Origin of the sequence: Pseudactinotalea suaedae (assembly GCF_009733815.1) — a bacterium.
In the GTDB taxonomy this organism is placed as follows: Bacteria; Actinomycetota; Actinomycetes; order Actinomycetales; family Beutenbergiaceae; genus Pseudactinotalea; species Pseudactinotalea suaedae.
The window spans coordinates 686,984-730,622 of record NZ_WNXY01000001.1; the positions used below are offsets into that span (position 1 = coordinate 686,984).

The 43,639-nt window shown below is 70.8% G+C and carries 47 protein-coding genes; 25 read left to right on the plus strand and 22 right to left on the minus strand.

Annotated features, from left to right (window positions below):
- Positions 1-94: 94 nt before the first annotated feature.
- The 10 genes from GPA04_RS03195 (at position 95) to GPA04_RS03240 (ending at position 10,561) form a co-directional block, all read left to right on the plus strand.
- Entirely contained in the window at positions 95-1,264 is a 1,170-nt protein-coding gene (locus tag GPA04_RS03195) for a PIG-L deacetylase family protein (RefSeq protein ID WP_162458502.1), read from the plus strand.
- Complete coding sequence (locus tag GPA04_RS03200; RefSeq protein ID WP_156222229.1) at positions 1,261-2,277, plus strand: ATP-grasp domain-containing protein; 1,017 nt, start codon at positions 1,261-1,263, stop codon at positions 2,275-2,277. The genes GPA04_RS03195 and GPA04_RS03200 overlap by 4 nt, the downstream gene beginning before the upstream one ends.
- Positions 2,274-2,984 (plus strand): PHP domain-containing protein, encoded by a 711-nt coding sequence (locus tag GPA04_RS03205; protein WP_156222231.1) that lies wholly within the window; start codon positions 2,274-2,276, stop codon positions 2,982-2,984. Before GPA04_RS03200 ends, GPA04_RS03205 begins: the two co-directional genes overlap by 4 nt.
- Positions 2,981-4,483: a glycosyltransferase family 2 protein gene (locus GPA04_RS03210; RefSeq protein WP_241680554.1), complete on the plus strand. Its 1,503-nt coding sequence runs from the start codon at positions 2,981-2,983 to the stop codon at positions 4,481-4,483. Before GPA04_RS03205 ends, GPA04_RS03210 begins: the two co-directional genes overlap by 4 nt.
- A complete protein-coding gene (locus GPA04_RS03215; RefSeq protein WP_156222233.1) occupies positions 4,480-4,629 on the plus strand; it encodes a hypothetical protein in 150 nt (49 codons plus the stop codon). Before GPA04_RS03210 ends, GPA04_RS03215 begins: the two co-directional genes overlap by 4 nt.
- Positions 4,630-4,646: 17 nt before the next feature.
- Positions 4,647-6,116 carry a hypothetical protein gene (locus GPA04_RS03220; protein WP_156222235.1) on the plus strand — a complete coding sequence of 490 codons (1,470 nt, stop codon included), beginning with the start codon at positions 4,647-4,649 and terminating at the stop codon, positions 6,114-6,116.
- 53 nt (positions 6,117-6,169) lie between these two features.
- Entirely contained in the window at positions 6,170-6,865 is a 696-nt protein-coding gene (locus tag GPA04_RS03225) for a hypothetical protein (protein WP_156222237.1), read from the plus strand.
- A 59-nt stretch (positions 6,866-6,924) separates the two neighbouring features.
- Positions 6,925-7,908, plus strand: coding sequence for an aldo/keto reductase (locus GPA04_RS03230; RefSeq protein ID WP_206674089.1), 984 nt, complete (start codon positions 6,925-6,927; stop codon positions 7,906-7,908).
- Between the two features lie 124 nt (positions 7,909-8,032).
- On the plus strand, positions 8,033-9,295 hold the full coding sequence (locus tag GPA04_RS03235; protein WP_156222242.1) for an FAD-dependent oxidoreductase: 1,263 nt from the start codon (positions 8,033-8,035) through the stop codon (positions 9,293-9,295).
- A gap of 45 nt (positions 9,296-9,340) precedes the next feature.
- Positions 9,341-10,561, plus strand: a complete 1,221-nt coding sequence (locus GPA04_RS03240; protein WP_156222244.1) for an AI-2E family transporter — start codon at positions 9,341-9,343, stop codon at positions 10,559-10,561.
- A 6-nt stretch (positions 10,562-10,567) separates the two neighbouring features.
- On the opposite strand, the gene GPA04_RS03245 is transcribed toward GPA04_RS03240, so the two are convergent.
- Positions 10,568-11,743: a benzoate/H(+) symporter BenE family transporter gene (locus GPA04_RS03245; protein WP_156222245.1), complete on the minus strand. Its 1,176-nt coding sequence runs from the start codon at positions 11,741-11,743 to the stop codon at positions 10,568-10,570.
- Between the two features lie 146 nt (positions 11,744-11,889).
- On the opposite strand from GPA04_RS03245, the gene aztD reads away from it, so the two are divergent.
- Complete coding sequence (gene aztD / locus GPA04_RS03250) at positions 11,890-13,209, plus strand: zinc metallochaperone AztD (RefSeq protein ID WP_194238923.1); 1,320 nt, start codon at positions 11,890-11,892, stop codon at positions 13,207-13,209.
- The gene (locus GPA04_RS03255) at positions 13,199-14,089 is read left to right on the plus strand and encodes a metal ABC transporter substrate-binding protein (RefSeq protein ID WP_206674090.1); all 891 of its coding nucleotides are present in this window, start codon (positions 13,199-13,201) and stop codon (positions 14,087-14,089) included. The genes aztD and GPA04_RS03255 overlap by 11 nt, the downstream gene beginning before the upstream one ends.
- A 1-nt stretch (position 14,090) precedes the next feature.
- Here the strand turns inward: GPA04_RS03255 and GPA04_RS21135 are convergent, their stop codons facing one another.
- Entirely contained in the window at positions 14,091-14,609 is a 519-nt protein-coding gene (locus tag GPA04_RS21135) for a DUF1905 domain-containing protein (protein WP_156222249.1), read from the minus strand.
- Positions 14,610-14,704: 95 nt separating this feature from the next.
- Between GPA04_RS21135 and GPA04_RS03265 the strand changes: the two genes are divergently transcribed.
- A complete protein-coding gene (locus GPA04_RS03265) occupies positions 14,705-15,298 on the plus strand; it encodes an NAD(P)-dependent oxidoreductase (protein WP_156222251.1) in 594 nt (197 codons plus the stop codon).
- Between the two features lie 76 nt (positions 15,299-15,374).
- The gene (locus GPA04_RS03270) at positions 15,375-16,196 is read left to right on the plus strand and encodes an alpha/beta fold hydrolase (RefSeq protein WP_156222253.1); all 822 of its coding nucleotides are present in this window, start codon (positions 15,375-15,377) and stop codon (positions 16,194-16,196) included.
- An 18-nt stretch (positions 16,197-16,214) separates the two neighbouring features.
- Here GPA04_RS03270 and GPA04_RS03275 read toward each other — a convergent pair whose 3' ends face one another.
- The 9 genes from GPA04_RS03275 to GPA04_RS03315 form a co-directional block, all read right to left on the minus strand.
- A complete protein-coding gene (locus GPA04_RS03275) occupies positions 16,215-16,835 on the minus strand; it encodes an L-threonylcarbamoyladenylate synthase (RefSeq protein WP_156222256.1) in 621 nt (206 codons plus the stop codon).
- A gap of 12 nt (positions 16,836-16,847) precedes the next feature.
- Positions 16,848-17,441: a MerR family transcriptional regulator gene (locus GPA04_RS03280; protein WP_156222258.1), complete on the minus strand. Its 594-nt coding sequence runs from the start codon at positions 17,439-17,441 to the stop codon at positions 16,848-16,850.
- A gap of 222 nt (positions 17,442-17,663) precedes the next feature.
- A complete protein-coding gene (locus GPA04_RS03285) occupies positions 17,664-18,203 on the minus strand; it encodes a bifunctional nuclease family protein (protein ID WP_156222436.1) in 540 nt (179 codons plus the stop codon).
- A gap of 107 nt (positions 18,204-18,310) precedes the next feature.
- Entirely contained in the window at positions 18,311-19,060 is a 750-nt protein-coding gene (gene ftsR, locus GPA04_RS03290) for a transcriptional regulator FtsR (RefSeq protein ID WP_156222260.1), read from the minus strand.
- Positions 19,057-19,527 (minus strand): FHA domain-containing protein, encoded by a 471-nt coding sequence (locus GPA04_RS03295; RefSeq protein ID WP_156222262.1) that lies wholly within the window; start codon positions 19,525-19,527, stop codon positions 19,057-19,059. Before GPA04_RS03295 ends, ftsR begins: the two co-directional genes overlap by 4 nt.
- 76 nt (positions 19,528-19,603) lie before the next feature.
- On the minus strand, positions 19,604-20,311 hold the full coding sequence (locus GPA04_RS03300) for a DUF881 domain-containing protein (RefSeq protein WP_156222263.1): 708 nt from the start codon (positions 20,309-20,311) through the stop codon (positions 19,604-19,606).
- Entirely contained in the window at positions 20,308-20,640 is a 333-nt protein-coding gene (locus tag GPA04_RS03305; RefSeq protein ID WP_156222266.1) for a small basic family protein, read from the minus strand. Before GPA04_RS03305 ends, GPA04_RS03300 begins: the two co-directional genes overlap by 4 nt.
- Positions 20,641-20,689: 49 nt before the next feature.
- Positions 20,690-21,559: a DUF881 domain-containing protein gene (locus GPA04_RS03310; protein WP_156222267.1), complete on the minus strand. Its 870-nt coding sequence runs from the start codon at positions 21,557-21,559 to the stop codon at positions 20,690-20,692.
- Positions 21,556-22,185 carry a CDP-alcohol phosphatidyltransferase family protein gene (locus GPA04_RS03315; protein ID WP_241680555.1) on the minus strand — a complete coding sequence of 210 codons (630 nt, stop codon included), beginning with the start codon at positions 22,183-22,185 and terminating at the stop codon, positions 21,556-21,558. Before GPA04_RS03315 ends, GPA04_RS03310 begins: the two co-directional genes overlap by 4 nt.
- A 104-nt stretch (positions 22,186-22,289) precedes the next feature.
- On the opposite strand from GPA04_RS03315, the gene GPA04_RS03320 reads away from it, so the two are divergent.
- Together GPA04_RS03320 and GPA04_RS03325 are read left to right on the plus strand one after the other, a co-directional pair.
- The gene (locus GPA04_RS03320) at positions 22,290-22,886 is read left to right on the plus strand and encodes a DUF4126 domain-containing protein (protein WP_156222269.1); all 597 of its coding nucleotides are present in this window, start codon (positions 22,290-22,292) and stop codon (positions 22,884-22,886) included.
- A gap of 90 nt (positions 22,887-22,976) precedes the next feature.
- Positions 22,977-23,963 (plus strand): LLM class F420-dependent oxidoreductase, encoded by a 987-nt coding sequence (locus GPA04_RS03325; protein WP_156222271.1) that lies wholly within the window; start codon positions 22,977-22,979, stop codon positions 23,961-23,963.
- 25 nt (positions 23,964-23,988) lie between these two features.
- On the opposite strand, the gene GPA04_RS03330 is transcribed toward GPA04_RS03325, so the two are convergent.
- Positions 23,989-24,447 carry a DUF4395 domain-containing protein gene (locus GPA04_RS03330; RefSeq protein WP_156222273.1) on the minus strand — a complete coding sequence of 153 codons (459 nt, stop codon included), beginning with the start codon at positions 24,445-24,447 and terminating at the stop codon, positions 23,989-23,991.
- Positions 24,444-24,881, minus strand: a complete 438-nt coding sequence (locus GPA04_RS03335; RefSeq protein WP_206674091.1) for a thioredoxin family protein — start codon at positions 24,879-24,881, stop codon at positions 24,444-24,446. The genes GPA04_RS03330 and GPA04_RS03335 overlap by 4 nt, the downstream gene beginning before the upstream one ends.
- A 97-nt stretch (positions 24,882-24,978) precedes the next feature.
- Here GPA04_RS03335 and GPA04_RS03340 point away from each other — a divergent pair, with 97 nt between their 5' ends.
- The gene (locus GPA04_RS03340) at positions 24,979-26,442 is read left to right on the plus strand and encodes an MDR family MFS transporter (protein ID WP_206674092.1); all 1,464 of its coding nucleotides are present in this window, start codon (positions 24,979-24,981) and stop codon (positions 26,440-26,442) included.
- A 3-nt stretch (positions 26,443-26,445) separates the two neighbouring features.
- On the opposite strand, the gene GPA04_RS03345 is transcribed toward GPA04_RS03340, so the two are convergent.
- Positions 26,446-27,636 carry a DUF2510 domain-containing protein gene (locus tag GPA04_RS03345; protein ID WP_156222278.1) on the minus strand — a complete coding sequence of 397 codons (1,191 nt, stop codon included), beginning with the start codon at positions 27,634-27,636 and terminating at the stop codon, positions 26,446-26,448.
- A 90-nt stretch (positions 27,637-27,726) separates the two neighbouring features.
- On the opposite strand from GPA04_RS03345, the gene GPA04_RS03350 reads away from it, so the two are divergent.
- On the plus strand, positions 27,727-29,274 hold the full coding sequence (locus GPA04_RS03350; protein ID WP_156222279.1) for a molybdopterin-dependent oxidoreductase: 1,548 nt from the start codon (positions 27,727-27,729) through the stop codon (positions 29,272-29,274).
- Here the strand turns inward: GPA04_RS03350 and GPA04_RS03355 are convergent.
- Positions 29,262-29,861 carry a LysE/ArgO family amino acid transporter gene (locus tag GPA04_RS03355; protein WP_156222442.1) on the minus strand — a complete coding sequence of 200 codons (600 nt, stop codon included), beginning with the start codon at positions 29,859-29,861 and terminating at the stop codon, positions 29,262-29,264. The two genes, GPA04_RS03350 and GPA04_RS03355, sit on opposite strands and share 13 nt — an antisense overlap.
- 79 nt (positions 29,862-29,940) lie before the next feature.
- On the opposite strand from GPA04_RS03355, the gene GPA04_RS03360 reads away from it, so the two are divergent.
- The gene (locus GPA04_RS03360; protein WP_156222281.1) at positions 29,941-30,822 is read left to right on the plus strand and encodes a LysR family transcriptional regulator ArgP; all 882 of its coding nucleotides are present in this window, start codon (positions 29,941-29,943) and stop codon (positions 30,820-30,822) included.
- A gap of 1 nt (position 30,823) precedes the next feature.
- On the opposite strand, the gene GPA04_RS03365 is transcribed toward GPA04_RS03360, so the two are convergent.
- Complete coding sequence (locus GPA04_RS03365) at positions 30,824-31,609, minus strand: nucleotidyltransferase domain-containing protein (RefSeq protein ID WP_162458503.1); 786 nt, start codon at positions 31,607-31,609, stop codon at positions 30,824-30,826.
- A 19-nt stretch (positions 31,610-31,628) separates the two neighbouring features.
- Between GPA04_RS03365 and GPA04_RS03370 the strand changes: the two genes are divergently transcribed.
- Both GPA04_RS03370 and GPA04_RS03375 read left to right on the plus strand, forming a co-directional pair.
- Complete coding sequence (locus tag GPA04_RS03370; protein ID WP_241680556.1) at positions 31,629-32,060, plus strand: fluoride efflux transporter FluC; 432 nt, start codon at positions 31,629-31,631, stop codon at positions 32,058-32,060.
- Positions 32,057-32,428, plus strand: a complete 372-nt coding sequence (locus GPA04_RS03375) for a fluoride efflux transporter FluC (protein WP_156222285.1) — start codon at positions 32,057-32,059, stop codon at positions 32,426-32,428. Before GPA04_RS03370 ends, GPA04_RS03375 begins: the two co-directional genes overlap by 4 nt.
- A 7-nt stretch (positions 32,429-32,435) precedes the next feature.
- On the opposite strand, the gene GPA04_RS03380 is transcribed toward GPA04_RS03375, so the two are convergent.
- The 5 genes from GPA04_RS03380 to GPA04_RS03400 all read right to left on the minus strand — a co-directional run bounded on the left by GPA04_RS03380 (position 32,436) and on the right by GPA04_RS03400 (position 36,856).
- On the minus strand, positions 32,436-33,185 hold the full coding sequence (locus tag GPA04_RS03380) for an anti-sigma factor (RefSeq protein ID WP_156222286.1): 750 nt from the start codon (positions 33,183-33,185) through the stop codon (positions 32,436-32,438).
- Complete coding sequence (locus GPA04_RS03385; RefSeq protein WP_241680557.1) at positions 33,172-33,714, minus strand: RNA polymerase sigma factor; 543 nt, start codon at positions 33,712-33,714, stop codon at positions 33,172-33,174. Before GPA04_RS03385 ends, GPA04_RS03380 begins: the two co-directional genes overlap by 14 nt.
- A gap of 46 nt (positions 33,715-33,760) precedes the next feature.
- Positions 33,761-34,492: a class F sortase gene (locus GPA04_RS03390; protein WP_156222290.1), complete on the minus strand. Its 732-nt coding sequence runs from the start codon at positions 34,490-34,492 to the stop codon at positions 33,761-33,763.
- On the minus strand, positions 34,489-35,319 hold the full coding sequence (locus GPA04_RS03395; protein WP_156222292.1) for a DUF4397 domain-containing protein: 831 nt from the start codon (positions 35,317-35,319) through the stop codon (positions 34,489-34,491). Before GPA04_RS03395 ends, GPA04_RS03390 begins: the two co-directional genes overlap by 4 nt.
- Positions 35,320-35,443: 124 nt before the next feature.
- Complete coding sequence (locus tag GPA04_RS03400; RefSeq protein WP_156222294.1) at positions 35,444-36,856, minus strand: sulfatase family protein; 1,413 nt, start codon at positions 36,854-36,856, stop codon at positions 35,444-35,446.
- 93 nt (positions 36,857-36,949) lie between these two features.
- On the opposite strand from GPA04_RS03400, the gene GPA04_RS03405 reads away from it, so the two are divergent.
- Positions 36,950-37,771 carry a helix-turn-helix domain-containing protein gene (locus tag GPA04_RS03405; protein WP_156222296.1) on the plus strand — a complete coding sequence of 274 codons (822 nt, stop codon included), beginning with the start codon at positions 36,950-36,952 and terminating at the stop codon, positions 37,769-37,771.
- Positions 37,772-37,786: 15 nt separating this feature from the next.
- Here the strand turns inward: GPA04_RS03405 and GPA04_RS03410 are convergent, their stop codons facing one another.
- Positions 37,787-38,335 (minus strand): DUF4287 domain-containing protein, encoded by a 549-nt coding sequence (locus tag GPA04_RS03410; protein WP_156222299.1) that lies wholly within the window; start codon positions 38,333-38,335, stop codon positions 37,787-37,789.
- Between the two features lie 253 nt (positions 38,336-38,588).
- On the opposite strand from GPA04_RS03410, the gene GPA04_RS21295 reads away from it, so the two are divergent.
- The 3 genes from GPA04_RS21295 to GPA04_RS03425 all read left to right on the plus strand — a co-directional run bounded on the left by GPA04_RS21295 (position 38,589) and on the right by GPA04_RS03425 (position 43,170).
- Entirely contained in the window at positions 38,589-39,206 is a 618-nt protein-coding gene (locus GPA04_RS21295) for a putative immunity protein (protein ID WP_366464208.1), read from the plus strand.
- Between the two features lie 350 nt (positions 39,207-39,556).
- Positions 39,557-42,619, plus strand: coding sequence for a hypothetical protein (locus GPA04_RS03420; RefSeq protein WP_156222300.1), 3,063 nt, complete (start codon positions 39,557-39,559; stop codon positions 42,617-42,619).
- Positions 42,620-42,693: 74 nt separating this feature from the next.
- Positions 42,694-43,170, plus strand: coding sequence for a hypothetical protein (locus GPA04_RS03425; protein ID WP_156222302.1), 477 nt, complete (start codon positions 42,694-42,696; stop codon positions 43,168-43,170).
- Positions 43,171-43,639: the final 469 nt, after the last annotated feature.

Consider the following 43,639-nt stretch of genomic DNA (forward strand, 5'->3'; position numbering starts at 1 on the left):
CGCCTCACTCGGCGTGCCGCCTCTCTACGGTGGCTTTGCGATGGCTATAGGGTCTCAAGAAGACAGTCTTTCCACCTGTCGTCGGGGGATCTACGTGAGCGGTGAGCAACAAGCGGTGTGGCTCGGTGACGAGCGCGACGTGCGGGTCGACGAATCCGTCGTGCAGCAGCTCCTCGACCCACCCCGACGCCGGGTGCTGCTGCTGGGCGACCTGACCTCCGACATCGCACCCGTCCTCGAGGACCTCGGCTGCGATCACGTGCAGACCGCACCGGAGACCGTGGTCGAGACCGCCCTCGCCATGGGCGCCATCAATGCCGCACTCGTCGACCCGGCGCTCCTGGCGACCGATCGCACCATGCACGCCGTCGCCGACCTTCGCGCCCTGTACCCGCAGATGCGCGTGCTCCTGGCCGGAGCCCCGCACGAGCTGCCCGCGGAGCTGCTCGTGCAAGCGATCCGCGGCGGCCTTCACGACATCATCGACCCCACCGACCGCGAAGGCCTGCGGGGTGCGCTCCAGACGTGCCTGCTGCGTTCCGAGCAGGAGGCGGAGCGGGTGCTGGCGATCGGAGCCCATCCGGACGACGTCGAGATCGGGTCCGCGGGAGCTCTCCTCGAGCACCGGCGCAGAGGCGACCACGTCGCGGTGCTCACCCTCAGCCGCGGTGACGTCGGGGGCGACCGGAACGCGCGCGTGGGCGAGTCGGTGACCGCGGCCACCCAGATCGGGGCGCGACTGCTGCTGGCCGATCTGCCCGACACCCAGATCGACCAGGGGATCGACACCATCCGCCTCATCGAAGCCGTGGTCGGCGCGCTGAAGCCGACCGTGGTCTACGTGCACTCACGGCACGACAACCATCAGGACCACCGAGCCGTCAACACCGCGACGATGAGCGCCACCCGATCGGTGGCGCAGGTCTTCGCCTATCAGTCGCCGTCGGCGACGAACGAGTTCTCCCCCACACGGTTCGTGCCCATCGATGCCGTGGTCACGCGCAAGGTCGACGTCCTGTCGAGCTTCGCCAGCCAGAGCGAGCGCACCTATCTCGAACCCGAGCTCATCGTGGCGGGTGCCCGCTACTGGGCGCGGCACCTGGCCCCGCTCGCGAGGTACGCGGAACCGTTCGAGGTGATCCGCAGCTTCATCCCCCGCCGTGCCGCCCTGAGTGCTCCCGCCCAGACCGTGCTGAGCTCGCCGGGGCCCGTGGCGCCCATGGCCCTGAGCGCCTCGCATGCGTTCGCGGGAGAGTCCGCATGAGCCACGCCTCGCAGCCCTGCGTGCTGATCACCGGTGCCGGCGGCGCGGCCGCTGTCACCCTGATCACCTCGCTGGCGCCCAGCTACCGGGTGATCGCCGGCGACATCGACCCGTTGGCGGCCGGTCTCTACCTCGTGCCGGCGGCGCAGCGCGTCCTGCTCCCCCTCGGCGACGACCCCGCGTTCGCCGATGTCCTGCTGGAGGTCGCACGTCGGTGCCACGCCGACCTGGTGATCCCCACCGTCGACGTCGAGCTGCCGGTGGTGGCCGCGAAGGTCGGCGACTTCGAGAGGGCCGGCGTCGCCGTCCTCGTCGAGTCCTCGCAGACGCTCGAACGCTGCCAGGACAAGCTGACCCTCGTCGGTCTCTGCCAGGGGTCGGTGCGCGTCCCCCGCACGGTCCTGCTGGAGCGGACGACCAGCGTCGACGAGCTCGAGCGCCTGGGTCTGCCCTTCATCGTCAAGCCGCGGCTCGGTGCCGGCGGGCGGGGCTTCGCCGTCATCTCCTCGAGCGAGGACCTGCACGGCGTCCCCAGGGACGGCACCATGCTCGCGCAGGAGCACCTTCCCGGGGAGGAGTTCTCGATCGACGTGCTCGCGCGGCCTGACGGGCACGTCGTCGCCGCGGTGCCCCGACGACGGGACAAGGTCGACTCCGGGATCGCCGTCGCCGGTCGCACGGTGCGCGACCCCGAGCTGGAGGACTTCGGACGCTCGGTCGCTCGTCTCATCGGTGCGACCGGCGTGGTCAACGTCCAGGCCCGGCGCGCCGTCGACGGCACACCGGCGCTGCTGGAGGTCAACGCCCGCTTCCCGGGCACGATGGCACTGACGCAGGCGGCTGGTGTGGACATGCCCGTCCTCGCCGCCCGCGCTGCGCTGGGGCACCCCCTCCCCGACCACCTCGACTTCGAGGAGGTGGCCGTCGTGCGGCACCTCGCCGACGTCACGGTTCCCCTCGCCGAGTACACGACGGTGCGTGACGGACGCACGCACCCCGGGCTCGACGCATGATCCTGGACCGGACCGCCGACTGGCACACCCACTCCAGCCTCACCGACGGCGCCGACACGTGGGAGGACATGGCGGCAGCGGCATCCATGGCCGGCCTGCACACCCTCGGAGCCTCCGATCACGTCCGGCGCGAGACCAGCTGGCTCCCCGAGTACGTCGCCCAGATCCGTGCCCTGGACCGACGCGTCGACCTGCGGGTGATGTGCGGCGTCGAGGCCAAGATCCTGGATTCCTCCGGCCGCCTCGACATCCCTGCGGCAGCTCCGCCCCTCGACTACGTGCTGGTGGCCGACCACCAGTTCCCGGCAGCCGACGGACCGCAGCACCCGAGCGCCGTGAGGGCGCGGATCGAGGCCGACCCGGCGACGGCGCGCGACGTCGTCGACACGTTGGTCACCGCCATCTGCAAGGCGGTCGCCCTCTCCCCGGCGCCCGCTGTCGTCGCCCACCTGTTCAGCATCGTGCCGAAGGTGGGCCTCGGTGAGGACGCCATCAGCGACGAGCACGTGCACGCGCTGGCGGCTGCCTGCGTGGCCGCCGGTGCGGCCGTCGAGATCAACGAGAAGTGGCGTTGCCCGGGTGCGGCCGTGGTGCAGGGCCTCGTCGATCGCGGTGTGCGCATCGTGGCAGGCAGCGACGCCCACCGAGCGGGCGACGTCGGTCGCTGGGTCTATCTCGACGAGCTGGAGTCGAGGATCCTGCCGTGAGTGCGACGCTGCCGACCGGACCGCTCGGCTGGGTCCTCAGCATCATCGTCCTGCTCGGCGCCGTCCCCATGCTGGTCTCCGCCAGCGGTCACGTCATGGCCGGTCTCCACCGTGTCCGGGACAACTACGGGCGCGCCGACAGCGCCTACCAGCCGCGGGTCGCCGTCATCATCCCCGCGTGGAACGAGGGCGCCGTCCTCGAGCACTCGATCGACCGGATGATGGCGCTGGACTATCCCAGCGAGCGGCTGCGCCTGGTCGTCGTCGACGACGCCAGCACCGACGACACCCCGCTGATCGCCCAGGAGGCTGCGCGGCGCTATCCCGGACGCGTGGTGCACCTGCGCCGTGAGCAGGGCGGGCAGGGGAAGGCACACACCCTCAACCACGGGCTGGCGCACGTGCTCGCCGACGACTGGGCCGAAGCCGTTCTCATCACCGACGCCGACGTGGTCTTCACGCCGACGGCGATCGGCCGCATGGGTCGCCACCTGGCGGACCCGGGCGTGGGAGCGGTGATGGGCTTCATCCGCGAGGCGAGCGAGCCCGCGCACTGGGTCGGTCGGTACATCGGCTTCGAGTACGCGACAGCCCAGCTCGCGATGCGACGGGCGCAGAACGTCGCCGGCGTGCAGGGCTGCCTCGCCGGGGGCGCCCAGATGCTGAGCCGCGCCAACCTCGAAGCGATCGGCGGCCGCATCGACACCACCACGCTCGCCGAGGACACGGTGACGACGATGCAGACCCAGCTGGGCGGGCGCCGGGTCGTGTTCGACCCCAACGCCGAGTGCTGGGCCGAGGAGCCCGCGAGCCTGGTGGCGCTGTGGAAGCAGCGGCTGCGGTGGGCACGCGGGAACCTTCAGGTGACCCGACGCTTCCGCTCGGTCTTCTTCCGCCCCTCGAGCGACCACCACCTGGGGAACTGGTGGTTCGGGACGATGTGGTTCAGCACGCTGTACCTGCCCGCCTTCATGATCCTGGCGTCGGTGGCGCTGGTGCTGCTCTGGTTCGTCGACCAGGGTCCGGCCCTCCTCGCGTTCGAGCTCTACTGGGGCCTGAGCGCGCTGCTGTTCATCTTCGGGAACACGTTCGTGCTGCTGCTCGACCGTCGGGTCGCCTACCAGAGCTGGCTGGCCGCGCTGACGTTCCCTGGCCTGGTGAACCTCCTCGTGCTCGCGGTCGTGCTCGCTCCTCGTCCCATGGACGCTCTCGCCGGCGAGGTGATGCCGGTGCTGGGGATCACGTGGGACGACCGTGCCCGCGCGGTCGCCGTGCTGCTGGCGTACGTGTGGACCGGCGCGGCGATGCTCGCCGGCTGGCTGGTGTACCGAGCCGATAGGATCTCGTGGCTGCGTCCGGTCGTACCCGCGCTGGTGCTGGTCGTCGGATTCGGACCCGTCCTGTGCGCTGTCAGCATCGCCGCCTACGTCGCCGAGGCGCGCGGCGCCGCCTCGACCTGGGACAAGACCGAGAAGACGGGAAAGGTGCGCACCTCATGAGCGGTACCCCTGCCCACCACGGGCGCCAGCACCTCGACCTCCTCACGCACGACCGGCGTCGGGAGCAGTCGGTGCTGTGGCGGCTCGTGCTGGCCGGCGTCGTGACCACCGCCGTCGCGGTCGCTCGAGCGTGGTGGTGGGTGTGATGGGCGGACGAGCCTCGATGATCGCGCTGACCGTGCTCATGGCCGGGACCATGGTCGCCATGGCCACCCGGCCGGCCGCGGCGGACCCGGGAGATGCGGCGTCGGGCGCGCCGGCGGTGTCCGAGACGTGGGACTGGGTGCTGGGCCAGCTCGCCACCGGCACCCCGGTGACCAGCACCTCGACGGTCGAGCCCGACCAGGCCTACCCTCCGGCGTGGACCGGACCCGTGAGCGGATCGGTCACGCTCTCCGGACTTCCCACCCCGCCCGCCCTTCAGGACCTCCAGATCGAGGCGTTGGTGGTCACCGACCGCGCCTACTCGATCGCGGTCGCACCCGTCGAGGCCGACGGCGCCTTCACCTTTCCCTGGAGCCACCCCGGTACCAAGGTCTTCCGTCTCGTCGACCAGGCCACCGGCGACGTGCTGGCCGAGCACGCCCCGAGCCACGGTCTGGTGCGCTCCTACGACGTGCCGGAGGGGCACCACCTGCACGGCCGCGCCTTCTCCTACGACCAGGCGCTCACCTTGGTGACGGCTCTCTCGCTCGGCGAGCTCGCGGTGGCCGACCGGCTCGCCGCGGGCCTGCTCAGCCTGCAGACCGACGGCGGTCCGCAGGACGGCGGGTTCGTCACCTCGGCAGCCGCGCTGTATCCCGAAGGTGCGGTGCCCGAGTACCGGACCGGCAACCATGCCCTCGCCACCTACGCCTTGCTGCGGTACCTGCGCGACGGGTCGCCCGATGCCGCAGCGCGGGCACAGGCGCTGGACGGGGCCGAGCGCGGCCTGGACTGGCTCCTCGCCCGGCAGGCCGTGGACGGTCCGCTCGCGGGGCTGGTCCGCGGCGGCTACGGCTGGTACGCCAACGGTGGTTTCGACCCCAGCTATCAGCTTCCGTGGGCCTCGACCGAGCACAACGTCGACGCGTGGCACACCTTGCGCCTTGCCGAGGAGGTGCTCGGGCACGCCGGCGCGGCCGGTGCCGTGCCGGTGCTGCACGACGCCATCCTCGAACGGCTGTGGAGCAGCGAGGAGGGCCGGTTCTGGCAGGGCCGCTCCCCCGACGGTCCCGACCCCGGCCACGCGCTGGACGTCAGCTCCTGGGGTGCGATCTTCCTGCAGGCCGCCGGGCACCAGGCGCAGGCGGCTCAGGCGATGGCGAACATCGGGTGGTACGCCTCCACCCACGCCGGGGCCAGCGGCTTCGCCCCGGTGCCGTTCCCGGCGGAGCCCATCGTCTGGGTCGAGGGCACCGCAGGTGTCGCGCTCGCCCAGCTGCGCCTGGGCCAGGACCCGGCACCGACGCTCGCCGCGCTCGCGCCTGCGGCGACCGACGGCGTCTACCCGGGCGCCACGCGCGACGACGAGTGGTTGTCGATGACGTCCGCGCCCGCCGTCGGCGGGGCGACCTGGGTGCTGCTGGTCCGGCAGGCCATCGCAGGACTGCCATCGATCTGGGATCTCAGCGACGACGAAGGAAGAGCATGACCTGGAGCCAACCGCGGGGTTACCGCCTGCCCGGGACGGTCAGCCTGCCCCTCATGAGCATGGCGCTCGAGCGCTACGCCTGGCCGACATGGCGAACCGAGGCGGTGCGGACGCTGGCGGCGGTCGCCGACACCCTCCTCCAGGGTCGCGACGACCAGGAGGCCGTGCTGCGGCGCCTCTCGCACGGGCAGCTCGGCCTCGAGGACCTCGTGGTGAGCCGCGCTCAGGGTGGCGGCATCCTGCTGCGCGCCGCGGAGTTCCTGGACGTCGCCCATGTCTTCATCCACCGTGCCTCGGCGGTGCCGCTGCCGAGCACGCTCGACCTGCGCTGCACCGCCCGCTTCATGGACGACCCCGGTGATCGGGACAGCCGCTGGATCTATGTGCTGCTCAGCACCGAGCGCTCCAGCATGGAGATCATGTTCGGGGGTCTGCGCGACGTGGAGAGCTATCCGGTGCCCGCGCCCGCCGACGTGACCGACGACCCGGAGGCGGCCGAGCGCGCGGAGATCTGGGCACGGGTGCTGCAGCGGTACAAGTCGTTCTCACCCCCGTCGATCCTCGCCCCCGACCTGCACCTGACGCTGGACCTGATCGAGGCCCTGGGCGCCGGAGACCGCGACGACGGGCTCAGCTCCTACAGCAGGGTCACGATCGCCGAGGTCGTCGCCGAGGTGGCGCTGCGGCAGGGTGACAAGGCGCCGGACGACCTGCGTGCGCAGCTCGTGGCGCCCCAGACCTCGGACTGACGCAGCTGGGGTTCTGCCCCGGCACCACCCGAGCCTTCGGCTGCACCAGAATGAGACCCATGGAACAGCGACCTCTCCCCCGCCTCGGCCGTCAGATCTCCGTCGTCGGCCTCGGTACCTGGCAGCTCGGCGCCGACTGGGGCGAGGTCTCGCAGAACGACGCGCACGCGGTGCTCGCCGCCGCGGTCCAGGCGGGCGTGACCTTCTTCGACACCGCCGACGTCTACGGCGACGGCCGCAGCGAGCAGATCATCGGGACCTTCCTGCGTGACCATCCCGGGCTCGAGGTGCTCGTCGCCACCAAGATGGGCCGGCGCGTGCCTCTCGACCCCCACCTCTACACGCTCGAGAACTTCCGCGCCTGGACCGACCGCTCCCGCACCAACCTCGGGGTCGACCGCCTCGACCTCGTCCAGCTGCACTGCCCGCCCCCGGCCGTCTACTCCTCCGACGCCGTCTACGACGCCCTCGACACCCTCGTCGACGAGCAGCGCGTCGCCGGCTACGGCGTCAGCGTCGAGACCTGTGAGGAGGCCCTGACGGCGATCTCGCGGCCTGGGACCGCGAGCGTCCAGATCATCCTCAACCCCTTCCGGCTGAAGCCGCTCGAGCAGGTGCTCCCCGCCGCGGCAGCAGCCGGCGTCGGCACCATCGCTCGCGTCCCCCTCGCCAGCGGGCTCCTCACGGGCCGCTACTCCGCCGAGACGAGATTCGCCGAGAACGACCACCGCACCTACAACCGCAACGGCGAGGCCTTCGACCAGGGTGAGACCTTCTCGGGCGTCGACTTCGCCACCGGCGTCGCCGCCGCCGCCGCGTTCGCCGAGCTCGCACCCGCCGGTGCGACACCCGCTCAGACCGCGTTGCGGTGGATCATCCAGCAGCCGGGTCTGACCTCCGTCATCCCCGGCGCCCGCAACCCGGAGCAGGCGCGAGCCAACGCTGCGGCCGCCGCACTCCCCCCGCTCACCGACGAGACGCTCGACGCCGTGCGCGACCTGTACGACAGCCGCATCCGAGCACAGGTCCACCACCGCTGGTAGCGGGTCCACGCCCGGGTCGCTCGGCCACGACAGCCGTCGTCCGAGCGGTATCGTTCTCCAGGGCTGTGGCTCGGGGGGTGCCCCGTCGTGCCGCCCTCGGACAAGGTCGGCGGAAGGGTGCGGGTTGCAGGTCGCGATCGTCGGTGCCGGGATCGGCGGGCTCGTCCTCGCTCATGGACTGCGCAGGCGAGGGATCGATGCGGTGGTCCTCGAGCGCGACACCGACCTGCGGCGCACGGTCGGTCACGGCATGCACCTCACGGATGCCGCGATGACGGCGCTCCAGGAGACGATGCCCGCCGACTGGATCCGCCGGCTCCATGCACTGGCGCAGGACTCCGGGCGCGGCGCGGGGTACGCCGTGCGGGACCACCGCGGCCGGTTGCTCGCCGAGGACCTGCCGCTCGACTCCCCCACCGGTGTGGCGACCGACCGCCTCACGCTGCGACTGCTGCTCACCGCCGGTCTGGGCGAGAGCCTGCGCCTCGGCGCGCAGGTCGTGGGGTACGAGCACCGCCCGGGCGGGCGCGTGGCGGCGCTGATGCACGACGGGAACGACAGGGAGGTTGACGTCCTCGTGGCAGCCGACGGCGTCGGCTCCTCCATCGCACGCGGCCTCGCCGCCCGTGCCACCTCGAGCCCGACGGCGCTGGTCGGCGTCGCGGGCCGCACGCAGATCCGCAACCTCGGCCCCGAGGCACGCGCCCGGTTCAGCACGGGCGCGACGATCGTGCTCGGTCCCGGTGGCTACGGTCTGCACGGCGGCCAGCACCGGCCGCTGGACCAGGACGTCGTCGCCACCTTCACCGATCGGCCGCTCCACGCCGAACCGATGTACGTGTGGGGCGCGGTGATGCTGGACTGGGTGCAGACCGCAGCGCTCGCCGACGCGAGCGGGAACGCGCTGCAGGAGGCGCTGGCTGCGCAGCTGCGCGACCGTGCATGGACTCCCGGGCTGGTGGCGATGGTCGAGGCCGCCGATGCCGACAGCCTCACCTCGTTCCGCTTCTACGCCGCACCGAGCTATGCCGCGGGGATCGCGCCGTGGGCACCCGGTGTGGTCACCGCCCTCGGCGACGCCGTGCACGCCATGCCGCCCACCGGCGGCCAAGGTGCGAGCACCGCCATCCGGGACGCCCACGTGCTCGTCGGCGAGCTCGCGGACGCCGCGGCGGGCCGCTCCAGCATCGTGGCGGCCGTGGACCGGTACGAGCAGCAGATGCGCGAGTACGCATCGCAGGTCGTCGCCACGTTCCGGCGGCCCTCGACCTGGACCGTGGCCGCACAGCGCGGCGGACGATGGCTGCCCTCGCCGCGTGAGACCAGCCTGGCGTCCGCTGCTGTCACCTGGGCGCAGCGGGCCAGGCCCGAACCCCTCTCGGTCTAGCGCGCCGCCACCGCCCACACGTTCTCCGCCTGGCAGGCTGTGCCCATGGCCCGAGCCCCACGTCAGAAGGCGACCCCCCGCGCGGGTCGCGTCGAACCTACCGAGACCGTCGCGCTCTCCCCGAGGTCGGTCTGGCGCGCAGGCTGGGTGGTCGTCGGCATCGTCGCGTGCGTGTTCGCCATCGTGTTCATGGTGGACCGCGGCGGCGGCACGATCTTCACCCTGATCATCTCGATGTTCCTCGCCGTCGCGATGGAGCCCGCCGTGCGGCTCCTGACCCGGTGGATGAAGCGCCCGCTCGCGACGGCGGTGGTGATGCTGGGCGTGCTGCTCGCCTTCGCCGGGTTCATCGCCGCCTTCGGCGGCTTGCTCGTCGGCGAGATCCAGAACCTCGTCCGGTCGGCCCCCGGTGCCATCGAGGCCGCCGTCGCCTGGGCGAACACCACCTTCGGCACCGACTACAGCACGACCAACCTCCTGGACCAGCTCGACCTCACCCCGGAGCGGATCGCCGGCTACGCCACCCAGTTCTCCGGTGGCGTCTTCGCCGTGATCGGCACCATCTTCGGGGGTGTCTTCAACGCGTTCGCGGTGCTGCTGTTCACCTCCTACATCTCCGGTGCCATGCCGGCGCTGCGCAACTGGGTGGCCGGGCTCTTCACGCCGGGTCGGCAGTCGGTGGTGCTCACGGTCTGGGAGGTCTTCGTGACCAAGGTCGGTGGCTACGTCACCGCGCGCATCATCCTCGCGGTGTGCTCGGCCACCGCGCACACGATCTTCATGGTGATCATCGACATGCCCTACTGGCTCGCGCTGGGCCTGTGGATCGGCGTGATCTCGCAGTTCGTCCCCACCATCGGTACCTACATCGCCGTGGTGCTGCCGGTCGCGGTGGGCCTGACCAGCGAGCAGCCGCTCGACGGCGTCCTCATCCTCGCGTTCGCGATCGGTTACCAGCAGGTGGAGAACCTGCTGCTCGATCCCCGCGTCAGCTCGCGGGCGGTCAACGTGCACCCCGGTGTCTCGTTCGCCTCGGTGCTGCTCGGTGCCCAGCTCTTCGGGGTGGCGGGTGGTCTTCTCGCGGTTCCCGTGGCAGCCACGCTCAGCACGGTCTTCGAGCTCTACAAGCGGCGGTACGAGATCTCCCCCGACGCCGAGGAGTCCGCTCGCGCGGCTACCGTCAAGAACGAGGACGACGACGAGGACGACGAGCACGAGCCGGACCCCGACCCCGAGGACGCCAGGACCGGCTCCGCAGCCGGCTGATCGGCCTCAGCCCCGGGCACGCCACCTGAACGCGACCGTGAGCAGGCAGCCGGCCACCAGGGCCCAGAACGCCGAACCGACCCCTGCCACCGTCAAGCCGGATGTCGCCACGACCAGCGTCACGACTGCCGGCACCCGCAGACCGGCGTCGGCCACGCTCTGCTGCAGCGCTCCGACCAGGCTGCTGAGCAGTCCGACCGCCGCGACCGCCCCGAACAGACCCACCGGTGCGGCGTCCGCGAGCACCACCACCACTCCCCCGGCCAGGCCGAGCACCAGGTACCCGATGCCGGTCGTCACGGCAGCGACCCAGCGGCGCGACGGGTCCGGCCCGGCCTCCGGTCCTGCTGCCAGGGCTGCGGAGATCGCCGCGAGATTGATGGCGTGGCCGCCGAACGGGGCCCCGACCACGGTCGCGACACCCGTGTAGCCCAGCGACGCACGCCACGGCACCTCGTAGCCGAGGCTCGCCATCACGGTCACGCCCGGGATGTTCTGGCTCGTCATCGTCACCAGGTACAGCGGGATCGAGATCGCGACGACGGACGCCCACGACAGCTGTGGCGTCACCCACTCCAGGCGCGGCACCGCAGAGACCCACGCCACGCCGTCGAGCGCCCCCGAGGCGGCCACGACCACCAGCGCCGCACCGAGCGCGCCGGGAACCGCCCAGCGCGGCGCCAGCCGCGCGAGCAGGGCCCAGGCCACGAGCACCACCCCGATCGCGACCGGGCTCGTCACGAGGTCACGGAACGGCGCCAGGCACAACGGGAGCAGCACTCCGGCGAGCATCGCGCTGGCGACCGGGGCCGGCACCAGCCGCACCAGTCGCGACAGCGCCGGCACCAGACCGGTCACGGCCAGCAGCAGACCGGTGACGAGAAATGCGCCGACCGCCTCCGCGAACCCGCCCTCCGGTGCGGCCGCCGTCGCCAGCAGCGCCGCACCGGGCGTGGACCACGCGATGGTGACCGGCAGTCGCGACCAGAGCGCGATCAGCACACAGCCCAGGCCCATCGTCACCGACAGCGCGAGCAGCCCGGACGCCGCCTGCCCCGGGCTCGCCCCGACCGCTCGGAGTCCAGCCAGCACCACCACGAACGAGGAGGTGAAACCCACGACGGCGGTGACCACCCCGGCGAGCACCGCCGCGGACCGCGGCTCGCGAGCTGGCGTGATCATCGACGTGACTCTAGGGCTCCTCGACGCCCCGGGCGACGCACCGCAACGGATCTGTTAGATGCGAATGGTTCTCATGTGCATTACGGTGTGGTCGTCCGACACCTTCAGGAAGGAGCAGGGCGGGCCACACGCCCGCCCACACCCGCATGACGAACCTCTCCCCCGCTCGCCTCCGGCCGAGCCACCTCCTCGCCGCCGTGGCCCTCGCCGCCGCGCTGCCGCTCGCCGCCTGCGCCGCGCCCGGCCAGCAGGACGACGAGACCGCCGCTCCCGAGCCCACCGACGCCGCCACCCACGAGCAGGCGGCCAGCACACCGCGCCTGGCGATCACCTACGACGGCGGCGTCCAGGTCCTCGATGCCACCACGCTGGAGCTGCTCGAGGACATCGAGCTCCCGGGTTTCAACCGAATCAACCCTGCCGGTGACGAGCGCCACCTGCTGGTCTCGACCGGGTCCGGGTTCCAGGTCCTCGACCTCGGCGCCTGGGGCGAGCCCCACGGTGACCACGCGCACTACTACTCGACCGACCCGGCGCTGCTCGACCTCACCTACACCGCCGAGATCCCCGGCCATGCCGTGGTCCATCACGGCCGCACCGCGCTCTTCGACGACGGGACCGGACAGGTCACGATCCTGGACTCGGCTGCCATCGCCGAAGCGGAGCCGGAGATCCGGGAGCACACCACGACTTCGGCGCACCACGGCGTCGCCGTGGAGCTCGGCGACGGCACCCTGCTGGTCACCGAGGGCACCGACGAGTCACGCTCGGGTGCGCTCGCGCTGGATGCCGAGGGCCAGAAGATCGCCAGCTCCGCCGAGTGCCCCGGTGTGCACGGCGAGACCGTGACCGACGACGAGAAGGTCGTCCTCGGCTGCGAGGACGGCGCGCTGATCTACCACGACGGTGCCTTCACCAAGGTGGCCAGCCCCGACGCGTTCGGCCGGATCGGCAACCTGCGCTCCGCACCGGGCTCGGACATCGTGCTGGGTGACTACAACGCTAACCCCGACGGCGGCCCGCTCACCCAGGTCGCGCTGATCGACACCACGAGCGGCGAGATCTCGCTGGTCGACCTGGGCGCCGAGTACACCTTCCGCTCGCTCGGCCGAGACGACGAGGGCCACGCCCTGGTGCTCACCACCGACGGCGACGTCCACGTCATCGACCCCGAGTCCGGTGCGGTCGAGACCTCGATCCCCGTGATCGAGGGCTGGGAGGTGCCGGAGGACTGGCAGCAGCCCCGCCCGACGCTGACCATGCTCGCCGGCTCGGCCTACGTGACCGATCCGGCCAACCAGCGACTGCTCGCGCTCGACGTCGCCACCGCCGAGGTGTGGCAGGAGACCGAGCTCGACGTCGTCCCGAACGAGATCGCCGGGGTCACCGGAGATGTCGCCGAGGGCGGGCACGAGCACGAGGGCGAGCACGAGGACGGCGACGACCACGAGGGTCATGATCACTGAGCCTCGACGGCGCATCGCAGCCGTGGCCGTGCTGGGGGCGCTCGCCCTCGGCACGGCCGCGTGCGGCGCCCCCGAGTCCGAGGAGCTGCAGGTGTGGGCATCCTTCGCACCGCTGGAGTACGTCGTCCGACGCGTCGCCGGGCCGGAGGCGGAGGTCGGCAACCTGACGCCGCCGGGGGCCGACCCGCACAGCCAGGAGCTCAGCCCGGCTCGGGTTGCCGATCTCGCCGCAGCGGACCTCGTGGTCTACGTCTCCGGGCTGCAACCCTCGACGGACGCGGCGATCGAGCAGGCCGCGCCGGCCGTGGTGGTCGACACCCTGGAGGCGGCCACCGCGGCGGTGCCAGGCGCTGCCGCCGGCCCCGACCCCGCCGGCGACCCGCACTTCTGGCTCGACCCGGTCCGCCTCGGGCTCGCCGCCCAGCAGGTCGCCGACGCGCTCGCCGAGCTCGACCCCGACCACGCCGCTGACTACGCGCAGCGAGCCGCGGCGCTCGTGTCCGATCTCGAGCAGCTGGACATCGACTACCAGGCAGCCCTGAGCAGCTGCGCGGGCGCGACGCTGGTGACCTCCCACGAGGCCTTCGGCTATCTCGCGGCGCGCTACCACCTGCGCCAGGAGGGCATCACGGGCATCGATCCCGAGGTCGAGCCCTCACCGGCTCGGCTTCGTGAGGTCGCCACGATCGTCGAGACGACCGGCGTGCGCACCATCTACTTGGAGACCGCGGCCGATCCCGCCGTCGTCGAGGTGCTTGCCGAGGATCTCGGGGTCGCCACCGACGTCCTCGACCCGATGGAGCGGCCCAGCGACCCCGACTACCTGACGGTGATGCGGACCAACCTCGACGCCCTGGAGCGCGGCCTCGTGTGCCGCTAGGTCACCGGTCCGGCGCACGGTACCGCAGCGCCGCGTCCACGATCTGCTCGGCCGTGGCGTGCTCGTCCACCTCCACCTCGGGGTACAGCACCAGGTCGACGGCGCGCGGGTGCGGCACGTGTGCGGCGAACTCGCGCAACCAGGCCTCCTCCTGCTCCTCGGTCTGGGCCTCCTGCGCCCTGAGCCTGGCGACCAGCGCGATCAGCATGTCGCGGTCGACGCCGGTGTCGTCACCCTCGGTGAGCAACGTCGCCGTCGCCACGTCGCCGAGCGCGAGCCCGGCGGCCTGGCGCGCCCTGACCTTGAGCGGCAGCACGTAGCCACCGTCCTTCGGCCACAGCGACGTGGTCCAGGAGTGCGTGCTGATGCGCGCCGTGACCGGGATCATGCCCCACCCGTAGGTCAGGGTCGGGGACATCGCACGCAGCCGCTCGCTCTCCCGCTCCGGCACCGCCATGAAGTAGAACGGCGCCGGCCCGCGCCACTCGAACACCTCTGCGGCGAACACGATCTCGGCCATCGCCTCAGCATGCACCTCCGACGGTTGTCACGGGAATGCCGACGGCGGAACCCGGGTTGATCGCCGTGTCACCCCTTGCTCGACGAAGGAGCACCATGAAGGTCCTTGTCCTCGGCGCCACCGGCATGGTCGGCTCCGCCATCGTCACCGAGGGGCGCCGGCGCGGCCAGACGGTCGTGACCTCCTCCACCCGGCCCGGTGCCGCCGACGTCGTCCTCGATCTCCTCGACACCGACGCCCTCGCCCAGCTCGCCGCCGGTTCCGACGCGGTCGTGATCTCGGTGCCACCGCCGCGCGACGGCAGCGACCACCAGCCGTGGATCGACGCCCACCGGCGGCTGGCCGAGCGTCCGTTCCCTGCGCGGCTGGCGATGGTCGGCGGCGCGGGCAGCAGCCTTGTCGACGGCATGCCGCTGCTCGACTCCCCCGACTTCCCGGCCATCTTCCGTGCCGAGGCGACCTCGGCCGCCACGGTGCTCGACCTCTTCCGCGCGGCCCCCGAGGGCGCCGACTGGGTGATCCTGTCGCCCCCGCCGCAGATCGGCCCGGGTGAGCGCACCGGCGGGTACCGGACCGGCGCCGACGACCTGGTCGGCCCGAGCATCTCGACCGAGGACTACGCCGTCGCGCTCTGGGACGAGCTCGAGGAGCCGCAGCACCGCCGCACCCGGTTCACCGTCGCTTCCTGACCGGTCCAGGCCTGGCGGACTCGCCCGAGCCCGGATAGCGTCGACGGGACCGACCTCCGGAGTGGAAAGGACCGTCATGCCCACCCTGCCTCGCGACGGCATCGAGATCTCCTACACCGATCACGGCGGTTCCGGACGCCCGGTCGTGCTGGTGCACGGCTGGCCGCTGTCCGGCGAGTCGTGGTCCGACACCGTCCCGGCTCTGCTCGACGCCGGATATCGCGTGATCACCTACGACCGGCGTGGCTTCGGTGCCTCGGGCAGCACCGGCGCGAACGGCTACGACTACGACCTGCTCACCGCCGACCTGGCTGCGCTCCTCGACGCGCTCGACCTGGACGACGTCACCCTCGTCGGGTTCTCCATGGGTGGCGGCGAGGTGGCTCGGTACGTGGGCAACCACGGCGAGAGCCGCCTGCACAGCGTCGCCTTCCTCAGCGCGGTCCCGCCGTGGCTGCTGCTCAGCGACGAGAACCCCGAGGGCGGTCTCGACATGGCGACCGCCCGCGGCATGCAGGAGGCCATGCGCTCCGATCGTGAGGGCTTTCTCGACGAGTTCCTCACCACCTTCTTCAGCGTCGACGGCGAGCTCGTGGTCTCCGAGGAGCGTCGTCAGCAGGCGCTGAGGCTGGCCGCCCAGGCCGACCTGGACGCCGCCGTCGCCTGCATCGTGCTGTGGACCAGCCGGTTCAGCGACGACGTCGCGCGCATCACCGTGCCCACACTCGTGATGCACGGCGACAGCGACGCGATCGTGCCGTTCGAGGTGTCGGGCAAGCGCGTCCACGATGTCGTCGCGGGAAGCGACCTCGTCCTGATAGAGGGCGCTCCGCACGGCATCACCGTGAGTCACGCCGAGATCGTCAACGCCGCCCTGCTCGAGTTCCTCGCCCGCTGACACGCGGGCGCCGGTCGGCTACTCGAACCGGCTGGGGTCCCCCGCGCCGACGCGCACCACCTCGGCCGCGCCGTTGGAGAAGTCGACCACGGTGGTCGGGACGTCGCCGCACTCGCCGGAGTCGATCACGCCGTCCACGAGATGGTCGAGCCGCTCCTTGATCTGCCAGCCGTCGGTCAGCGGTTCCTCCTCGCCCGGCAGCAGCAACGTGCTGGAGAGGATGGGCTCGCCCACCTGCGCGAGCAGCGCGTGGACCACCGGGTGGTCGGGTATCCGCACACCCACGGTCTTCTTCTTGGGGTGCAGCAGCCGCCGCGGCACCTCCTTGGTGGCCGGGAGGATGAAGGTGTAGCAGCCCGGTGTCGCCGCGCGGATGCTGCGGAACGTGGTGTTGTCGACGTGCACGAACTGCCCGAGCTGGGCGAAGTCGGCGCACACCAGCGTGAAGTGGTGCCGGTCGTCCAGGCCCCGCAGCGCAAGGATCCGGTCCCGGCCGTCACGGTTGTCGAGCGAGGACCCCAGCGCGTAGCAGGAGTCCGTCGGGTAGGCCAGCAGCCCGCCGCCGCGCAAGATGTCCACGGCCTGGCTGATCGCCCGCGGCTGCGGGTCGACCGGGTGGACGTCGAAGTACCGAGCCATCGGCTGAGGGCGTCAGCCGGTCTGCCGGGCGCGCCGACGACGCGCGAGCTCGTCCTCGGCCGGCGTGGTCGACTCGGTGTCGTCGTTCGCACGCTCGGTGGGGAACTCGGCCAGGCTGCCCTCGACCTCGCGCCAGACACGACCGACCGCGATACCGAACACGCCCTGGCCGCCCTGGACGAGATCGATGACCTCATCGGCGGAGGTGCACTCGTAGACCGAGGCGCCGTCGCTCATCAGCGTGATGTTCGCGAGATCGTCGACACCACGGTCGCGCAGGTGCTCGACAGCCGAACGGATCTGCTGGAGCGAGACTCCCGTGTCGAGGAGCCGCTTGACGACCTTGAGCACCAGGACGTCGCGGAAGCTGTACAGCCGCTGCGTGCCGGAGCCCGTCGCCGGTCGGATCGACGGCTCGACCAGCCCGGTGCGGGCCCAGTAGTCGAGCTGGCGGTAGGTGATGCCCGCCGCGCGGCACGCCGTGGGGCCGCGGTAGCCGGTCGCCTCGTCGAGGTCGGGGAGGGTGTCGCCGAACAGCAAACCCTGCGCACGCTGCGGGACGCCCGCTGCCACGCCGGCTGTGCCCGCGTTCTCAGTGCCGGTCACGCGTTCCTACTCTCTTCGGCAGACGAAACCCTGATAGCCACTGTACGCCTGCGCGCACGATCACTCCGTGGTGACCAGCCGGTGGATTCCGCCCGGCTGAGCCCCACGGTAGAGCCAGCGGGTGCCCGGGTCAACGACGCTGGCACCCACCGCGTTTCGGCGTGTCGCGAGGGTGTGTCTCAGTCTCGACCTCAGGTTGAGGGTTGGTGCGTGGATCGCCGCTCAGCGCGCGTCCGGGTCCTCGAAGTCGCTGGCGTCGATCTGGTCGAGAAACTCGCGGAACTCCGCCACGGCATCTTCCTCACGGCCGCTGCCGACGCCGGAGATCTCGATGTGCAGAGCCCCCTCGTCCTCGACGTCCTCGTCGTCGTCGTACGCGAGCACGATGGCTGCCTGGGCTAGCACCTCCTCCGAGCAGTACACGTCCACCCGGGCGCGCAGCGCCAGCGAGATCGCGTCGGAGGCCCGGGCATCGACGTGCTTGCCGTTCGAGAGCACCAGCTCGGCGATGAAGGTTCCTTCGCGCAGCTCGGTGATCCGGACCGACTCCAGCGCCACCCCGGCTGCGTGGAGCGCCGTCAGCAGCAGATCGTGCGGGCCCGGCCGCGGCGAGGTGACGCCCGCCTGGGCGGTCGCGATCGCGACCCCCTCGTGGGGGCCGATCACGATCGGCAGCGACAGCTCGCCGTCGGACTCCGACAGCACGACGAGCACGTCGTGCTCGGGGTCCGCCACCCGCACCCTGACTCCGAGGACGCCCATCTTGCGCACGCCCTAACGCTACGCCGCAGCCGCGGGAGTCATGTACCGAAACGTTCCACGATGTGCGGGCGTTGCGCGATCGTGACCAGCCCGTCGGGCGTACCGGTTCAGACGATGCGGTCGACGCCGGCGCGCAGCAGCGCCGAGTGCAACCGGGCGAAGGAGTCCGCCACGTCGGTCGCGAGCGTGTGCGCCTTGGCGCGCGAGCCGGCCGATCCGGGCCCGCTGCGGTGCGAGCGCACCGGCGCGACGATCGCCTCCAGCAGGTCGATCTGCCGGTCGGCAGCCGAGCGCAGCGCCCGCAGGTGCCGTGCCTGCACGCCGTGCTCCGCCAGCTCCACGACGGCGCGGACCACCTCGACCGATCCCGCCGGGTACTTGCCGCCGGCATCCGTGGTGATGAGGCCGACCTCGGTCAGCTCGGTGATCATCGCCTCGTCGGCGCCGGCGGCCTCAGCCAGCCGGGCGACCGTCAACCGGCTGCGGGTGACGGCGCTCGCGAGCTCGCCGTCCTCGGTGACCACCCGCGCACCGGGTGCGGGCACCCCCGCGGACCCGTTGTCGAGCTCGTCCAGCCGCTCGCGGATCTTGGCCCAGGGCAGATAGGAGTCACGCTGCGCAGCCAGGGCGAAGCGGAGCCGCTCGATGTCGGCCTGGCTGTAGGTGCGATACCCGGAGGGCGTGCGGTGCGGGCGGACGATGTCCTGGTCCTCGAGGAACCGGATCTTCGAGATCGTGACCGCAGGGAACTCCTGGTGCAGCACGCTCAGCGCCGAGCCGATGCTCATGGTCGGGGTCCGCGACACTCCGAACGGCCAGCGCTCCTCCTCTTCCGAGTGGGCGTCGGCGACGGTCACGACGCGGGCTCTGCCGGCGGGGCCGCCGCGCTCCGGTTGGGGCTGGGGTGGAACGTCAGGCGGTACTTGCCGATCTGCACCTCGTCTCCGGCGACGAGCGAGGCGGCGTCGATGCGCTCCCGGTTGACGTAGGTGCCGTTGAGGCTGCCGACGTCGCGAACCGTGAACTCACCGGCCTCGAACAAGAACTCGGCGTGCCGGCGCGAGACCGTGACGTCGTCGAGGAAGATGTCGGCCTTGATGTCGCGGCCGGCGGTGACACGCTCGGCGTCCAGCAGGAACCGGGCGCCGGCGTTGGGGCCGTGCTGCACGATCAGCAGCGCCGACGAGGGCGGCAGCGCCTCGATGGCGGCGCGATCGCTGGCGTCGGTGCCGGTGCGCGCGGGCTCCGGCTCTCCCGGGACGATGCGATCGAAGCTCGCCGTCGTGTGTCCTTGCGAGAAGGCGTCGGGATCTTCGGGGGTCATCGGGTCAGCCTTCGTGTGTGTGCGGGGCGGGCTGGGTTGACGTGAACCTTACCCTCCGGTTGAGGGTGAGAGGGGCTCAGTCGTCGGAGCTGGGGGTCGCGTACTGGGGTTCTTCCACCGTGCGGATCGCCGTGACCTGGACCAGGGGACGCTTGGTCACCTCGACGGTGGCTCCGCGGCTGGTGAGGGTGTCGATCGCCCCGTTGGGGATGTCGAGCGCGACGGCGATCTTGTCGGCGTCGCCGATGATGCGCCACTCGTGCTCGGCGCCGATCTCGATCCCGTCGGCCACCAACCCGTCGTCGGTCTCGCTGAAGTAGCTCGACGCCACGATGCGCACGGTCGAGAGCTCGACCGCCTCGGCCCCGGCGTTGCGCAGCTCTTCGAGCATGTGGACCATGTCCTGCGCGCTCACGTCCGCGGTGTTGGCGACCTGCACGACCACGCCGGGTCCTTCGACGGGGACGGTCCCGGCCAGGATCTGCTGCACCTCGAGGTAGTCCTCGGCGGAGCGGCTGGCGTCGGCGCCGCTGAGCAGCGCGGAGCGGTCCTCCCGCAGCTCGTCGGCCTCCTGCACCAGCGTCTCGTTGCGCTGGGTGATCTCGGCCATCAGGCGGACGAGGTCGTCCTGCCGCATGCCCGCCAGCTCGTCGCCCTGCGTCTGTCGCACCTGCGTGACGATCGCGAAGCCCAGCAGCAGGCACAGGCCGGCGACCAGCAGCTGGCTGCGCACGCCGCGGCCTCGGCGCTCGTGGGCCGGGGGCTCCGGCTGGTTCTCGGTCATGCCTTGAGCACGTGTCGTCGGATCGAGGCGGCGTTGGAGAAGATGCGGATCCCCAGCACGACGACGACGGCGGTGCTCAGCTGGGCGCCCACGCCGAGCTGGTCGCCGAGGAACACGATGAAGGCCGCCACCAGCACGTTGAACAGGAACGACGTCACGAACACCCGGTCGTCGAACTTCTTCTCCAGCCGCGCGCGCACCGCGCCGAACAGCGCATCGAGGGCAGCGACCACGGCGATCGGCAGGTATGGCTGCAGCTCCGCCGGGACGCTGGGCTGCAGCACGAGGCCGAGGACCACCCCGATCACGAGCCCGATCACTGCGATCACTGTGCGCCTCCTCCCCTGCTCAGATCCTCGTCAGTCTCGCACGCGTCGCTCAGCCCTGCTCGCCGGGTACCGCCACGCTGAGCCGCGAGGCGCTGCCGGCGGGGAGCTCGAGATCGTCGGCGACGACCAGCTGGCTCGTGATGCCGTAGCCCGAGCTGATGGTGCTGAGGTGGGCCGCACCGGTGGTGCGCGCGAACGCGGTCCGCATCGCGGCGGGATCCCCGATCGCCTCGATCGTGTACGGCGAGACCAGCGGCTGCAGGTCCACCAGCACGGCGGAGCCTGCGGTCCGGATCGCGGTCGAGCCGGTCAACCGGATGCCGTTGATCGCCACGGACTCGGCGCCGCTGGCCCACACCGCGTTCACCACCACCTGCAGGTCGAAGTCCTGCACCCGTTCGTCCTCGCTGCCCGGCTCCCCTGCCTGGGCACGCGCCGAGTCCGCCATCGTGATGACGATCCCCGGTCCGGAGACCGGCGTCGTACCGGCCCAGATCCCCAGCAGCTCGGCCTCGTCGTTCGCACCCGCAGCGGTCTCACCGAACGCCTGCTCCTGGAGCTCCTGGATCTCCGTGCGCAGCGCCGTGTTCTGCTCCACGAGCTCGGCGGTGATCTCCGACCGCTCGCGGATCTGGGCGATGAGGACCTGGCGGGCGCTGACCTCCGGCCCGGGCCGCCGGAGCTCGCGTGCCGCCCAGACGCCGCCCAGACCGATCCCGACGGCGAGCAGCAGGACCAGCGCGGCACGGGCCAGGTGGCGCCCACGGCTGATCGGGGCGTGCCCCGCCGCTCGCCGAGCCGCGGCGTCGTCGTACCCGGGGTCGAGCGGACGTTCCATCACCTCGCGCAGCAGCGTCATCGACGCATCGGGCCGGGGTGGGGGAACCGGCACGGTGGGCCGGGACGCCGGGTCGGTCACTGCCGTATCCCTGAGGCCACCGAGTCGCTGGCGATGACCTGGCGGAACTGGTCGACATAGAGCGCGGCGGCGCACCAGTACAGGAAGATGCCCCACCAGGCCGCGGCCCAGCCGACCACCCACGCCACGTCACCGGGAACGCCGTCGAGCCGGGTCAGCAGCAGCAACGGGAACGCGTACATCAGGGCGACCGTGCCGGCCTTGCCGGCGAGGTGCACCGGGAACCCGGGATAGCCGCGGCGCATCATGAACGGCACCATGATGCCGACCACGGCGTCCCGCGCGAAGACCACCGCCACGAGCCACCACGGCACCAGGCCCCGCACCGCCATCCCGATCAACGTGACCGCGATGAACAGGCGGTCCGCCGAGGGGTCGAGGAACCGACCGAGCTTGGAGACCTGGTTGAACCGGCGGGCGATCACGCCGTCGACCCAGTCGCTCGCCGCGGAGGCGATCAGCACGATCACCGCCGCGACGTCGTGGCCACGGAGGATGAGCACCAGCACCACCGGCACCATGAGCAGCCGCACGAACGAGATCGCGTTGGGCACCGTCCAGACGCGGTCCGGCACGACCTCGGCCTCCTCGACCGGCTCGACCTCCCCGTGCTGCGCCTCACCCACGCCGCAAGCGTAGGTGATCTGATCTGCCGCGCCCGCCGACCACGCGGTGCGAGGATGTGCGGTGGCGGAACAGGCCAGAGGTCCTGGCCGGCGAGGGAGGTCGCGTGCTCGAGGTCCTGACCGGGTCCGGACTGGCGCTCTCCGCCGGCCTCAACGCGTTCATCCCGATGGTCTCGATCGGCCTGCTGGCGCGCTACACCGACGTGGTGGACCTCCCGGCGCAGTGGGCCTGGCTGGAGAACCCGTGGGTGCTCGTCGTCCTCGGGGTGCTGCTCGTGCTCGATGTCGTGGCCGACAAGGTGCCGGCCGTGGATCACGTCAACGACGTGGTCCAGACCCTGGTCCGGCCCACGGCCGGCGGCATCGTCTGCGCCGCGGGCTCCAGCTCGGAGACACCCGCGCTGACGGACCCGGGCGAGTTCTTCACGAGCTCCGCCGTCGTGCCCTTCGTCATCGGGCTCGTCCTGGCACTCTCGACGCACCTCGCCAAGGCGAGCGGTCGGGCTGTCGTCAACGTCTCGACCGCCGGCGTCGGCGCACCGGTGGTCTCGACGATCGAGGACGTCTCAGCGCTCACGATGACGGCGCTGGCGATCCTCGTCCCGGTCCTGGTCATCGTGTTCCTGCTGATCCTGGTCGCCCTGCTGCTCTGGGTCCGACAACGGTTCGCTCGCCGACGGCGAGAACGCTCGATCGGCTGACCCCGCCTGGTCCTGCCGCAGCCGCATGCGAGGAGGCCGGCGCGTGGACATCGCTATCGCCTGTGGGGCGTCGAGGTGCAGGATGCACCCATGAGATTCGGACTCTTCGTACCGCAGGGCTGGCGCTTCGACCTGGTGGGCATCGACCCCGCCGAGCAGTGGACCAGGATGCTGGAGGTCGCCCAGCATGCCGACGACGGCGCCTGGGACTCCCTCTGGGTCTACGACCACTTCCACACCACACCCGAGCCGAGCGAGGAGGCCACGCACGAGGCGTGGACGCTGATGGCCGCGTTCGCCGCGACCACCTCGCGCATCAAGCTCGGCCAGATGTGCACGTGCATGAGCTACCGCAACCCCGCCTACCTGGCCAAGGTCGCCGCCACGGTGGACATCATCTCGGGCGGTCGCGCCCAGATGGGCATCGGCGGCGGGTGGTACGAGCACGAGTGGCGTGCCTACGGCTACGGCTTCCCCCGCGCGGGCGAGCGCCTGGCCCGGCTGGACGAGGGCGTGCAGATCATGCGGCAGGCCTGGACCGAGGGCGTCGCCACGCTCGAGGGCAAGCACTACCAGGTCGACGGCGCGATCGTGCGGCCGCTCCCGCTGCAGGAGGGAGGCATCCCGTTGTGGATCGCCGGTGGCGGCGAGAAGGTCACGCTCCGGATCGCTGCGAAGTACGCCGACTACACGAACTTCGACGGCTCGCCGGAGGGCTTCGCGCACAAGAGCGAGGTGCTCCGCGGCCACTGCGAGGCGGTGGGCCGCCCGTTCGAGGCGATCACCCGCACCGCCGACTACAACATCGTCATCGGCGCCACCGAGGCCGAGGCCGCGGACCGGCTGGCGGCGCACGAGGCCCGCGTCGCCTCGGTGCTCGGTGCCGAGAAGGCGGCGGAGATCGCGGCGGGGCTGCGCAGCAGCGTCGGCTACGGCACGCCCGAGCAGGTGGCTGAACGGCTCGCGCAGGTCAAGACCCTCGGGCTCGAGTACGCGATCACCTACTTCCCCGAGGCGGCGTTCGACCGCGGCGGGATCGAGCTGTTCGAGCGCGAGGTCCTTCCCGCGCTCGCGTGAGGTGCAGGGTGACCGCGCGGGCCGCTCAGGTTCGCGCGGTCGCCAGCCGCCGCAGCAGCAGGTAGATCTCGCAGCCGAGGCAGAAACCGGTCAGGGCGTTGAGCGCTGCCGCTGCCAGTGCGAGCACACCGAACACGGTCAGCGCCCAGGTGGCGCCGAGCAGCGTCAGCCCCAGGCCGAGCCCGGTGATCACGAGACCGACGACCTGGGCGAACGTGGGCGGCTCGGGTGACTCGAGCTCGGCGGGCGGCGCCAGGCGGGGGCGCACCAGCGCGGCGAACAGCAGCCCCTGCCACGTGCCCTGGGGGCCGCGGATCGCCCCGAGCAGGAACGACGCGGCGACCACGGCGAGGACGATCGTGCCCGTACCGGGTCCGAGCAGGATCGCCACCACCAGCAGGACGGCGGTCAGGGCGGCACCGAAGCGTGGGCCGCGGGGATCGATGCCCCTGGCCGTGAGATCCGGCGCGTTCTCGACGCTCATCGAAGGGCTCCATCCTGCTCGGAGGTGAGGACCGCACGCGCCGCCTTTGGGGTCGGTGCGCCGGTGAGGCGACCCTGGAGAGCGCCGTCGCGGTCGTACACCAGCGTCGTCGGCGTGGTCATGATGCCGTGCTCGCGCACCAGGTCCATGTGGTCGTCGGCGTCGATCTCGACGAACGCGACGCCGCTCTGGTCGGCGATCGCCTCGTGCCAGATCCGGGCGCCGCGCACGCAGGAGGTGCAGTGCCGGCCGGAGACCTGCACCAGCGTCAGGCGCTCCCCCGCCAGCAGGGCAACCGCCTCCGGCAGCGCGGATCCGGCTGCGGCGGGCGTGGCGGGCGTGAGGGATCCGCGACCGCGTTGCAGCACCAGCCAACCGATCAGCGCCACGGCCAGGGCGACCACCATCACCGCGATCCGCCACTCCAGGTCCACGTCGGCGAGGCTAGCCCGCGACGAGATCGCTCCAGCGTTCTGCCCTTGGCGTATTGCATGGTGGACCACCGGGCACCCGAGCGTAGGGTTCTCGACCGTGACTTCGCTCCCGCAGGCGCAGGCTCCTGCGCGCCTGGAATCCCGCACCCGGCTCGTGATCGCTTTGCTGCTCGCCAGCGCGTTCGTGCTGATCCTCAACGAGACGATCATGGGTGTCGCGCTCTCGCACATCATGACCGGCCTGAGCATCGAGGCGGCCACCGCGCAGTGGGTGACCACGGCGTTCATGCTCACGATGGCCGTCGTCATCCCGATCACCGGGTTCCTGCTGCAGCGGCTGTCGACCAGGACCATCTACTGCACGGCGATGATCTCGTTCTCGCTCGGCACGCTGATCTGCGCGATCTCCCCCACCTTCGCGATCCTGGTCTCCGGCCGGGTGGTGCAGGCGGTGGGCACCGCCATGATGATGCCGCTGCTGATGACGACCGTGATGCAGCTGGTGCCGGCGCTGCGGCGTGGCCGGGTGATGGGCAACATCTCGATCGTGATGTCGGTGGCTCCGGCCATCGGGCCCGCGGTGTCCGGCCTGATCCTGTCCCGCCTGGACTGGCGCGGCATCTTCTGGGTGGTGCTGCCGCTGGTGCTCGTGATGCTGGTCGTCGGGATCATGCGCGTCCCCAACGTCTCGGAGCCGCGTCGGCTGCGGCTGGACGTCGGATCGGTGATCCTGTCGGCGCTCGGCTTCGGTGGGCTGATCTTCGGGCTCTCCTCGATCGGTGAGTCGGTCTACCACCCGCCGGCGGTCTCGCCGGCGGTACCGATCGGCGTCGGTCTCCTCTCGCTGGTCCTGTTCGCGTTCCGGCAGCGCACCCTGCAGCGCACCGACGACGCGCTGCTCGACCTGCGCACGTTCTCCTCGCGCACCTTCACCTTCTCGATCCTGGTGATGCTGGTCCTCATGGGTGCCCTGTTCGGGACGATCATCCTGCTCCCGCTGTACCTGCAGGACGCGCTGAACCTGGAGAGCCTGCAGACCGGGCTGCTGCTCGTGCCCGGTGGGCTCACCATGGGGCTGATGGGACCGCTGGTGGGCCGGCTGTTCGACCGCTGGGGCCCGCGACCGCTGGTGGTGCCGGGCACCACGCTGGTGGCGCTGGCGCTGGCGCTGATGACCCAGCTCGACGAGACCTCCGGCGGCGGCACCGTGCTGGCGCTGCACGTGCTGCTCTCGATCGGCCTGGCGCTGACGTTCACCCCGCTGTTCACCTCGGCGCTCGGTGCGCTGAAGCCGCACCTGTACTCGCACGGGTCGGCGACGATCGGCACCGTCCAACAGCTCGCCGGCGCCGCCGGGACCGCTCTGTTCGTCGTGCTGATGGTCAGCCGTCAGGTCGCGCTGGAGAGCGCCGGTGTGCCCGAGCCGGCGGCGCTGGCCAGCGGGGTCGGCGTCGCCTTCGTCGCCGGGGCGGTGCTGGCTGCGCTCGCGATCCCGCTCGCGGCGATGATCCGCAAGCCCGTCGACGCCGTGGAGCCGGTCGACGCGCCCGTCGCGCACTGAGGCTCAGAGCGGCGTGACCGTCACGCTGGCCTCGATCGCCTCGTCGGGGCTGCCCCACGAGGTCACCACGAAGACCACCCGACCGTCGGGCTGCTGGATCTCCAGGTACGGGTCGTAGAGGCCGCCCGGCGGGTCGCCGACGTCGCGGTCGTCGTTCCAGTTGTCCTCGCCGTCGAACCAGGCGCTCAGCATGAGGTCGTCATCCGGGCCCGCCGCCTGCACGTCGATGGCGACCGACCCGGCGTCGGCCGCGGTGTAGCCGAACCACGGCTGGTCGCCCGATGTCGTGATCGAGACCGGGTCGGCCTCGACCTCGACGGCGTCCCTCGCCGCGGTCACGGAGAGCTCGGCATCGGCTCGCTCGGAGTCGTAGGTCTCGACGGCGACCACGTACTCCCCCGGCTCCAGGTAGAGCGCGAGCACCGGGTCCAGCGAGCTGACGCCGGGGAACGGGCTGCCGCCGTCGTCGTTCTCCGCGACCGTGGCGCTGTCGTCGTAGAGCTCCAGCGTCAGGTCCTCGTCGGCCGTGGCGGTCAGCCAGTACACGCCGGCGTCGGCGATCGTCAGTGCGCTCGCCCACGCTCCGTTGCTCGGCACGTCGCCCCGGAGCGGGACATCGACCTGCACCTCGCCGCTCGGTTCCGGAGGCCCGACCACGTCGCTGACGAAGGCCCACACCCCGCCGCCGATCGCCAGCAGCAGCACCGCCGCGACGACGACGCCAGCGAGCGCACCGGAACGCCGCGGCGGTGGCCGGTGCCCGGGCGCCGAGTAGGGGTTGCCTGACGCGTGCGACTGCACCGGTGCCCGTCCGTAGCCCGACGGCGGGGTCCCGTAGCTGGGCGGCGGCGTCCCGTAGCCGGACGGCGGGGTCCCGTAGCTGGGCGGCGGCGTCCCGTAGCCGGGGGGCGGGGTTCCGTAGCCGGCTGCCGGGGCGCCGTAGCCGGGACCCGGCCCGCTGGGGGCCGGCGGCGCTCCTCCGCTCCAGCCGGCAGCTCCGGCCGGTGACGTCCACTCGCCGTACGGGGCGGGCGCGGCGCCGTACGGCGTGGAGGCTGTGGGGGCGGACCCGGGCGCACCGTAGGTGGCGGACCGGTGCTGCTCGGCCCAGCCGGAGCCGTCCCAGTAACGGATCTGGTTGCTCGCCGCGGGGTCCGGGTAGTAACCAGGCGCCCTCCTGGTCGGATCACTCACGGGGTCAGGCTACGACGCTCCCCCGTTCGCTGCCGGCACCGGCCCCGCGCGCCGGTTGCGGTGCGCGGCGGTGGAGCGAACACTGTGCTCATGAGGAGCCCCCGCTGGACGGCTGCGCTCACCGGGGTCGCAGCGGGCGCCGTGATCGTCGCCGTGGCGACCGTCGTGGCAGCGCTGCTCGGGGTGTCGAACCTCGCGGGCGGGGTGCCCTCTCCGCTGCTGGCGGTCGGGGCGGCCTTCATCGACGCCACCCCTGCGTGGTTGAAGGACTGGGCGATCGCCACGTTCGGTGACCGTGACAAGCAGGTGCTGGTCGCAGGGATGCTCCTCGTGATCACGCTCGTCTGCGCGGGCATCGGGCTGCTGGGGTCACCGCGACGGCACGGCGGGCTCGGCCGGAGCCGCCTCGCGCTCACCGCGCTCGCGATCCTCGGGGCGGGGGTGCTGGTGGTGGTGCTGCTGCGCCCCGGAGCGGTTCCGCTGGACGTGCTGCCCACCGTGGTGGGCGTCGCTTCCGGCCTCGGCGCGCTGCACGTCCGCTGGCGCCGCGGCGCCGGCGCCGCAGGCCCTGACGCCGATCGCCGGCGCGTGCTGCGGTGGGCGGGTGCCACGACGGCGGTCGGCGTGCTGGTCGCCGTCCTCGGTCAGCTGGTCTCCGGCCGCGAGCGGGCCGAGTCCGGCCGTGAGGACGTCGTGCTGCCGCCGATCGACGACCCGGTCTCGGTGCCGGCGGCCGCCCAGGTTGACGTCGAGGGCATGACCCCCTTCCTCACGCCGAACGAGGAGTTCTACCGCATCGACACCGCGATCGTGCCTCCCACGCTGGACGCACAGCGGTGGCGGCTGCGGGTCCACGGCATGGTGCGGCAGGAGGTCGAGATCGACTTCGCCGAGCTGCTGGAGCAGCCGATGATCGAGTCCTTGACCACGTTGGCGTGCGTGTCGAACACCGTGGGCGGCAACCTGGTGGGCAACGCCGTGTGGACCGGGTGGCCGATCCGCGAGCTGCTGGCGCGTGCCGGGCCTGAGCCGGGAGCCGACATGGTGCTCTCGACCAGCAGCGACGGCTTCACGGCGTCGACGCCGCTGAGCGCGCTGACCGACGAACGGGCGGCGCTGCTGGCCATCGGCATGAACGGTGAACCGCTGCCCGTCGAGCACGGATACCCGGTGCGGATGGTGGTGCCCGGGCTGTACGGCTACGTCTCGGCCACGAAGTGGGTCGTCGACCTCAAGGTCACCACCTTCGCCGACGACGTGGCGTACTGGACCCCGCGTGGCTGGTCGGAGCGCGGACCGATCAAGACGTCCTCGCGCATCGACGTCCCGGCGCCCTCGGCCGAGGTGCCCGCCGGCACGCTCGTGGTCGCTGGCGTGGCGTGGGCCCAGCAGCGTGGCATCGCGGCGGTCGAGATCCGCGTAAACAGCAAGGGGCCGTGGCACCCCGCCGAGCTCGCCGCCGAGCCGACGATCGACTCCTGGCGGCAGTGGGTCTGGCACTGGGACGCTCCGGTCGGCAAGCACACGCTGACCGTGCGGGCGATCGACGGCGACGGCGAGGTGCAGGTGGCCGCGCCCGCCTCCCCCGCGCCGGACGGAGCCACCGGGCTGCACACGATCTACGTCTACGTCGAGTGACGCAGCAGCAGCTGGGCGGCCAGCGCGAACATGACGAGCGCGATCCCGGCGTCGAGCACACGCCAGGAGCTCCGCCGTCGGAACAGCGGGACCAGCAGCCGAGCGCCGACGCCCAGGGCCGTGAACCACAGCACGGACCCGGCCATGGCCCCGAGGGCGAACCACCACCGGTTCCCCCCCTGCGCCGCGGCCATCGAGCCCAGCAGGACCACCGTGTCGAGGTAGACGTGCGGGTTGAGCCAGGTGAGCGCGACGGTGGTCGCCAGCACCGCGCCCCAGCCGCGGTTGCCGCTCTCCCCCGGGTCGCGCATCGACTCGCCGCGCCAGGCACGGATCACCGCGCGGATGCCGTACCCGAGCAGGAAGGCCGCGCCACCCCATCGCACGATCTCGAGCACGACAGGCGCGTGCGTGACCAGCGCACCGAGGCCGGCGACGCCGGCAGCGATCAGCACCGCGTCCGAGATCGCGCACACCGCCACGACCAGCGGCACGTGCCTGCGCGCCAGCCCCTGCCGGAGCACGAAGGCGTTCTGCGCGCCGATCGCGACGATCAGCGACAGACCGGCGGCGAGACCGGAGACCATGGGAAGCACGGGAGCACCGTAGACCGCGCCAGCCGGTTCACTCCAGCTCAGCTTCCTACACCTACATAAGATCAGCTTCATGAGAGCGATCGACGGCGAGGCAGCCCGCACCATCGTCGCGATCGCCGAGGCGGGCACGCTCGAGGGTGCCGCCGTCGCGTTGCACGTCACGCCCTCGGCCGTGAGCCAGCGCGTGCGCGCGCTCGAGGCGGAGCTGGGACGTCCTGTCCTGCACCGGACCCGACCGCTTGAGCTCACCGACGCGGGTCTGGCGGTGCTGCGGTTCGCACGCCAGCTGGAGCAGCTGCGTGCGGACCTGCAGACCGAGCTGTCCCCGGGCGCGGCCGGGCCGGAGCCCGTGACGATCGTGGTGAACGCGGACTCGCTGCACACGTGGGCGCTGCGCCCGCTGGCGGCGCTCGTGGACCGTGTCCACCTGGAGGTGCTGCGCGAGGACGAGGAGCACTCGCTGACGCTGCTGCGGCGCGGGGCCGCGGTCGGAGCAGTCACCGCCGAGGCCGAACCGGTGCCGGGCTGCTCGGCGGAGCGGCTGGGCGTGATGCGCTACCTGGGGGTGTGCTCGCCCGAGCGCGCGAACCAGTGGTTCGGCTCCGGCGTCGACGCCGCCTCGCTGGCCACGGCCCCGACCGTCGGCTACGACCGCAAGGACAACCTGCAGCGTCGGTGCCTGGCGCGGCTGACGCGGGCCGAGCTCGACCCACCCACCCACTACGTACCGGCGTCGGCCGAGTTCGCCGAGGCGATCCGGCTCGGGATGGGCTGGGGCATGGTGCCCGAGATCGAGTGCCGCGAGGAGGTCCGGGTCGGCGAGCTGGTCCACCTGGGCGAGCGCGCCGTCGTCGACGTCCCGCTGTACTGGCAGCAGTGGCGGCGCTCGTCGGCGGTGCTGCGGGAGGTCGGCGACGCGCTGCGGGAAGCGGCGCGTCACCTGCTCCGGTAGGTCAGCGGAACTCCGGCGGCGGCACGCGGGTCAGCCAGGACAGCTCGTTCTCGCGCACGAACCGCGACAGCGTCTGCGCTCGCGTGATCGGCCAGTCGTGATGGTTCTCGACGAGCGCGAGCAAAGCCGCACCGCCCTCGGCGGTCGGCTCGCGCAGGAGCTGGTCGGCCAGCGCGAGGTAACCCTCGGGCAGGTCCGGCAGCCCCGCGAGGAGCCCCGTCAGGTACTTGTTGCCCCGGAACAGGACGTGCCCGCGGGCCAGCAACGCGCGCCCGGCCGAGCTCAGCGCGTGGATGGCCGCCCAACGCAGCAGGTACTCATCGCCCAGCTGGTCGCCCTGCTTGAGGAAGTAGCCGCCGTACAGGCGCATCTGGGCGATGAAGGAGGCGGCACGGTCCTCCCAGGCGTCGTCGGGCAGCACGGGGATGGCGGCGACGAGATCGGCCACCTGCGGGTCCCTGGACCACGCGACCCGGGCGTCGAGGAACGAGGCACGCACCGGGTCGTCCCCCTCGAGGGCGGCGCCCCGCAGGTAGCCATGCGTGGCCACCTTGATGTCGACATAGCCGCCCTCGTAGGTGGCGACCTCGGTGTCGACGTAGCTGAGCTGCTCGCGCTGCTGCGCCCGGGCGAACGCCTCGTCGGTGACCACGAGGTAGACGTCGACGTCGGAGTCGGGCCGCTCGGTCCCGTGGGCGAGGGACCCGACCAGCACGACGGCGATGTTCGCCTCGTCCGCCGCGACCTTGGTCACGTAGCGGGCGAGGGTCTGCTCCTGGTGATCCACGGGCTTAGCATGGCGCACCATGAGCCAGCCGGTGCCGATGTCGGTGCCCGCGTGGCTGCGCAGCGCCGGCCTGGTCGCGCTGGGAGGCGCTGTCGGGACAGGGGCGCGAGCCGTGCTCGAGGCCGCCGCGCCCGCCGCCCCCGGCGGTGTGCCGTGGACGACGTTCGGCATCAACCTGCTGGGCTCGTTCGTGCTGGGCGTGTTGCTGGAGTCGCTCGCCCGTCGCGGCACCGACCAGGGTCGACGGCGGGTGGCCCGGCTCCTGTGCGGCTCCGGCCTGCTGGGTGGTTTCACCACCTACAGCGCGTTCGTCGCCGAGACCGAGCGGCTGCTGGCCGGCGGGGCCACGCTGACCGGCATGGGCTACGCGGTGGCGAGCGTCGTGATCGGGGTGGGCTCCGCCGTCCTCGGCATCGTCGTGGCGCGGCGCGCGCACGGGGGTGAACGGTGATCATCCTGGTGGCGCTCGCGGGCGGTCTCGGTGCCGCCGCGCGGTTCCTGGTCGACGGCGCCGTGCAACGACGGCGGCGCGGCGGCACTCCCCTGGGCACGCTGGTCGTCAACACCACGGCGTGCCTGCTGATCGGGCTGCTGACCGGCTGGGCGAGCGGCCGGGTCGACAGCGCGCTGGTCACCGTGATCGGCGTGGGCCTGCTGGGCGGCTACTCGACCTTCAGCACGGCGAGCGTCGAGGCCGCCCGGCTGCTCCTGGGCGGACGCATCGGCGCGGCGCTGGCCCACGCCTTCGGGATGCTCGTCCTCGGTCTGGGTGCCGGGTGGGCCGGGATCGCCGTGGGGCACGCGCTCGCAGGTGCGTGAGCGCGCGTCAGGCCAGCTCGCCCCGGACGATGCTGACACCGGAGTGGGCGGGGTCGCCGTCGACAGGCTCCTCGGAGATGTCCACGACGGCGAAGTCGGCGAGGTCCACGCCGGCGGGCAGGTCGAAGGTGCCGGTGTCGCTGGTGAGCACACCCACGCTGATCAGCCGCTCGAGATCGGTGGAGATCAGCCACACCTCGCGGTAGCCGTCCACCCCCGGGTCGTCCGGGACCTCGACCCGCAACCTCAGGCCCTGCGGACCCTCGTCGACGACCGCGGTACCGGCCACGTCCCAGCCCGGCAGCGGGTCGAGCACGGCCGAGGCGACCGGCGTGGTCTCCTCGCGGTCGGCCAGCAACGCCTGCAGGCCCACGGTGGCCACCGCACCGAAGGCGATCGAGGCGGCTGCCACGAGCACGAGCCGGCGCGACCGCGGGCGCGGCGCCCGCAACGGGACCACGGTGGCGGCAGCGGGCTCAGCGGCGGGCTCGGGGGCGGGCGCCGTCGGGTCGGGGGTGGTCGGACCAGAGACGGGCGCAGCGGGGGTCTCGGACGCGATCTCGGCGGCGATGGCCTCCCAGACCCTGTCGTGGGGTCGCTCCAACGGGCCGCGGACGCGCCCGGCGTCGACGACGGCGCGCAGCGAGGCCACCTCGGCCGCGCAGGTCGCGCACGCGGCCAGATGGTCGGCGTCGGCGGCGGGCAGCTCTTCTCCCAGTGCTGCCAGGGCAAGCACGTCGGGGTCACAGTGCGACATCGGCGACCTCCCCTCTCTCACGCAGCCGTTGCAGGCTGCGGCGGATGTGGCTCTTGACTGTTCCGAGCGGGATGCCGGTGCGCTCGGCGATCTGGTGGTGCGTCAGGTCGTCGTAGAAGGCCAGCGAGACGATCGTTCCCTGCGGCTCGCCCAGGTCGGCGATCGCATCGGCCACGACCATGCTGTGCACCACCTGATCGGCGGCGTCGGCGGTGCCCTCCTCACGCGGGTGCACGGCGGCCACGGCCTCGACCCCGGCACGATGCCGCGTGCGCCGCGACAGCGTGTCGGCGATGGCGTGGCGGGTGATGCCGACCAGCCAGGCCTGCAGCGGCCCGCGCGTGGGGTCGAACCGGTCGCGGGTGCGCCATGCCTCGACGAACACGTGCTGGGTCAGGTCCTCGGCCTCGGTCGGGTCACCCAGCGCGCGCCTCGCCAACGTGTGCACCAAGGGTGACCAGCGCTCGTACGCCTCCCGCACGGCGACGGGCTCTCCCTGGCGGAAGGACGCGACCAGCCCCTCGTCCACCGCTGTCACCTCCGAGGCCCGTCCGGTCTGCCATAGATTCGCGCTGTCATCGACTCCCGACCGGTGCCGCTGTGACGATGACGTTCGAACGATAGTTACTCTCGGCCTCGTCCCACTGACCGCCGCACGTGATGAGCACCAGAGTGGGCTCGCCGTCGCGAACGAAGTACGGGTCCAGGTCCAGCGTGGCCTTCTCCAGCACCTGCACCGACGTGACCTCATACTCGTGCTCGACGCCGTCGGCGTCCGTGACGGTGACGAGCTCACCGCCCTGCAGCTGGTCCAGCTCGCTGAACGGTCCGCGTGGGGTGATCTCCGATCCGGCGTGGGCGAGGATCACGGTCGCACCTGCGTCGGCACCCGCGCCGGGACCGAACCGGTACCAGCCGGCCTCCAGCGCGTCGGGCGGCACCTCGGTCTGGCCGTCGGCGGCGATCCCGACCGGCTGCACCGGCATCGCCAGACCGAGGTCGGGCACCTCGACGGCGGTGGGGGGCGTGCCCGCGGTCGCCATCGTGACCGGTTCGGTGGCGTCGACCAGCGTGACGTCCTCGAGGGGGGTCGGCGCGGTCGTCGCTGCCTCCGCCGTCGCGGCCTCGGTGGGCGCCGCGGTCGGTGACGGCTCGGAGGTCGCGGCCTCGGGGTCGAGCGGATCCGATCCACAGGCGCCGAGCCCCAGCGCGAGGGCGAGGGCGAGGAACGCGACGGGGACCGGGCGCGCGCCAGCCGCGGGGGTGCCAGGCACCCGCGCGGCCGACGTCGATGACGAGCGACTCATGCAGCGTCGCGCTCGGCACCTTCGCTGACGGAGCCGCGACGGCTGAGCGCGACGGCCCCGGCAGCGGCGAGCAGCACGCCACCGACCAGCAGGATCGGCGACACGCCACCCTCCTGAGGCACCTGCACCTGGCCGGTCGGGACGCCGTCGGGGGCGCTGTGGCCGGCCGCGACGGTCTGCGTCGCGAGAGCGAGGTTGCCGTCCTCCAGGCTGCCCCAGGCGTAGACGACCGTGAGGGTGCCGTCGGTGACCGGGACGTCTGCCGGGCCGATCACCGGGTCGGTGGTACCGGTGGCCGCGACGGCCGCCGAGACGGTGCCGGCGGGCAGGTCCAGGGTGGCCTCGTCGGGGTTGGCCAGGTTGGTCACCACGCCCGCGTCACCGGCGAGGATGTCGACCGCGGGTGCGGCTGCGACGTGCCGGACCGTGAGCCGGCCCTCGCCGGCCGCCGTCGCGGAGGTGTCGTTGGTGAACAGGGCGGCGGTGGGGGCGCCGTCGGCATCGAGGTGTGCCACCGCGGTGTAGCTGGTGCTCGCGGCCAGGTCGAGATCGATGGGCCCGATCACCGGCGCGCTGTCATCGGCGGCGTCCGCAGCCGTGATCGCCACGGTGTAGGTGCCGGCGCCGAGCTCGAGCGGCCCGGCCAGAGTGCCCGGGGTGAAGTCGTCGAGGGTGAGGTCGCCGTTGACCCAGACGTCGACCGTGGTGTCGGGGACCGCGTGGAGCACAGAGAGCTGGGCGTCCTCGGGTGCGGCGAAGGCTGGAGCGGCGGAGGCCGCGAGGACCACGGCTCCCAGGCCGAGGGTGAGGCTGGTGCGCAGACGCATGACAGAACTCCTTGAGTAGGCGCCCGGAGGGGCGAGCTGTACTGACACTGCCTACTTCCGGTGGCGGCGGCGTTCTGGATGCAGCTGGAGCGATATTCTTTTTCGCCTCTCCTGCGACCGAGGGTCAGGGGCTCGTCTGGCTCGGGTGCGGCTCGTCCCCGAGGTCGGCCTGCAGGTCCGCCAGTGCGCGCGTGAGCTCGTCGCGGACCGAGCGGTAGGCGGGGTCGTGGTAGGCGTTCGTGAGCTCGTCGGGGTCGCGCTCGAGGTCGTACAGCTCCCACTCCGGCACGTAGCGAAAGCTCGACGTGCCCGGCAGCCCCATGCCGTCGCCGTAGAAGTAGATGAGCTTGTGGCGCTCGGTGCGGATGCCGTAGTGCGCGATGACGTGGTGGCTCGCGTCGTCGTTCTCGTAGTAGCGGTAGTAGAAGGCGTCTCGGGTCGGACGCTCGGGGGCGTCGGTGAGCTGCGGCAGGAAGCTCTGTCCTTGCATGCGCTCGTGCGGGCGCACCCCGGCGGCGTCGAGGAAGGTCTGCGCGAAGTCGACGTTGGTGACGATCTGGGTCATCGGCTCGCCGGGCTCGATGCGGTCGGGCCAGGACACCAGGAGCGGCATCCTGATCGACTCCTCGTAGATGAACCGCTTGTCGAACCACCCGTGGTCGCCGAGGAAGAACCCCTGGTCGGAGCTGTAGGCGAGCAGCGTGCGCTCGCGCTCGCCCCGCTCCGTCAACCAGTCGATGACCCGACCGACGTTGTCGTCGACGGAGGCGACGCACCGCAGGTAGTCCTCCATGTAGCGCTGGTACTTCCACAGCGCCAGCTCGTCGGGCGGCAGGTCGTCGGGGGGCACCACCTTGAGGTCCTCGAGGTTGAGGTGCTCGGCGACCCGCATCGCGGCGTGCTTGGCGGCGGCGGACCGGCCCGTGTAGTCGTCGTCGAACGTCTCCGGTACCGGGATCGGGTCGGTGTACATGCCCGCGTGGGCGTCGTCGGGCTCCCAGGAGCGGTGCGGGGCCTTGTGGTGGATCAGCAGGCACCAGGGCGCGTCGTCGTCGAGCGAGTCCACCCAGTCCAGAGCCAGGTCGGTGATCACGTCGGTGGCGTAGCCGGGCTGGATGTGCACGCCGTCAGCGGTGCGGATCTGCGGGTCGACGTACTCGCCCTGGTCGCGGAGCACCGCCCAGTGGTCGAAGCCCTCCGGGTCGTGCCCGGGGCCCTCGCCCATGTGCCACTTGCCCACGATGCCCGTGCGGTAGCCGGCGTTCCGCAGGAGCGAGATGAAGGTCGGCTGGCTCGCGTCGATCGGGGTCGAGAGCGTGGTGACGCCGTTGACGTGGCCGTACGTCCCAGTGAGGATGCTGGCCCGGCTGGGTGTGCAGAGCGCGTTGGTGCAGAAGCAGTTGTCGATCCGGCGGCCGGTGGCCGCGATCTCGTCGATCCTCGGCGTCTGGTTGACCACCGACCCGTACGCGCCGATCGCGTGGCTCGCGTGGTCGTCGGTGAGGATCAGGACGATGTTGGGACGCCTGGTGGTCACGGGCCTGCCTTCGGTGGGGGGCGATGGGCTGGACGGTCGACGGAGTCATCTTCTCCCAGCCGCCGCACCCGGCGGGGGCCGTACGGTGACAGCGTGATCTTCGTGCAGCGCCCCGCGCCAGCGAGGCTGGCGGGCATCGCCACGCGCTTGTGGTTCATCGAGGCCGTGCCGGTCGCTCGGTACGAGAAGATCCTTCCGATGCCCTCTGTGCACGTGATCGCGAACCTGTCCGACCCGTACCGGATCGTCGACCGCGCAGGAACGGCGGCTCTCGTCTCGCACGTGTTCGTCTCAGGCCTGCAGAACGAGTATCTCGTCATCGAGTCGCCCGATCCGATCCGCCACGTCGGCGTCGAGCTGACTGCGACGGGGCTGGGTGCGCTGGCGCCGGATGCCCCCCGTGAGACCGCGGGGCACGTGGGCGACGCGAGCGCTCATCTCGTCGGCCTCGCCATCATCGCCGCGCGCATCGGACGGATCGCGGATCCCGACCGCATCCTCAGCGAGCTCGAGGACTACCTCCTCGCGCTGCCTCAGCATCCCACCGATCCGCTCGCTGAGGCCGCGGTGCGCATGCTGGAGGAGGAGAGCGAGCGACCGGTGAGCGACATCGCGCTTGCCCTCGGGGTGTCGCATCGTGCCCTCGTCAGTCGGTTCCGGCGCGCGACCGGCACGACTCCGAAGCTGCACGCCCAAGTCCTGCGGTTCCACCGCCTCCTGGATGCTGTGCACGCGAGCGATGGACGGCCCGAATGGTCGACGCTCGCGGTGGCGTCGGGCTACTACGACCAGCCGCACGTGATCCGGGAGTTCCGCCGATTCAGCGGATGGACGCCGGTCGAGTACATCCGACTCGTCGCCGAGCACGGTCCGGATGCCGCACGCTTCGTGCCGCTCGCTCAGGTGCCCACCTGACACGACGCGCGTTGTTCACGCGCGCTCGTAGGCCTCGCGCATCCACCCGATCAGCTGATCGTCGACCTCGTCGCCGCCGCGCACATCGACCCGGTGCGTGCACATCCCGCCTGCCTCGCGGAGCCGCTCGGTCGGCGCGGCCCCACGGAGGTTCAGCCCGATCTGCACGCGCGTCGCACTGGGTGCCTCCACGAGCGCGAACTGCTTGCGCCGCCGGAGCGAGACCCCGGTCTTCTTCGGCGCGATCTCGACGTCCTCACCGAAGGCGGCTGCTGCCGCGACGATCTGCTCGTAGATCGGCCGGAGCTCCGCCTTCGCCCCGGCGTACTGCGCATCGACGAGATCATCTCCTGTCGTCGGCGCGGATCCCCGGTCGCGATGGCGTGCGACGACGAGATTCGCGAAACCGTGCGACATCCCGTACTCGCCCTTGAGGAGCGCCATACCCTGCCCGTGCTTCTCATACGGATGGGCGTCGAGCACGAGGAACCACTCCTCGAGCGAGCGTCCTGTCTTCGCCGGCATGTTGTCGATCATCGAGCGGGTAGCGGCATCCACGTCCATCCACGCACGGTAATCGTGCGCGACTGCCGCGTGATTGTACGTTTATTACACCCGGCCACGCGGTGCGCGGACGTCAGCCGACCCCACGATCCAGCCGATCACGCGTGAACGGGCGCCACGCTCAGATCGAGAAGCGGCCGTCTCTGCCGGTCGATTACGGTCTCCGTGCACCTGCCCATGCTGCCTTGCCGCATCAACACGCAGCGCTTCGTGAACAGAAGCCACACAACCAGCCTCCGAAGGGGCGTAGCTCATGATCCTCCCTCAGGTCCGGGATCGGCGACTGATAACAGTTCGACGCGGCGGATCGCTGACAGATGCCGACCATCAGCTACTAGCATTCTGGGCTGCAGCATGTGCGGAGCACGTGCTGCCGCTGTTCGAGGCGCACCAACCTGAGGACACGAGGCCGCGTTTAGCTATCGAAGCGGCGAGAGCGTGGGCGCGTGGCGAGATGAAGATGATGCGATCGCGCGCGCTCGGCGGTCATTCGATGGGCGCTGCGCGTCCGCTTGCTGGAGCCCCGAGATTCGCTGCATACGCAGCCGGGCAGGCCGCCTGCGTTCCCCATGTGGCCGAGCACGACCTGGGGGCCGCCGCCTACGCGATCAAGCCTGTTCAGGCGGCAGCGCCGCAAGGTAGAGCCTACGCCGCTGGACTCCAAGAGCGCGATTGGCAACGTGAACAGTTGCCTGCGGCAGTCCGCGATCTCGTCATCGAGGATCAGGAGCAGCGCAACGATATCTGCTGGTGTGTTTTCTACCCAGAGGCACCCGAACGCTCTGGAGGGTCACGACGTGCTGCGGATAGGAGCGGCCCACGCCAAACGAGCACAAGAACTTCGCCGTCTCGGCCGGCGCGTGAGCTGTGACCCCGCTGGAGGTGGCAGCCATGCTTGTCCATCGACCTGCACATGGACCCCGGCGCAGACCATCCGCGGCAACCAATCGAACGTGTCCGCGAAATCGGGTCAGGCTCCGACCCATCTCTCCCCAGTGACGCCGGGCAGGCACGAAGAGCACCCGCGCCTCCGAGCGGATGGCATCGGCCCTGGAGGCCGGATCTTTGCGCCGCATGAGATGCGGGCCAGTGACGGGGCGTCCCCGCGACTGGCGTCGGGTCTTGGTGCAGGAGTGCGCTTTGGCGCCCCTCGTAGGATGGAGTCGACGGGTTCGTCCCTAGTTCAGGGCGCGATCGGGGCTGGGCGAGGCGGGAGTTTTTATGGCTGAGTGGAAACCTCTGTCGCTGGCTTCCTCGCTGTACGCTCCGGCGTCGGTCACCACCCCGGCTCCGGTGATCGGCAAGCTCGAGGAGCTTCCGTTCACCTCCCTTTCTTGGGAGAACTTCGAGCGTCTTCAACTGCGGATGATGCGAGACGTCGAAGGACTTCGCGACGCGCAGCTCTACGGAGACCGCGGGCAGGCCCAACTCGGACTCGACATCGTTGCGCTGGCGCCGGACGGTGCGGGCATCGCTCTCCAGAGCAAGAACTACAAGCAGTTCGGGAAATCCCAACTCACCGCCGCGATCAAGAAGTTCCGCAATGCGGAGCGGCCGTTCACGGTGCAGCGCCTGATCCTAGGCGTGGCATGCGCGGTCAAGAGCACCGGCGCAGTCGAGGAACTCGCTGTTCAGCGCAAGGAGCTTCACCCAATCGTTCTCGACCTTTGGGACGCGCAGGAACTCTCGGCGCTCCTGCGTAAGCGGCCAGAGATCGTGATCGAGTACTTCGGTATGCCCACCGCCGAGGCCTTCTGTCACGAGTTCAAGATCGACGTCACCCAAGTCCCCACCGCCGATGCTGCCGCGGTGCGCGAGGCAATCGCACGCACCCCAGAGGTCTCCACGGGCGCCCAGGAGTCCTTCGAAAAGGCGGCTAAAACGACCGATCCCGAACAGGCGCTTGCGCTCATCGAGAAGGGGCAGGCTGCACTGCAAAATGCAGGGTTCAAGCCTCATGCGGCGTCTCACGACAAGGAGCGCGTGCGCCTCTTAGCTCTCAACGGACGAGCCGAGGAGGCGGCGCGTCACACTCTCGATGAATTCTGGTCGGCACTCGAGCTAGGCCTCGCGACAACCGCGCAGATAACGCAGTCACGTCTCGCAGAGTTAGCGGCCCAAGCCGGCAGTGACCCACCAGTAGATGCCTACCGCAAGGTCACCGAGAGCGCGATCGACCTGTATACGAATCCGCTCGGTTACCTTCCGGACATCAAGGAGCTGCGGCTTGGCGAGCCCGAGGATCAGGCACGCCTCGCGATCCTCGCGGGCGAGACTGCTATCGCTAACGACCGCTCCCACTGGCTGAGCAGCGCCGTCCCCACCCTGGCCGAGCTGTCCCGTCTTCCGGGTCTCGATCAGATGCTACGCACGCGCCTTCGCTTGATCATCGCCGAGTCGACGCAGGACTGGGTAGAACTTCTTGCCGATGCTCGAAAAATCGCCCACGGATATAGCGTCTCCGGACTCATCGCCGCTCGCCATGCACGCAGCCTCGCGCGACACGAGAAGTTCAAGGAAGCCGACCTGGCCTGGGATGAGGCCTCCGGTTTTGCGTCTCTTGCCTCGCAATGGGGCGAAGCATCGACGTGGATCTTCAGCAGGCGTGCCTTCCGCTCACGCTGGAACCCGTTCACAAGTGACGAACTACTCGCTTTGCAAACCGCTGTCCGAGAAATGGGCACATCCAAGCCAATCGTGCCGACGGCGCATGATGCCTACGTCGACGCACTGTCAGGACTGAACGAGGGCACCCTGCGGTCTGCGGCGATCTCCGCGCAGCGCGCACTGCGCGATGCGGTCGCGACCAGCGACTTGGTAGAAGAAGAACGCGCGCGGCGCGTGCTTGCCTCGATCCTGGTCGAGTCCGACGAACCTGCCCTCGCCGCTCATCACCTCGCGCAGGTCGGTGCAACAAAACGGATCGGCTCACTGGGCAAGTCATTGCCGCTTCAGTTCCTTGACATCACGGAGAATCTGGACGCGCCGAACTACTGGACGGTGGGCGCCGCCTACCGCCTCATCGCTTCCCAGGCGGATCTCGTTCCCGACCCCCTCGTGGACTTCATCGCCGAGCACATCGTCGCGGAGCTCGCGGCAGCCGAGGAAGGCACTCGACCCGATTTACGCTCCTTTGCGACCTCGCGCTACAACAATGCGATCAAGGCCTTGGCGGGTATTGCCGACCGCATTGCTCTCATACCCGCGACGGCCGCGTTGGCACACTTTGAGCAGCAACCGGAGGTTCAGGAAAACCACTACCGGTTCCACGATGACGATGAGGCGCTTGCTGTGGCGAAAATCGCGCTCAGCCATCCGGACCTCGCTCCACGTGCCATCGCCCACCTTGTGCCGCTCCTGGGCAGAGCGCAGGGTGCACGAAGTGAGACTGCCCACGATGCGATCGTCAAGCATGAGACGCTCGCACACGACGGACTCACCGTACTTGCCGCAGCTGGCAACCACTGGGCACAAGAAACGCTGGCACTCGCCGACCCGACCGCAATCGATCCGGCCGTTGCAGCCGATGCTTTGGCTCGGCTCACCGCACCGCTCACGCAAGTCACCGGTGTCTACAGCGTCGGCACGAATGCGATCGGTGACTCGCTCCTTATTCGCCAGCTGCCCTCGGACTCAATCAACGCTGCGGTTACCGAGCTACTGATTCGCGCAGATGATCCGCACCTTGGCTCCAGCGATCGCGCGGACTATCTAAACGCGGCAGGCAATCTCACACGCCATCTCGATGAAGCCCACCGTTCAAGTCATTTTGAGACTGCCATGCGACTCGCAACCTCGCCCACTCCGTCGAAGTACGACGAACTCAATGGCCAGTACACCCACAAGCTCGGCGGCTTCCGCATGAACGGGATGCCCCAGGGAAGTCGCGGGCAGGCGCTAGCGCTTGCCGCCAGCCTCGCAGGCAACGATGACCAGCGAAGAGAAGTTCGACGCGCCGTCTACGCGCTACTCGGCGAAAAGGCCGACTACTGGCCGACCATCGCGCTGCAGCGTCTCGGTGACACTGTGAACGACGACCTTGCGTTTCTCTCGATGCAAGGATGGGCCATCCGAAGTCTGGTGGCACTGAAGTGGGTTGAGCACGGCGAACCTGAGCACCTCGGCATCCGCTTGGCGCGGGACCCCGACGCGCGCGTCCGTCGAGCACTCGCACGCGCACTCGCGGACCAGGCCAATGGGACTCATGCAGAGGTACGCGCTGTATTGGCCGATGACCCCGCCTACAGCGTCCGCACAGCCCTCAGCGGCGCAGAGGCATCCTAGATCCGACACGTCGGCGCACCGGGCTCTGAAGAACGTCTCGCCGCGATGACGGCGACCCCTGCCACTATGGGCAGATGAGCGACGAACCGTCTGACTGGACCGAAGAAGATGACGCCATGGTGACCTACGAGTCGCTCCCCGATTGGCACCCATCACTCTTCGTCGATGTATTTCGTACCGGACTCGAGATGGAACAAGCTAATGCGAGCGGACTGTTGGGCGGCGCATTCGTCACCCCTGAGTCGCTTGGCGCCTGGGAAGACTTCTCCCGAGCTCGATCCGTCTTCTCATCAGGTCTCAAGATCAGCACCACAGCGTTGTTCGGCATTGGCGCACCGGACGTCGCCTACGTGCGCCTCGTCGAGACCGATGCGTATATCAACGATGACATCGACGCCGTTCCTGCAACAATGCACGTGACGCTCGTGTGGCGCCCAGAGATCGCGGTCGTGCCAATCAGCAGCTGGCGCATCCACCACCTCGGTGAGGCGATCGAGCCCACCCTCGTGCCGCGCACCGCGGCTGGGTTCGATCCGCGAACACAGGCCTAGCTTGCAGGACGCTGCGATCGGATTGTGCAGAGTCGCGCCCACCACTTTAAGTCACCGATGATCTTGGAGACGCCCTCGACGGTCCCGAGGGGAAAGGGGCTGATTCGGTTGGTCGTCTGTGCTTTGCGCCCGTCTTGCCCGAGCTCGCTGCATGACTTTGCGGGCACCGCTGTGGTTCATTCTCCATCGTGCGATCGCAAGGCTGACATCGTAAACACGGGCGGCGCGTTCGTCGGTGGCGTTCGCTCGGGCGAGCCGGAAGGCGCCTTCATTAGGGATCAGCATCTCCCCTGAGAGCCAGTCGGCTTCGGCTTCTTGGTCTCCGCCGAGCCCGCACTTCCTCTCATCGGAGAGAGAAACGCCGAACTTGTGCTCTAGGTGTTGCGTCTCATGAGGTTGGTGACGGGGGTGTGAGCGAGGGGTAGGTCCCGGCGGCAGGATGGAAGTACCTCTACGACCGTTCTGCTTG

What these genes read in the sequence shown, in the direction of transcription:
- GPA04_RS03200 (WP_156222229.1), top strand. Translation starts at nt 1,261, where the DNA reads ATGAGCCACGCCTCGCAGCCCTGCGTGCTGATCACCGGTGCCGGCGGC.
- GPA04_RS03205 (WP_156222231.1), top strand. Translation starts at nt 2,274, where the DNA reads ATGATCCTGGACCGGACCGCCGACTGGCACACCCACTCCAGCCTCACC.
- GPA04_RS03215 (WP_156222233.1), top strand. Translation starts at nt 4,480, where the DNA reads ATGAGCGGTACCCCTGCCCACCACGGGCGCCAGCACCTCGACCTCCTC.
- GPA04_RS03220 (WP_156222235.1), top strand. Translation starts at nt 4,647, where the DNA reads ATGATCGCGCTGACCGTGCTCATGGCCGGGACCATGGTCGCCATGGCC.
- GPA04_RS03225 (WP_156222237.1), top strand. Translation starts at nt 6,170, where the DNA reads ATGAGCATGGCGCTCGAGCGCTACGCCTGGCCGACATGGCGAACCGAG.
- GPA04_RS03230 (WP_206674089.1), top strand. Translation starts at nt 6,925, where the DNA reads ATGGAACAGCGACCTCTCCCCCGCCTCGGCCGTCAGATCTCCGTCGTC.
- GPA04_RS03240 (WP_156222244.1), top strand. Translation starts at nt 9,341, where the DNA reads ATGGCCCGAGCCCCACGTCAGAAGGCGACCCCCCGCGCGGGTCGCGTC.
- GPA04_RS03245 (WP_156222245.1), bottom strand. Translation starts at nt 11,743, where the DNA reads ATGATCACGCCAGCTCGCGAGCCGCGGTCCGCGGCGGTGCTCGCCGGG.
- aztD (WP_194238923.1), top strand. Translation starts at nt 11,890, where the DNA reads ATGACGAACCTCTCCCCCGCTCGCCTCCGGCCGAGCCACCTCCTCGCC.
- GPA04_RS03255 (WP_206674090.1), top strand. Translation starts at nt 13,199, where the DNA reads ATGATCACTGAGCCTCGACGGCGCATCGCAGCCGTGGCCGTGCTGGGG.
- GPA04_RS21135 (WP_156222249.1), bottom strand. Translation starts at nt 14,609, where the DNA reads ATGGCCGAGATCGTGTTCGCCGCAGAGGTGTTCGAGTGGCGCGGGCCG.
- GPA04_RS03265 (WP_156222251.1), top strand. Translation starts at nt 14,705, where the DNA reads ATGAAGGTCCTTGTCCTCGGCGCCACCGGCATGGTCGGCTCCGCCATC.
- GPA04_RS03270 (WP_156222253.1), top strand. Translation starts at nt 15,375, where the DNA reads ATGCCCACCCTGCCTCGCGACGGCATCGAGATCTCCTACACCGATCAC.
- GPA04_RS03275 (WP_156222256.1), bottom strand. Translation starts at nt 16,835, where the DNA reads ATGGCTCGGTACTTCGACGTCCACCCGGTCGACCCGCAGCCGCGGGCG.
- GPA04_RS03285 (WP_156222436.1), bottom strand. Translation starts at nt 18,203, where the DNA reads ATGGGCGTCCTCGGAGTCAGGGTGCGGGTGGCGGACCCCGAGCACGAC.
- GPA04_RS03295 (WP_156222262.1), bottom strand. Translation starts at nt 19,527, where the DNA reads ATGACCCCCGAAGATCCCGACGCCTTCTCGCAAGGACACACGACGGCG.
- GPA04_RS03300 (WP_156222263.1), bottom strand. Translation starts at nt 20,311, where the DNA reads ATGACCGAGAACCAGCCGGAGCCCCCGGCCCACGAGCGCCGAGGCCGC.
- GPA04_RS03325 (WP_156222271.1), top strand. Translation starts at nt 22,977, where the DNA reads ATGAGATTCGGACTCTTCGTACCGCAGGGCTGGCGCTTCGACCTGGTG.
- GPA04_RS03330 (WP_156222273.1), bottom strand. Translation starts at nt 24,447, where the DNA reads ATGAGCGTCGAGAACGCGCCGGATCTCACGGCCAGGGGCATCGATCCC.
- GPA04_RS03350 (WP_156222279.1), top strand. Translation starts at nt 27,727, where the DNA reads ATGAGGAGCCCCCGCTGGACGGCTGCGCTCACCGGGGTCGCAGCGGGC.
- GPA04_RS03355 (WP_156222442.1), bottom strand. Translation starts at nt 29,861, where the DNA reads ATGGTCTCCGGTCTCGCCGCCGGTCTGTCGCTGATCGTCGCGATCGGC.
- GPA04_RS03360 (WP_156222281.1), top strand. Translation starts at nt 29,941, where the DNA reads ATGAGAGCGATCGACGGCGAGGCAGCCCGCACCATCGTCGCGATCGCC.
- GPA04_RS03370 (WP_241680556.1), top strand. Translation starts at nt 31,629, where the DNA reads ATGAGCCAGCCGGTGCCGATGTCGGTGCCCGCGTGGCTGCGCAGCGCC.
- GPA04_RS03380 (WP_156222286.1), bottom strand. Translation starts at nt 33,185, where the DNA reads ATGTCGCACTGTGACCCCGACGTGCTTGCCCTGGCAGCACTGGGAGAA.
- GPA04_RS03390 (WP_156222290.1), bottom strand. Translation starts at nt 34,492, where the DNA reads ATGAGTCGCTCGTCATCGACGTCGGCCGCGCGGGTGCCTGGCACCCCC.
- GPA04_RS03395 (WP_156222292.1), bottom strand. Translation starts at nt 35,319, where the DNA reads ATGCGTCTGCGCACCAGCCTCACCCTCGGCCTGGGAGCCGTGGTCCTC.
- GPA04_RS03410 (WP_156222299.1), bottom strand. Translation starts at nt 38,335, where the DNA reads ATGGACGTGGATGCCGCTACCCGCTCGATGATCGACAACATGCCGGCG.
- GPA04_RS21295 (WP_366464208.1), top strand. Translation starts at nt 38,589, where the DNA reads ATGATCCTCCCTCAGGTCCGGGATCGGCGACTGATAACAGTTCGACGC.
- GPA04_RS03420 (WP_156222300.1), top strand. Translation starts at nt 39,557, where the DNA reads ATGGCTGAGTGGAAACCTCTGTCGCTGGCTTCCTCGCTGTACGCTCCG.
- GPA04_RS03425 (WP_156222302.1), top strand. Translation starts at nt 42,694, where the DNA reads ATGAGCGACGAACCGTCTGACTGGACCGAAGAAGATGACGCCATGGTG.